The organism is Candidatus Zixiibacteriota bacterium (assembly GCA_036480375.1).
In the GTDB taxonomy this organism is placed as follows: domain Bacteria; phylum Zixibacteria; class MSB-5A5; order GN15; family JAAZOE01; genus JAZGGI01.
On record JAZGGI010000015.1, the window covers coordinates 1 to 57,671 of the forward strand.

Sequence of the window (57,671 nt, forward strand, 5' to 3'; positions counted from 1 at the left end):
AAAACAGCAGAAAATAAGGGAAAACCGGCGGGGGCCGGATTTCTATTGGTCTGATTATACTGCCATGGCCGCGTGTCTGGTGCTTTCTGTTGTTCGGACGTTTGAGCTGGCTCATAACCCGAAGGTCGCAGGTTCAAATCCTGCCCCCGCTACCAAATCTGTTACCACTCTTTCATTTACGAATCACAACAATTCAAGTTCTGTTGTGGGTCACCAGCCCGAAGGTCAAAATAATATTATCTAATATTTTCTGCTGACCTTTCTTGTTTGGGATATATCGACGACGCCTCACCCCAAGCCAGCATACTTTTTTTCAAAAGACGATTCTTCAAGCTCAATTCAGCCACCAACTTTTTCAGCTGATCGTTCTCAGAACGAACATCACCAACCTCAGAGCTGCTCGCCTCACGGACCGTATATCCAGAAAGACGTTTCTTGCCCGCCTCCAGGAAATCTTTGCTCCATCGATAATACAGAATACTGACGATCCCTTCCCGACGACATAGCTCGGATATGCTGACTTCCCCCTTAAGCCCTTCCAGAACAATGCGAATCTTCTCCTCGGTGGAATACTTACGTCTCGTCTTACGACGAATCTCTCTGACTACTGATTCAGGACTCTGGTTTCTGTTGGCACTCATAACTAACTCCTCTCTGACATACCAAATCTACAAAACCTTCGTGTTCACTTTTGGCTGAAACGACACAACCCGATAGTCAATAAATCATATTCTTCGTTTATTTGTAGGTCCGCACGGTTGATTGCCATCAAGAGATATTACTGATTAAGGCTTGATAATCTACTCGCAATGAGTATAATGATTCTGAAAAAGATTTATTTATTCTTGATTTTGATAAACGGATCGGGAATAGTGCGTGTCGTAGATTAGATATTGGGTCTTATCGATAAAGGATCAACCATATGGACAAAATCGCTCTCATAGCGTTCATAGCCAAAGCACACAGACATACCTATGCGGCCACAGAAAAAATACGGAAACAACATTTGTGCGAGATTCCGGTATCGCAAGGTCATACGGATCATGAGTATTCTGAGGGTGACTTGAGATATCATGATTCTTATGCGGGAAGTATCTGGGCTCCCGGAAGAGAGGTTGTCTTCTATAAAGAAGATCCTATCTGGTGTATGGCATATCAAGGACAAAATAATTCGGAGTATGGTGAACAGTTTTTTCAAGAACAGGCATTCCCTTTTCTAAAAAGTGCTTTAATGAATTTTGAGGATGGTACTCCATTTCGAGGGCCAAGAGAGTTCTCTGAGGGCGATTTTAGGTATACATTTGAAGTGCATGGAGGTTACGATTATTTCAAAGGCCAAGAGAGAATTTTCTACAAGGGAGACAGTGTCTTTTTTCAAGACGTTATGGGCTCATTAATACGATAGGCATGCTGTTATGGTTGCCAACTTCCCCTATCGTGTTGGCGCCCATCTATGATAACATACACCTCTTTCTAACATTTTTCTAACAGAATTAGCCAAAATAGTAGATAATAAGAGAAAACACCAGACAAAAGGCTCAAGCTAAGTTGTTGCTATTATTACCTGTTAGTGTCTGATGCTTTCTACTGTTTGGACTTCTGTACAGGCTCATAACCCGAAGCTTGCTAATTAAATGCAAATCGATTTTTTCAATGGTCTGGTAATCAATGCACTATTATTGTGCCCAAAAAACAAGATGAAATATTTGAAACCTTCATGCTTTCCGCCCGTAATTATGATTAAGTTGTTCTAGTTTACAGAACAATTGGAGTAAAAGAGATATGAAATGGCTTTCAAGAAAAGAAAAACTGGTTTTGCACGGGAGGAGCATGTATGATGAGGCTATAAGATTACTGCGTTTGAACATCAATGAGCATCCAGAATCGGATTTTAACTGGGCCAACTTTGACGGTATTGGACAGGCGCATTTGGAACTTCGGGATACCACAAGAAGTATCGAGAACTTTCGAACGTCCCTGCAGTTGAATCCGGACAACACAAACGCTGCAAAGATTCTTGAGCAACTCGATGACAACTGATACAATTTCACAGCCGCGCCAGTTTACGGGCAATTCATTATTACGTTGCCCCAGCTTCATAAATTGCCCCTTCGAAATTGATGATTGTGGAATCAAGACCATCTTCCGTCAGCAGAACAATGAGCTTTTCTGCCTGGTCGCTCCTGTCGGCCATGTTAAAGAAAAAAGATCTTAGAAGGAAACAACATGAAAACCACGTTGAAAATACTCGCCGTACTCGTTTTCGCAATGGGAGCCCTGGCTGCTATTGGCTTTTTCAGTGGAATCATTTCAACGGGCAATTCTGGATGCGGTGTCACAGTTTTGCCCGCCACAACACATGCTACTGTCGTCGATGCCTCCTATTTGCGAGCGTTGACTTTTATGGAGGCGGTAGAATCGTTTGTGTTGAATCCCCCGGCGCGGGCTTCTTTCACCCACGACCAACAAGCATATCTCCGCGCCCTGGAATCGGTTGAATCGGCCCACTATTATGAAGCCGAGCCGTTGTTCTCTGAACTTCTGACCAGCGAGGATTCAACGGTGCGAAACTTGAGTCGGAAATCACTCGTAGAGATGTTTTGGGTTCAACAGAGATGGGAAGATCTCGTATCGTGGGCCCGCTCTGATCCAACGCTCATCAGCGATTCGATTCTCGAAGAGGGCGACCTGGTCTGTGCGCGTGCTTTTGAAACTTTCCCCCGGGAGGAGTATCGGATACCACCGGCACCGTTCACCCTTGCCACGTCCACTATCCCATCCGGACATGTAATGGTGGAAGTTGAGATTAACGGCCACAAGAAACAGTTCGCCCTTGATACTGGAGCCGATCTCACTGTAGTTACTGATGATATCGTTGAAGAATGCGGCGTAGAGGTGATGGATCAAGTCGCCGAATCCGGTACCTCGACCGAAGCGACCGTCGAATTCCGCCCCGGAATGATTCGCGAAATGCGCGTCGGTGACATCCTGGTGAAGAACCATCCAGTGTATGTGATGAATGGGGATGATTTCGAATTCTCGGTGGCCGGCGTCACGATTATTGACATCGATGGAATCATCGGCCTGCCATTCTATATGAAACTGGCGGTTACTCAGGACTTTGGTGCGGAACAAATCACGTTCGCTCGTCCGGAGGCGTCTGCGAAAAACAACATAAACCTCTTCTGGTTCGGTTCCCCGTTAGTTCGGCTTACCAGTGATAATGGCGTGCCCTTGGTCTTCTATCTGGACACCGGCGCCAACAGAACGAGAATTACGCGGCGCTTTATCGACCAGCTTTCAATTACGCGAGCGCGGACTATCACCGCCGAAGCCATGGGCGCGGGTGGCTCACAGGAATACGAGGCACTGGTGGTTGACAGCGTTTGGTTGTTGCTTGGTACGCACTCGATCTTTTTCGAGAAAGTGCGTACTCAGATCAACGATTCGTACGGCACCGTAATATCAGAGGATGGCCTTATGGGAATCGACGTGGCCTCAGGCGGTGCAATGCATATTGACTTTTCTAATGGCCGCTTGGATCTTAGTTTCTCCAAGAACAGGTCCGAATAGGACGGACTGGATGATCTTGGCATGCCCGTGCCAGACAATAAGGGTCTGTTGCTGATCCTGACAAGTTGCGCTGAAGGCGGTTTCGATGTAGACTCAGAAAACACCGAAGTAGGCAGTCTAAGAGCGGTTATAGCCAGCGACTTCAGCGGTGATAGTGTGATAGACATTGTGATAGCCAGTGACACTAAGGCGTATGTCATCAGACAATTTGGATACGAGTAGTTAGAATTTAAGCCATAGTCTGTCTTTCGGCAATGGTTTTTTTATATTCTCTTTTCCTCTTTTTCATCGTTCTTTCTTTAATTCTATTTCTTTCCTTCTGTATCCGCACGGTGAAAAACGACAACACCGTCGCCCACAACAAAAAGCTCTACCAGATTAAGGAAAAGGTTATATCCCGGAAGGTGATCGTGGAAGAGAGGTTTAATGGCTCTTTACATATCAGCCACGGTGGGGGTCAGTCTGAAGTACCGGGAAATCTTGGAAAGATCGACTTGGAGGAGGTCGCTAAATTTGAAATCTATTGCACGAATGAAGATGGATGCTCAATTAACAAAATAGGACATTTCCATTTTGCCTTGACAATTTTTGTTTGCTGTCTTGACTTTTGGGAGGGCAGAGAATATCTTTTATGGTTTTGAAAGAATTCGGGAGATTTTTTTGACATGGCTGAAGAAAATAAAAAGGGCAAGCCGTACAATCCGGTGGAAACCGAGGAAAAATGGTCCAAAAAATGGATAGAATCTGCAGCATTTCATGGAGATCCGAATACAGAGAAAAAACCGTTTACGATCGTTATTCCTCCTCCGAATGTAACCGACGTTCTCCATCTCGGCCATGCTCTCAATAATACTATACAGGATATTCTAATTCGCCATAAAAGAATGCAAGGCTATGAGGCTGAATGGCTTCCGGGTTCCGACCATGCCGGTATCGCGACCCAGGTGATCGTCGAAAAACAGCTTATTAAAGAAGGCACCACCCGGCGGGAGGTGGGCCGAGACAAATTTGTTGAACGAGTCTGGACATGGGCCAATCAGAATAAAGATACTATTCTTAATCAATTGAAAAAAATCGGAAGCTCCTGCGATTGGCAAAGAACCAGATTTACTTATGATGAAGATCTGTCAAATGCCGTTAAAGAGGTCTTCATTCGCCTGTATGAGAAAGGACTGATTTATCGCGGTCATAGGATTGTTAATTGGTGCCCCAAAGACCAAACGTCGATCTCTGATGATGAAGTCGAACATAAAGAAATCGATAGCTATCTGTGGCATATCAGATATAAACTCAAAGGGAGCGATGATTATCTAACGGTCGCCACGACTCGCCCTGAGACGATGCTTGGTGATACCGCTTTGGCGGTAAATCCCAAGGATGCTCGATATAAAAAGCTGGTCGGCAAAACCGTTATTTTGCCGATTCTGGAGCGTGAAATTCCCATCGTTGCTGACAATTTCGTCGATACGGAATTTGGAACCGGGGTGGTTAAAGTAACACCGGCTCACGATCCCAATGACTTCGAAATCGGCCGCCGGCACGATTTGGAACAGGTCAATATCATGAACCTCGATGGAACGCTCAATGAAAACGCTGGTAAATATAAGGGATTTGATAGATTTGAGGGTCGTAAGCGGCTTTTGAAAGATCTTGATTCTAAAGGATATCTGGTTAAGACTGAAAAATACAAACTCTCGGTCGGTACTCACGACCGCTGCAGCACGATCATTGAGCCGATGCTATCGGAGCAGTGGTTCGTCAAAATGGAGTCATTGGCCAAACCGGGTATTGAGGCGGTTAAATCGAGTAAAATTCGTTTCCATCCTGAGCATTGGACTAAAACCTATCTGCACTGGATGGAGAATATCCAGGACTGGTGTATTTCTCGTCAATTATGGTGGGGACATCGAATTCCGATTTACTATTGCCAGGAATGCGGAGAGACTATCGCGGCCCGAGTGCATCCGGAAAAATGTCCCAAATGTTCATCGGAAATCATCAATCAAGATGAAGATGTTCTTGATACCTGGTTTTCATCATGGCTGTGGCCTTTTTCGGTTTTCGGCTGGCCCAATCAGACCAAACTGCTGAAGACTTTTTATCCCACAGATGTTCTCGTCACCGGTCCGGATATCATCTTTCTCTGGGTCGCGCGTATGGTAATGGCCGGATATGAATTCTTGGGTAATCTGCCATTTACGGACGTATACATTCACGGTATGGTTCGCGATTCCGAAGGTGTCAAAATGTCCAAGTCGCTGGGCAACGGTATTGATCCGGTTTTAATTGTCAATCAGCACGGCGCTGACGCCCTACGAATATCTTTGATACTGGCCACACCCGACGGGCAGGATCCTTGGATCGGGCATAATAGTTTCGAACTTGGACGCAATTTTAATAATAAACTCTGGAACGCCTCCCGCTTTGTAATGATGAATCTGGGTGAGGAAAAGCTTGATATTGATTCGTTACCGGATGAAAATTTAATTTTAATTGATAAATGGATTCTTTCCCGACTGGATAAAACGATCAAAGGCGTTGACCGGCAATTCAATGAATTCCGCCTTAATAACGCCGCTAAAGTTTTGTATGATTTCGTCTGGAAAGATTTTTGTGACTGGTATATCGAGCTTATAAAGCCGAGACTCTATGATGGGACGAACGAAGAAAAACGTACCGCACGGCAAGTTGCCGGATATGTTCTCAAACGCATTTTGCGTTTGATGCATCCCTTCATTCCATTTATGACCGAAGAAATTTATTCTCGTCTTAATGATGACGATAATGGGACTATCCTATTTGGTCCCTGGCCGGAGCAGGATGGACGATTTGAAGACGAGGAACTGGAAACCCGCCTCAGCCGAATTCAGCAGGTTGTCAACGCTATCAGAAATATTCGCAGTGAAATGAACGTACCGCCGGGCAAAAAGGCAGAAGTTCATATTCGCGTCGAAGATGAGTCATTGGGCAAAATTCTGACCGAGTATTTTGATTATTACAAAGGTCTGGCCAAAATCGAAAAAGTTTCTATCGGAAGCGACATAAAAAAACCGCCCCTGTCGGCCTCGGCGGTTTTGCCGGGCGCGGAGATTTTTATTCCCCTTGAAGGCTTGATCGATATTGATTTTGAAAGAAAGCGCTTGCAGAAAGAACTGGGCGGTTTGCAAAATCAACTGGAGAAGTTATCTCGCAAGCTGGCCAATCCTGACTTTTTGGCCAACGCTCCCAAGGATGTCATCGAAAAAGATAAAAACAAAAAAGCCGACTATGAAGCCCGCGTCGAAAAACTCAACGAAAATCTCGAACAGTTGTTGAGTTGGTAGGGTGAATACACAACCGCGATATGGCCCAATAAGATCATTTTTATTGGGCATTTTTATTATTCAACGTCAACGAAATTATCTCCCTCGTGATCATTAAATAAGGGGTGCCAGGGCGGGCCGCCGCTGACGAATACGGTTATTTCATATTTATAAGGTTCAAACTCAAGATTCAAAATTTGCCACGCGTAATTTGGGATATGATTTTTTAACTTTGGTATGGGTGGTAATGTATAAAAGGAATACGGAAAGGTCCCTCGATGTCGGAATTTTTCAGGAATATCATCTATTGACCTACCTGCAATATTCAGGCTCAAAACATATTGTTTGTCCGCAATGTTATGCGGGATAAAAACTGATTCAAATAAATACTTCCCCGAATCTAATGGTATCAATCGGCTATCGAGTAGTTCCAGTTTTTTATTGCCAAAAGTTTGTATTCTATTATTCAATTTAATTGATTTTTTGACATTGCCCCTCAGCTTTCTCAATTGCATTAATGTGACTTGATCGTAGACATCCAATGAGTCAATCTTATCGACATAATCATAGTGGGGCAACAAATGAGTTATAAAGAATTTCTCAAAAGGTTTAAACTTTATTTTTGATTCTCGATAAAAATGGCGGTAGAACTCAAGCATTTTGGTCAGGGGAAGATTTTTCCCATATTCCATAAGACTATTCTTGTGGAGATTCAGATATTCTATCCAGGGCCGCATTTGTTCCAAGATTTTTCTTGGTTTCGGGTCGGAGGGATATGACTCAATCGCGCGATTAAAAAATTCAAATGCTTTTGAATGTGATTGCCATCCCGAATCAAGTGATTTTTGGGCTGCTGATATGTAATAACCATGCAGCGATTTTCCATAACCATTTATCATGTCATTTTGTGGCATAATTTGGCGCATTGTCATTATTATCATCCATAAGGAATCATGATTTTTCTCAAATGACCATGATGCCCGGTCGCCCAGGAATTTTTTTGCCAAATCATTTATTTGGACTTTGCCTTCAGCGCTATTCCAGAAACCCCGAGATTCAAGATGCATCAATGAAGCATAGTCTTTTATGCCCGGGATAATATCTTTAAGCTTATTAAATGAGCTGACAATCGCGTATAATTCATCATTACCTATATCGCAATCTCTAATGATCAATTTACTGGAATCGATATCTTCGTTATCCAATTGAATAGATAAGTACATTGAATCCCTGTCATTAGCATTCAGGGGGATAAAAACATTTTGGCAAATCATTTTATTGTCGTCCCAAATATCGGGTGGATACCACTCATAACCTATTTTAAATAATGAATCAAATATTAGACTGCCATCGGGATCAGTTAAAGAAATATTAAGTTTGTCTAAACTTGGCTCAAGAAGGTCACCTTCCCAATACAAACAAATCGGAATCCTTGATGCCTTTGGAGAAATACGGTTAGGACAATAATAGGCATTCAAAGCAAATCCATCTCTTTTAATCGGTTTGGCAAAAAAGGGAATTTCATCTCGCGCAATAATGTCTTTTCTCACATATTGTCCATCGTAGACATTTTCGCCAAAGTAGTTTTCATCAAGGTGACGCTCTTTGTAAGCCACATACATATTATTAAATTTCGGATAATTACGCATTCGCGTAAATTGGGCGACCGCTCCCCCCTGATAACTGATAAAATCGGGGCGGCGTTCATCGAATACATAATCAGCGTAATAATCTTTGAATCGATAGCGAGCAAGATGATAATCGGCAAGAAGTCCAACATCATAAACGCGCAATCCTCCATAGTAACTTGTCGCGCCCACATCGGCACATAAAACGGTGGGGTGGACAATGCCAAGGGAATCTCCGAGATCGCGGTTCAAACCATGAATGGTTGACTGAATAGCCGTAAATGGAACCGTAAAATGAGATTTCTGATATTGATATTGCCGCTCAGATTTGAAAACCAAATACCCGGATAATAAGATGACTATTATTCCTGACAAGCCAACCAGTTTTTGCCGATTGCCGAGAAAATTAAAAACTGTAATAAATCCTAAACCGGCCAGAATTATTAATATCAGAATTAAGGGATGCAGAATGCGATACTGCATCATCCAATCACCCCAGGAAATAATGGGCAACGCCAAAGATATGAGTAGGGAAGCGAAAAAAATCGCAGCCAGTAGTTTTTTTCGACCCCAAAGGGCAGCGGCTGCCAGGGGAATCAGAAGATATAAACCGTATGAGGAAAAACAGTTTCGTATATAAGCCCATCCGCCGCGATTAAACTCGGTCAATTTATAGAGTATTGGCACATCTCGGACTTTAGCGTAATATGTATTTGGCAGCCATTCAGAAAAATAGATATAATGCCAAAGATGGTAAACTCCAAAACAAGATAAAAACCACACCAGATTTAAAATATAGATTTTAAATTGTTTTTTGTCGTGAATCCAAAACATCGAAATAAAAAATGCCGCGACAAAATAGACTATTCCTTCGGGTCGGGTAATGGCAATCAGAAAGTATATTAAGCCGGAAATGACAAATCGCTTATGATGCGTAAGTTCAATATACAACCGATATATTCCGGAAATTATCAAGAGACCATATAGTCCGTTTTCCAAACCGGATACGGCCCAGATCGTAAGAGACACATTGGTGACCAGCAGAATTGCTATAATTAAATATATCGGTGCCCGAATGGGATGTTCCGTGTATGTTCTGAATATGCGGTCGATAATCACCAGCATTAAAATCACAAAAAATATGGAAATGATTTTGGGAGTTATGACCGGATGGAAAATACCCACCTTGATAAAAAGAGCAAGTATAAATACCCAGAGGGGGTTAGAATACCCTTCGACTACTTCCCCGTCAATATTGTGAACAAGACCATGACCGGAAGCAAGGTTTTTCGCATAAGTGTAAGAAATGCCGGCGTCATCTATAATATAATTACCATATAGCAGGGCATGTCCCAAAAATACCAGGCAGGGAATTAGAATTATTGTAATCGCTATTGATTTGTTAAGGGTGCTCGATTGTTTTTTCTTGAGATTCTCCACAAACGAGCGAAATCCAAGAATTAATTCACCGAATTTCCGGGATAAAGGAATAATCGAGACAATTAAAGAGGCAAATAGAATTATCCAAGCTATTTGATTGGGGTAATACACACGAGAACCTTGCCATTGAGCAAAGCCGCACAGGCAAATAAAGTACAAATGAATTATGCCCAGGTAAATTCCTGTTGAATATTTTTTGCGAATAAATAATCCTGCCAGTCCCGCAATTCCGATCCAGAAACATAGTTGCGGAATTCGTGCCACTCGATAATGTCCCATACGACTCAGAATTTTATCCTTCAATTGAGGAAGTTGCGTCCTGTATAATTCATTTACCGAAATTATATTCCCCCAGAGCATATCTTTGTAGGCGTTTATCACGACGGTCGGATTTCTAAGAAACGACGAATACGCTTCTTTATAATATATTCGAGCGTAGTCTATATAGGGAAATTCCTTAATATTGTGTTTGTGTTTATACTTATTTACCCAACCAGTTACTATTTCCGAAGTGCTTTTTTGATTGACGCGCGATTCTGAGAGGGCGACAACTTTACTAACTCCAACGGGGCCGGCCAAAGCCATCAACGGATAATCATGTTTAATATAATTGCGGCCGATCCAAACAGATATAAGAAGAAGCGCAATAACTGGGGCAATCCAGGCTCGCTTTAATCTGGTAAAACGGCTTTTCCACCATGATAAAGATTTATTATTTACAGGCAGGATAAAAATCAAAAGCAGCATCGCCAACGGCCATAATTGTCCGATTGATCGCACATAAGCCGACAGCCCGAGTATGATTCCTGAATAAATAAAATAGCGGCGGTTATCATGTTTTAGCGCTATGATAAAAAACACATTCCCCAACAAGAATAAGAAAAAGAAAAGCGTATCCGACAGGACAATGTTTGCCAGTGAAATCGAAGTAAACGATATAGCCAATAAGTATCCGGCAATTAATCCGACTGCCTTTGATTCTGTCAGTTCTTTGCCGAGCTTATAAATCAAGAGACAACTCAGACTACTAATGATGATTTGAATGAGGAGCACTCCCAATGCGCCATTGCCGAAAAGGAAAAATACAATTGACAGAAAGAAACCATACCCGGGACCGAAAATTATAACGGCATTTTCATCCGGTACATCCAGATTTAGTATACCTTCGGCGATGTTAACGTATCGAATCGTATCGGGAGCTATTTCAAGAAGATGTGAATATTCTACCTGTCCCAGCATCAATGCCAGATAAATTAGTCGAATTACGATCGCTGTTATAAAAAGATATTGCAGGTCAAGGCGTGATTTGTAGTAGTATAATTTTTCGCGCCATCCCCTCATAAAGAATGTTTTCCCCAACATCTAATTTAACCGATCTATTTCTTCCTCGTCGCCAGGCTGACAAAGACGCAGGCCAACAGGGCAATGAAGAAGGCCGGGACGATTTCAAACAGAGTTGCTTTTAAAGCCGGAGTCAAACGCCAGATAATAGTTACGATTGTCCCGCACAGCATGCCGGCCATAGCACCTTCACGGGTGATTTTTTTCCACCACAATGTTAAAAATAAAACCGGACCAAACGAGGCTCCCAGACCCGACCAGGCAAAACCGACCATTTTAAACACCAGATCTTCAGATATCAGCGCAATAATAAATGCGACCGCACCGACGCAGAGTGTAATAATGCGAGACATGCCGACCAGTGTTTTGTCGGCCGCTTGTTTATTCATCAGTTGGTGATAGATATCTTCGGATAGGGCCGAAGTCGTTACCAAAAGCTGGCTGTCGGCGGTTGACATCATTGCCGCCAATGCTCCGGCCAAAAGTATCCCGGCCAACCATCCCGGAAGGAGTTTTATGGCTAAAAGCGGCATAACTTTTTCCTGATCGGCGGCGGCCTCGGGGTTATTGGCCAGAAGAATAAGCCCAAAAAGTCCGATAAACATGGCTCCCCAGAAGGCTATCACCGCCCAGCTAATTCCGATAACGGTTCCTTTGCGCAAATCATTGGGATTTTTGACAGCCATAAATCGCGTCAACAGATGCGGCTGTCCCATGTAACCCAACCCCCAGGCTAATCCGGAGATGACTGACAGACAGGCGACGATTCCTGTTTGCCCGCCCAAAATATCAAGATGATTGGGACTGGCGATGGTAATTTGTTCAATAGCGGAATTCCATCCGCCCAATTCCATGACAGCAACGATAGGAAGGATCACCAGTGTCGAAATCATTAAGATAGCCTGCACAAAATCGGTCCAGGCGACGGCCAGAAAGCCACCCATGAGAGTATAAAAGACGATTATCCCCCCACCGATAAACATCGCCGTCAATTCATTAATGGGAAGAAAGAGCGAAAATAGTTTTCCGGCCGCCATGAGCTGGGCGCAAACATAAAAAGTAAAAAAGAATGTGATGACAATACTGGCAAATATTCGCAAACCGTGTGTGTCATCGCCGAACCTTTTTTCCAGATAATCGGGAAGAGTCAGGGCGTTATATTTTCCGGTTTCAAGCCGCAATTTGCGAGCAATAAACATCCATGAAAATAAAATTCCCGAGGTGCATCCTACGGCGACCCATAATTCCATAAAACCAGAGGCGAAAAGGACGCCGGGGAGCCCGAGAAGCAGCCAGGCTGATTCGCCGGAAGCGCGTTCGGAAAAAGTGACGACCCAGACGCCAAGTTTTCGGCCCGCCAGAAGAAAATCACCCATGGTTTTATTAAAGCGGAATGAGTAGAAGGCGATGAAAATCAAAAATAATAAATATAGTACAAGCCCGATATGAATCGAATTCATGATTTATCCCCCGCCTCTTCGACCGGTGAAGTTACCAAGTAATAAATAATCCCGATAACAACCAGAATTACCGGAGGCGCGAAAATCCAAAAATAAGCCCAGAAACTCATTGTTTTTCCAATCTATATAAATCCGTTATTCTGCATCTTCATTAATTGGAGGATTGGCGTAACCGTTGGAATTGTTAAGCGGATCTTCTTCGGTGATAAAATAATCGTCTTTCATTCGCCTGATAACAACGTAACCTCGTGCCAGTCCCGAAGAAATAATTGAGAGCGCATATCCGAGGATTAAGACAAACAATATAAAAAACGAAATCGCCAGAAGAATTGTACCGAGTGAAGGATCGCCGGCCTGGCTCCAGCGAGAGAATCCGAATCCAAAATCTACGCCGGGAAATATATTAAAAACAAATTTGGCAAGAGTTGAATCGGTTGGCAAGGAATTAACCGCCGACGCGAACATGCGCGATATTTTTTCACCGCCCCCCGTATAAAGGATTAATCGCGAAAGCTGAATTGTTCTAAAAAACACATACGCCAGAATGAATGAAAACAGCTTGGCTTGAATCAAGGTGAGGGCGAGATACCAGAAAAACCTCAACGGTTCTTTTATGAGAACTGAAAACATTTGCAGGAGCGGACCGAAAAGCTCCTTCTCTTTTCCTGCGGCGATTGTAACCGGAAATAAAAACACCGAGACGCACACCGCGAAAATTATAAAGACAACAAAAACCAGAGTTACGAATACCGGTACCAGGTAAAACAGGCCAACCAGAACCTCTCCAATGAACGGAACGCGTGAAATCAAGCCGATTAAAAGACCAAGCAGATAGATAAAGCCGACAAAAGCGGCCACCGAAACATAACCCAGAATCATTGTCGGTATTCGCGAAAAAGTAAATTTTATGGCATTAAAAGCGGAAAAGAAATAATTACCGCGTATTTCCTCGAAATTGATAACCGCTCCGGCCATGATACCGGAAGATAAGGCCAGCGCGGCGAAGACGAGACCGAATGCCTGAATTATCGATCCGATAACGGTATCAAACGGGTAAATACGAAAAGGAAAAGCGCCGTACGATTGCCAGATATATTCAAAGCTAACGCTATCGTACAATAGAGCCAGGTAAGTGAACGCGGTATAAAGAATATACCCGATGAGCAGATAAAAAGTACCGGCAAAAATTTTCTTCAGTGCCAGTCCTTTGGCGCCCGCGGTAAATACCGCTCTGACATCATGCGGAAAAGGAGCTTTCATGATATTGAAATAGTATTGGAGCGCGATGCAATAGTCAAGAAAAAATAACCTGTTTTTGTCTCAAGTGTGATTCGCAAACGGCCGATACCTTTATTGCAAGTAATGTGAAGGAGTCGAAAATGAACAATCGCCGTATGCGATCTAAAATCATTTTTAACATCGGCAAATGGCTTAAGCCAATTTCACTGACTTATCTTGTGATAGCATTGATGTTCATTTTTATAACTCCCTTTCTTTATCTCAATCGAAACATAGTAAGCCTGAATAAATCAGGCTCTTTTTTTGACCTTGCGGCGGGAATTTTTCCGGTAATCGCGGGGATCATCGTTTTAGTTGGTTCAATTCTTTTGATTTTGACAATAAGAAAATGTACTCATTGTATCATGGGACCGGGAAAACGGCTCTCAACCGCTATTGATAAAATGAGTAAAGGTGATTTTGGCTGGAAATTGACTCTCCGGCGCGGCGATGAATTAGCCGAGGTTGCCGACTCCATCACCCAGGCCAGCCAATCATTGGCAGGTCGCATTGGAAAATTGCAATCGGAAATGAAGGGGCTCACGGAAATCGAAGATTATCTTTTGGATTCGATTGGCTCCACACAGGATATCAATCCTTATTTTATCAAGGCACTAAGAAGACTTAAGATTTGTACCAATCGATTAAATGCCGACTTAAATGAATTCCATATTTCAATGAACGATGCATTTCCTGACAAAGAATCCCGTCGGATTACCATAAACCAATCACAGCGGGCTCAATCAGTCGGCGGCCAATATTAATGCGCCTTATTTTGACGCCTCACTATTTTCTCATAACTCAATTTGAATGCTCAATTAATTCTCTTGGCGAAAGTTCAGATAAATTACGCGACAGCCAAAAACAGGCCTTCGCCTGTGACATCCCCGGATTTGTAGGTTGAAATCCCTGCGGTTTCGACAATGGGACAACTCGAGAGTTGTCCCTACTGGATAGTACGATGTTTCCCAATGTGCCTAATCGTTCATTAAATCCAATATCCATTGCCTAAGGACAATAACCTCTGATTTGTCCATTGAATATTTTTGAGCACTATCACAACTATTCAATGCCTCATCAAATCGATTGAGTACGCCCAGCGCAATACCGCGATTGTACCAAGCGTTGTGGTTGTCTGGTTTATAAACCAGAGCGCTGTCATAACTGGCAATCTCTTCTTTATGAAAACCGAGTTCAGATAGCGCAATGCCGCGGTTATACCAGGCATCTTGGAAGTCAGGTTTGTAGGCAAGAGCGCTGTCATAACTATTCAATGCCTCATCAAATCGATTGAGTCTGCCCAGCGCAATGCCACGGTTGGACCACGCTTCATTGTCGTCAGGTTTATAAACCAGAGCGCTGTCATAACTGGCAATCGACTCCCTGTGAAGGCCAAGTTTATGAAGCGCATTACCACGGTTATGCCACGCTTTATGGCCGTCAGGTTTATAAACCAGAGCACTGTCATAACTGGCAATCGACTCCTCGTAAAGATTGAGTTTGCCCAGCGCAATACCGCGATTGTACCAAGCTTCGTGCTTGTCAGGTTTATAAACCAGAGCGCTGTCATAACTGGCAATCGACTCCTCGTAAAGATTGAGATTGTCCAGCGCATTACCACGATTGTACCAAGCTTCATGGTAATTAGGTTTATAAACCAGAGCGCTGTCATAACTGGCAATCCCTTCTTTATGAAAACCGAGTTCAGATAGCGCAATACCGCGGTTATACCAGGCATCTTGGAAGTCAGGTTTGTAGGCAAGAGCGCTGTCATAACTATTCAATGCCTCATCAAATCGATTGAGTCTGGACAGCGCAGAGCCTCGGTTATTCCACGCTCCGTATTTTCTTGGATCATCTGTTATACAACTGTCATATAATTCAAACGCCAGTATGTACTCCCCTCGTTTGGAGTGAATGAGCCCGATATAGAATAAAACCTTGGCACGCTGGATTAGGTTTTCGCCTGCCGCCTTCAGGGCAATATCTAGAAGAGTCAGGGCCTCATCATACTTTTGTAAACCGATTGCCACGATTCCTTTATCAAGCGCTGTCTCGACGATCCCCTCCAGGCATTCCGCCTGCGAACGGGCTTCCGCCAGGAAAGAACTATCGGGTTCGGGCTGACCGGCAGTCTTCTTAATTAGCGCTTCAAGTCTGTCCATGCGGCAAGTGACCTCCTCGTGGTCACTGTCGAGTTTGACAAAGATATCTGTCTGAAGGCTGTCCACTTTTTCGGATATGATACTGCTAACATCGGAAGGAGTTGCGGGTTTGTCGGAAGGCCAGAAGCCGAGGATAGCGATAAGCACTCCGGTCGCCTCAATCAAGACGCCGAGATGCCAACTCCACCGTTTTAGCGATACACTACGCTCGCTAAGCTTTTTGACCAGCCCAGCCACGGCAGTCGTTAGAATTAGAATTGCTATGAATGTACCCAAGCGTCAACCTCCTCTATAATAATATAAGGTTTCCCCGATTTTTGCACAACAACTAAATCTTGTCGCTGTCGGAGTGGTTATACTTGACCCGGTTGCTCCCCCGAAAGAACTAAATTCTCCGAGTGTGTTCCTGAAAGGTGCACATACATTTATCCAACCAATCCCACATTGTTTCCGAATAACCCGCAGTTAGTAGTATGGATTATATAAATGATATACATAACCGCAGGGGCTTGTCGCGACGAGCCCGCGTTTGCGAGTATTTGCAATTTCAGGACAACTCGAGAGTTGTCCCTACAAAAAAACAGGCCCTCGCCTGTCGTATTTACCACCGACTTGATATGACCAAAAACGTTAATCTGAGGAAACAAACCCATTTTGAGAAATGTTCTCTACCCGTAACAGAGAAAGCTCTTGGAAATTTCTCGGAATTTAGAAATTGCTTTTTATTACCTGATTCTTATTATTGATACTAAACATTATTGAGGGAATTAGGCCATGCAGGAATATATTCAAAATTGGTTAACCGGGCTGGGTTTCTCGGAAGCGTTATCAGTGATATCAAGCTGGATAATGCTCGCGCTGGGACTAATTATTCTGGCGGCAATCGCTAATTTGGCAGCCAGAAGAATCCTGGTTTCGATTATTTCTTATGTAGTTAAAAGAAGTAAAACACAATGGGACGATATTCTTCTCAGGCATAAAGTTTTTTCCCGCCTGTCTCACCTGGCCCCCGCCCTTGTACTGTATTTCTGCGCTGATTTTTTCCCTGAGATCTCGGTTTATCTGAAAAGGTTTTCTGTGGCCTATATGGCCCTGACCGGAATGTCTGCCTTTAACGCTTTTCTGAATGCCGTCATTGATATTTATGGCACCTTTGAGATGTCCCGGCAAAAACCTATCAAAGGTTATATTCAGATTGTAAAAATAATCGGAGTTATCGCCGTAGCCATTATAACTGTCGCAACCATCATGGGGCAAAAACCCTGGGCTCTACTAACCGGCCTGGGGGCGATAACGGCCGTTATTATGCTGGTTTTTAAGGATTCCATTTTGGGATTGGCGGCCGGTATTCAATTATCGGCTAATGATATGATTAGAATTGGCGATTGGATCGAAATGCCCAAATACGGAATCGACGGTGATGTTATAGATGTCTCTCTCCACACCGTCAAAGTTCAAAATTGGGATAAAACAATTTCTTCCATACCCGCTTATACACTGGTATCCGACACGTTCAAAAACTGGCGGGGAATGTCCGATTCGGGAGGGCGCCGGATTAAACGAGCCATTAATATCGATATTAACAGCATTAAATTCTGCACCGAAGATATGATTGCCGAATTTGAAAAAATAATAATGCTGTCCGAATATATTCAAAACAAACGGATCGAATTAAAAACTCACAATGAGAAATTGGGAATCTCAGGTTCAAACCTTGCCGACGCGCGCAATCTGACTAATATCGGAACCCTGCGGGCCTATATCGCGGCCTACCTGCGAAACCATCCGATGATAAACAAAGACATGACGTTTCTAATCCGCCAGCTCCAACCGGGAGAGCATGGATTACCGTTAGAAATCTATGTTTTCAGCTCGGACAAAGATTGGATTAGATATGAGGGAATTCAATCGGATATTTTTGATCATTTTTTGGCCGCCATCCCATTATTCGATTTGAAAGTATTTCAATATCCGACCGGAATCGATATTCAAAACGTATTAAGCAAAAAATAGTTGGCAGTTTCGGAGGTAGCTCAAATATAAAATAGGTTTAGTTTTTTGGCTTCTAAAATCATCTCTTAAATCGTATATATTTTGGAGTTAGGTCTTTCCGGACTGATTCATAGATTCCAGACAACTCGACAAAATAAATTATTCCGCGCTCAGGGAGTTTTACAGGGAGGTTGTTTTATGAAAACATTTGTTTTAATGACAAAAATAACAAAGGCGGATGCCAATCTGATTGAAGTTGCCTCAAAACTTAGAGACCGCGAAGGCGAAGCGCGGACATGGCTTACCGAAATTAAACAAAAATGCCCTGAAGTAACATTCCTGGCGCATTATGCGCTTCTGGGTACCTGGGATTTTATGGATATATATGAGGCCCCTGATGAAGAAACCGCGGTTAAAGTTTCCCTTATTACCCGGTCTCACGGCGCTCATGTAGTCGAAAGCTGGCCCGCGATCCCCAATGACAGGATTATGGAATTGACAAAAGAGCTGCAGGATTAATTAGGTTTTTATATATCAATTAGTATGTGAACATCCACAAAGTACCTGAAAAATCCACTAATTTCGTCAAAAATCAATCCATTTCTCAAGATTTCTTAAAATTATTGATAAATTCATTGTGTTTCATAAAATAATTCAATATTATATTGAACAATTTTAATGTTTGATCGTACAAGATATTAAGAATATTAATCGGAGGGAATAAAATGGCACACGATTGGCAGGAATTAACCAGGCTTACCGGGAATGAAGAAATTGTCATAAAGAAGGTCGGATTGGCCAATACCGGAATTGAAATAAACGGCGAATTTGATTTACCGCCTTTGGCAAGATTAACTGCCGATGAGCAAATATTTATTGCCGCTTTCGTTCGCTGTCACGGCTCAATTACGCAAATGGAGAAGTTTTTTGGTATCAGTTACCCGACGGTAAAAAACCGATTGAATAAAATATCATCATCTCTCGATTTTATCGAGATCAACCCCACATCCGGGTCTATCGAGATTCTTAACAGCATTGAACGGGGCGAAATTTCGGTTAAAGAAGCTTTGAAAATAATGGAGAAAGGAGAATAGTCATGTCAGAAGAAAGACTAAAAATCCTCAACATGGTCGCCGAGGGGAAAATCACGGCCGAAGAGGCGGAGAAATTGCTTGACGCTCTGGACCAAGAACAAAACGACGCAGCGGTTGCATCAACCAAAACAAAAACACGAAAACCAAAAAGTTTAAGAATCATGGTTGAGCCTAAAAATGGCCAAGGCGCCGGAGGCCGCCATGGAGACTGGGTCAATATTAAAGTACCGATAATGCTTATCAAGGCTGGCATGAAGCTCGGCTCTATTCTGCCGAATGGCCACAAGGAAAAAATCAGCAATCATTTCAAAGATAAAGGAATTAATATTGACCTCAATAACCTCGACTCCAATGCCATCGACAATCTTTTGATGGGATTAAAAGAAACCAGCATAGTCGTCGATGACGAAAAAGAAACCGTAAAGATATTCTGCGAATAATCACAAATGAAATTCCCGATGATAATTGCCATCGGGAATTAAAACGGCGGGCGTCAAGGTTACGTCCGCGATGCCAAATAATCTTATTTAATCCACGTACTAATATTACTCGTATAAAAAAAGTGCCCGATCGAACTGGAGGCGCAGTGCTCTTATGCGCTCTTGGGGGGGAATGCGCCGCCGAGGGGATCCGTTCGAAACGAGCACATTTGTAGTTTACAATAAAATGTGTTTTAGGCATTTGGCAAGAGGGTAATTTTGGGCATTTATAGGGTACGATATATACCTTATTTTATATACGATTAATGACACAGTTATTAGTTGTTTCTAAAATCTCTTATTTAACAATGAGTTGCATATCATTACCTTAAGTTTTGGCTTACTTCATTGATTGAAGATATGATGCGAGGTTTACCTTTTTATTATTTATACCTAATTTTTTTCTTATAATTGACCGCTGTTTCAGAACAGTTTGTGGTGAAATACTTAATGAAAGTGCAATTTGTTTGCAGCTCATACCGTTTTTAATAAGGGTACAGACTTCCACCTCCCGTAGGGTAAGATGTGAGTATTCGCTTTCAAGTTGATTAGCGAATGGTGCCGCATAGTAGAATGAAATTATAAACAAAAAAGCCCGATGAGAGTATCGGGCTTTTTAATAATTTACGCATTAATAAATTTATTGGCCAACTCCCTCAGAATCATTAAATGAATGAGACGGTTTACGGCAGCGTTGTTTCCAAATTCCGCTCAAAGGCAGTTCCAAAATTGTGGGATCAATGGCCATATCGCCGAATTCACCGGCGATATTACCGTGAGTACCGTCCATAATATTACGATAATATCCCATGAAGACGCCATGCGATTCACCGCACATCGGGCACAATCTCAAATCATCATAATACCAGCAACCTTTGACTTCGGCAATTACGTGGTCGGTAATATAACCCGAAACGCTCCCAAAAAATCTTCCACGGCCACTGTCATCAGTCCAGAACATACCCGTGAAATAACCAAACGGTTCGCCAAAACGATCAATCCAGAGAGCCTCAATTCTCCCTTTACCTGATCCAAATGATTCTTTTATCCATTTACCTTCCATTAATCCACCCTGGCAATTGTTATCCCATACCAGGCGGGAGTGAATCCCGACGCCGCCGCTATTACTGGTGGGATAATAGGCGTCAAGTTTAGCCAGTTTTTCAAAGGGAAATTCAAGAGTAATTTGTTCGGTTTTAAAGGTCAAAATCGGCGCGGCAAAATAATAAACACTCTTATCGAAAAATACCAAAAAGCTGATGCCGTCCAAATCCAAACCAGTATATGAAACCCATGATTCCGAAGTAGGAATATTATCAAACAGTAATTCATCTTGGCCTCGCTCAAAATCAATTAGGAAAGAAACCTTGATTTCTCCGACGCCATTGAATGACAGACTGCCCGACCAATCATCGAGAGCATTATCAATATCAGTTCCCGGCATGAAATTACCCCAAAGGAGCGTCACGGAATATATGTCATAGTCTCCGGATAATGTTTCGGTAATGTTTCCGGAAGCGTCAAGGCTGTTTTCGGTCCAATTTTCCTCATCGGGGACATACTGTTCCATAATCTTTAGGACGTCTTCCGGAACAATTTCCGGATTTTCAATTGCGGGAGATACCGGATCGATATTTTTCTCACCGCATCCGGAGAACGCAATTAATACGCATAATATTGGAAGAAAGAATAATTTTCGCATAACCTCACCTCATTTTTTTAAGCTCTGGCAGCGTTAGCTGTAGCAAAGAAGATATAATTTTAGCCACCCCTATAATTATAATTCGAGCGATCTGTTTATCCAAGAGATTTTTATTACAGAAAATCAGTTAATTCCGGTTGAATATTTTAAGGGCGGTTTTGTATATTTATTGATGATTATAAAAAGGAGGGAATTATGGAACCTAATATGGAATATATCGCGGTCGCAATTGTTCTGGCCATACTTATACCCTTGGTTCCCTACATCGTGAAAGTCAGAATCCGTGTACTCAATTGGTTGAGATTAAAAGGCTTGGCAAAGGTACATGAAAAAGGATTCAGGCCTATAGTAATTACTATTCGAAGCCTTTTGCTCGTTCTGGCAGTTTATCTTCTTCTTCTCGGTTTTAATGTCGTTTAATTTTGATCTATGATGTTCTCAGCTTGAAAATTTTAATTACGTTTTTATTTTACTCATGGAATGTAAATATGACGCGAGATTTATTTTTTTATTGGATAGTCCCAATTTTTTACGAATGAGCGTCCGTTGTTTTAAAACCGTCTGGACCGAAATATTCAAGGAGGCGGAAATCTCTTTGCAACTCATCCCGCTTTTTACCATGTTGCAAATTTCCATCTGACGTAAAGTAAGGTGGGAATATTCAGACTCGAGATGACCAATAAAGGGAGATGTGATATCCGAAAGACTGCTTTTCAAAAGTCTGACATAGCTATCCATATCACTCGAGGATTTATCGGATAGGCCGTTAATAATCGGAATGATGATTCGGTCGATATTTGCCTTTATTTGCCCGGCCAGCCGATCCTTACCGGCTTCAATTTGTTCGAGTACCTCTTTGAGAGCGATATTTTTCTGATGGAGCGCCTGCCGCTCAATACGTAATTCCTCGTTGTAGGTTCGGAGCTTTTCTTCACTCTTTCTCAGCGCCTCTTCCACCCGCTTACGCTCGGTGATGTCTGTAAGAGTACCTATAAAGCCGATTATATTTTCATTCTGATCTATTAAAGCCGAGAAGTTGCTCGACACCCAGGTAGTCTTCCTGTACTCATCCTGAGAGATGAACCTGAACTCGATGTCAAAACTGCTTTCTCCCTTTATTGTCTGATGCCATACATGATAGACTTCTTCCCGCTCATCAGGATGTATCGCCCTGGCCCATCCATCGCCATAATGCTCTTCTACTTTCATGCCGGTGAATTTGCAGATCAGTTCATTTACATAGATACCGTTACCATGCGCATCTGCCTGGAAAATGCCAACCGGGCTGAGTGATGTCAATGAACGAAAACGCTCTTCACTCTCTCGTATTGTTTCTTCGGCTCGCTGCAGATGTGTAACATCACGCACAATACCGCAGATAGCTTTGATGTTTCCCTTTGAATCGAAAACAGGCGTTTGAACCGTGTGAAATGTTCGCTCAATACCATTGATCCTGAGGGTTCTTTTCGCATTAACGGTTTGACCCTCTAAAACAGGCTTATCTACCGATGCGATTATCCTGGCCTCATCTTCGCCGAATACCTCTACTGGTGCTTTTCCGATTAGCTCTGAAGCCAGCATGCCAAGCGTGCGTTCCATGGCGGGATTCACAAAGGTATATCTGAAATCAATACCTTTAATAAAGATTGAATCTTCCGCCGTGTCGGTAATAGCCTCGAGCGCTTCCTTGGACTCTGTTAAACTCGCGACCATACCTTCAAGTTCATTAACTCGCTTTATTAGCTTTTGAATTTCGACTTCGCGTTCAGTTTCGCTCATAAATTTATCCTCCGGCATATAAAACTCCGACCGCCCGATTTATTCCGGCTAAAACGATGAAATTACATCTCCCGGTTAAACCTACTCCATTAATAATGAGCGCAAGATTATTTTTGTCAACACGTTATATTGAATCTCTGATGATGGACACACCGCACCATGAATGTACGGAATTAGCCGTTTACCCAAATTTGAGCCGGTAATTTCCCCCCAAATGAAATTTCGATATCCTTATAAAATCACCAGTTAAGCCAACATGAGTCACAAAAAAAAGGATGGAAGATCAATTTTCTTCCACCATTTCCAATTACCTAAATAGTGTTTTCATCCTCTTTTTGGCATAGAGAACGAATTCATATTGAAGTCCGAACACGATCACTCTTTGCCTACTTCATCCGACGACAACTCAGTGGAGCTTTCACGACGCCGGAAAAACAGGCAACGATGCAGCAGGCCGGAGATTATCAAGTGGCTCTCATGTTTCTCTTGGACTTGGACTGGAAGATAGCCAGTGATTGGCAACAAGTACGCGATCGCGAAAAGACCCTGAAGGAGTTGAAGAAGGCGGTTGGTGCCGAGGTTTTCGGGAATTTTAGGTACTGTCCTAATTTCAGGCTGATTAAGTATTTACCGATAAGTTGATAAAGGAGATAAAATGACATTTGATACAAAAATACGAGCTAAGGCTGAAGGATTAAAAAAATTACTCCAGCAGGAATATCCTGAACTCTTAAATAAAAAGGCGAGCATTAAAAATGGCTCGCCTGAATCAGGTTATTGGTATTTGGGCTATTATGTAGCCCTATGTGATGTTCTTCGTCTGATGGATGAAGAACTTGAAAACGCTACAAGCGGGTGCAATTCGGTACTGGACAGGGATAGTTTGTTCCGTCCGGCGTGTCCGGGTGATTAGGATTATTCTTCGGTCTAAATGCGTGCCATATTTTGCATTCATACTCATAGCATTCTTTAGATGTCCCAAGAAACCCATATTTATAAGTCCTATATTTCTTGAGAGGTAAATATTGGTGCAACCGATTATTAAGGTTGTCATCTGAACGCCCGATTCTTTGAACATGAAATGTCCCATCCGTTCCAACATAACCCAGGGCGTATGCCCCAATTCCCACTTGGTCAACATGGGTATCTATCCCTTCGCTGGTTAATAGATACGGCCCATGCAATCTTGTCGAAGGCATGATTTGCCTCCTTTCTGGGGATATACTCCCCCCTCTGCATTTTATCAAAAACGCTTGACAAAACTATTAAAAATGTTTACTATGGATAAAGCGTTACCGGCCAATCCAGTCTGTCCCAGTCGGCATTGTGTTTTTACTGGCGACTGGATCAGCCAGTAGGTAAATTATCCAAACCCAGAGTCCTCACAAGATTCTGGGTTTTTTCACTCATCAAGATAATAGTTCAAAAACCGAAATGCAACATAAAAATAAAAAATAATGAGCCCCCCTCTTTCAGATTTTTCAGATTCTTTCGTTTTCTTCGTTTTTTCTCACTTTTTTCTCATTTCCCCTTGACAGAGAATAAAAATATCCGTATATTTGGATGAGCGAAAAGAATTTGTTTTGGAGGTAAAAAATGTTACTGTCTATGCAGGCCCTGATTGAAACTGAACAAAAGCTAAGAGCAATTATTGACCACGCTCAGCAAGAGCTTGAAGCTGTTCAGTTATTAATTAAAGGTCATGAATTACGTAGTGAGGAAGCTGATAGTGGCTCTAAGAAACAAACACTACATCAATCAATGCTATATCAGATTGAACGTTTTCAAGGTAAATGGTTTACGGGTCGGCAAATTACAGACCGCCTTATTTCGGCGGGAATAAGAAAAGAAACTGAAAGAGCCAGAGTTCAATCAATTCTCGCAAACTACCTGAAAAAATTAAGTGATAAGGGCAAATTGGAAAGAAAAAATGTAAAACCTGAGAGTCAGCGAGGCAGATTCGAATATAGGCAAATAACTAAAGAGGATTGACATTAAAAAAGCTGAGCGTGGTAGCGCTCAGCTAAAACCCGGAAAACGACAAGACGAAAAAAATTTATTATGAGGCTTTCCTATGTCAAGATACAAATTATTAAACATGCTGTCAAGCACTAATTGCTTGGCGCGTCCGCCACCACCATAATCCCTAAAAATACAGGCTCAGGGCGGTAATAATGCCGCTCTGGGCCGCCTTTAAACACCCGCCCGATGCGCGAACATCGGGACGGGGTAGCATTAACTGCACGGACAGGCCGTACAGCCAAGCATATAAAATATCGGCTTTCCCGTGCAAAAAGTCAAGAGGAAAGCCATGAACCAACTTAAATGCGAGAAACAGAAAATGGTCTTGAGCCTTTTAGTCGAAGGAAATAGTATTCGCGGAATCGAAAGAATTACTGGTTCCCATCGTGATACAATTACCCGTTTAATGATTTCGGTTAGTGAGGCTTGCAGATATGATATGTATAACAGATTCCGCAATCTTAAATGTAATTATATTGAGGTTGATGAAATTTGGACTTACGTCGCTAAAAAGCAAAAGCGGTTAACAGAGGCCGAATTGAATAATGGTTGTCAAAAGGGCGATCAATACGTTTTTGTGGCTTTAGACCGTGAAACTAAACTTGTCCCCGCATTTTATATTGGAAAGCGAAACAATCTAAGTACTTATAGTTTTATTGCCGAATTGAGCAAGCGGATTAATGGCCGCTTCCAATTGACAACTGATATGTACCGACCTTATATCGATGCTGTAATTTGGACTTTTGGCCGCTCAGTCAATTACGCCATGCTTAGAAAGCTCTATCATGGTGATGGCTCTGGCCGCGAGGGTTATAGCCCATCCCGGTTACGGGGAACTGATACAAGCATAATAGTAGGCGATCCCAAACCTGAAAAGATTTGTACGTCATATATTGAGAGGCAAAACTTGACGATACGTACACAACTCAGGCGATTTACACGGTTAACCAATGCTTTTTCTAAGACGGTCGAGAATCTAAAGGCGGCCATTGCCCTGCATTTTTGGCATTATAATTTTATGAGAATCCATAGTACCCTGAAAATGACTCCGGCTATGGCGGCGGGAATTAAAAATAATATTGCAATTTGGGATGAAGTTTTGTAAGTTCAAATTAGGACAGTACCGAATTTTATTGGTAAGGCCTCAGACGACAACACCATCGACGCTGCAGTGATTCGAGAATTGGAGACTGCGTTACAGGCAGAAGCACCGCCATCACTAACCTACTTGGAATCGATTTATACGGAAGCCGGGGTAGTCCTGCCTGGGTTATCCTGCGCTGTAAGAGGAATAGTGCTATGTAATTATAGGGATTCTTTCAAAATATCGAGCTAATAATGTTGAGGTTGTGCACGTCCCGTTGATTAATTACTTGATTGCCGAGCGACGTAGATCTTAAATAATATATTATCGTCGCGGCCTTTCTCACCATCGGGAATTAAAATCTTCTGAATTTTTATCATCTCAAAATTATGGCCTTTTAACAGTCTCATTATGTAGCTGTCATAATGCACGATTATCGGCTCACCCCATGAAGTTGGCTTTTCCATGTATTCGGGATTACTCCCGTCCTTTGTTTTTATGTCGATTGTATCCGGGGCACCAATCGTAAATGCAAAAATGCCGTTTGGCTTGATAATGCGGTTAACGTCATTAAAAATCGATGTCAACTCGCCAAAAAAATGGAATACACTGCACGAAATCACGTAGTCAAAAAAGTTATCACCATAAGGATAAGGCGGATTGAGAATATCATGTTTTTTCAGTTCTCTGGCAAAAGATTTTGAGTCACATATTTTGAGCATTTTCGTCGATCCATCGAATCCATAAACCTGCAAACCAGCCTTTGCAAATGGCAGGGAGGCCAAACCGGTGCCAATGCCTATATCAAGTAAATACTGGTTTTCGTTTATGAATTCGTAGCACATTCCAAAGAGAATATCGTGAACATAATATTCGTAGTCGCGAACCTGCTGGTCATATTGAGAGGCTTCTCTGTCATGGGTATTTATCACATCTCTTTTTTTCATATGATACTTCTTTCCCTAATAGATAAGTCTATATTAATTCTTATTAGTGGTTTAAGCAACCAATATTGTTTTAGCGAGTAGGGCAGAAGTTGAAAACTCCTGCTCTACACTTTTGTTTGCGCACGTGGACGTATGCCAATCATGAATAATGGATTCCATTGACGGGGCGTTTTAATTTTGGATAAACTACTGATAAAATCGTCATCTATAAGAATAAGGTCAATCTAAATCCAGGGGACATTGGGGAGGAGGATATGTATGATATACAAGTCACTTTTCATTCTGCTCACTCTATTTTTAATACTAACAGGAGGATGTCAGGAAATGAGTCACGAAGAAACTTCGGCTGTCGAATTGCCGGTAATTGAAAAAGTAATTCACGCCAGTATCGGCTGGGCAGGAAATAAGGATAAAGATTTACTCTATAGCGGCATGGCTGATGATGAAAAATTGTTCTGGTTTTCACCCGACAATGCCGGTACGATTAAAGGCCGCAAGGCATTCGAAAACCTGACGGAAAACTTCTTCATGCTTGAAGATTTCAAAGCCGTCAGATACGAAATCAAGGAACTGGAAATAAACTTTTCTCAATCAGGTGATGTGGCCTGGTATCATGCGCGACTTGATGATTATAATACATGGAAGGGACAGCCGGCCAACTGGGAAGACGTTCGTTGGACAGGTGTCTTGGAAAAACGGGGTGGTAACTGGGTAATAGTTCAGATGCATTTTTCAGACGCGACAGATAAAAAATAATATTGTTATGTGCGGACAAAATAAAAACCCCCGCCTTTTCAAGCGGGGGTTTTTGATTTAGACATAAATTGGTTTTTTCTTAACTCAAATATGCTCGAAGCGAGCGGCTGCGCGAAGCATGGCGCAAACGCCGAATCGCTTTTTCTTTAATCTGCCGGACTCGTTCACGGGTCAGATTAAAACGGGTGCCGATTTCTTCCAGCGTCAGCGCTTTTTCCGCGTTGAGGCCGAAATAGAGGTTGATGACCTCGGCTTCACGAGGCGTCAGAGTATCCAAAGCCTTGTCGATTTCTACCCGGAGCGACATATCCAGAAGCGCTTCATCGGGTCCCGGCTGATACTCATCCTCGAGAATATCAATCAGCGAATTATCTTCGGAGACCGAAAACGGCTGATCCAAAGACAGATGCGTGTTGGAAATCTTCAGCGTATCCGACACTTCGTTTTCGGAAAGCTCCAGCTTTTTGGCAATTTCCTCGGGCGACGGATTGCGTCCGTAGGTTTGCTCGAGGCGGGATGATACCTTGCCGATTTTGTGCAGGGTACCGACCCGGTTCAGGGGAAGCCTGACGATCCGGCTCTGTTCGGCCAGAGCCTGCAAAATCGCCTGACGTATCCACCAGACCGCGTACGAAATGAACTTAAAACCGCGCGTTTCATCAAAACGCTTGGCGGCTTTAATAAGGCCGATATTCCCCTCATTGATTAAATCCGCCAGAGAGAGACCCTGATTCTGGTAATTTTTGGCCACGCTGACAACGAAGCGCAAATTGGCTTTGGTCAGTTTTTCCAAAGCGGTTTTGTCGCCTTTGCGAATGCGTTGGGCCAACTTAACTTCCTCCTGAGCGGTGATCAACGGGGTGGATCCTATTTCACGCAAGTACAGATCCAGGGAACGGTCTTCGTCCCGATATCGTCTCGATTGTTTAGCCACTTAGTTTAAGGCTCCTCCTTCATCTATATGTTATGGGAAAACTACCGATTTGGTCTGATGCCAACCCAGCGAGTATTTCCCTCGGTATCGTAGATTATAAACGAAATTGATTTTTTTCTATCTGTCAATTTATCCACCGCTTCGCGATAATCGCGAATATCGTTTATCTCAAATCTGTCGATCTCTACTATAACTACGCCGGGAACGATGTTTCTGTTGTAGGCCGGTGAACCAACGGCTACATTGGTCACGATTACCCCTCCCGACGGAGGACAATCAACGCCGAGTTGATTGGCAACTTGGGGCGAACAATCAGCAACTTCCATGCCCAGCCAGTAATCTTCGGAATAAGGCTGCTGGCGCGGTGAATTAACCGTTTGAAGGGCAAGGTTTCTATTGCCGATCAAAGCTTTGAGATTTAATGGTTCGCCGTTTCGCACTAATTCCAGGTCAACCGTATCGCCGATGGGAGTACTGGCGACCTGGAAACTGAAATCATCGGAATTTTTAATCGAATGTCCGTCGAATTTTACCAGAATATCCCGTGGTTTCAAACCCGCTCTTGATGCCGGCGAGTTGCGTAGAACCTGCTCAAACATCACCGCCTGTCCTTCAATATTCAGTTCTTCCGCCATTTCATAAGGGACGTCAATGGCGCTGACACCCAGCCATCCGCGCGAGACGTTTCCGTGAGCGATTAAATCAGGAACGATGGCTCGTGCGAAATCGATAGGGATCGCAAATCCGATACCGACCGAAACCCCCGTTGGGGACGAGATCGCGGCGTTAACTCCAATAGCTTCTCCCTTAAGATTTAGAAGCGGCCCGCCCGAGTTTCCGGGATTAATTGTGGCGTCGGTTTGAATATAGTCCTGGTAAATGACATTGCCGTCGGCAAAGCGAAAGTTGCGCCGCCCGGTCGCCGATACGACTCCGGCGGTGACGGTCCTGTCAAGCCCTGTCTGAGGGAAGGGATTACCAATAGCGACAACCCATTCTCCGATTTGCAAATCTTTAGAATGTCCGAATGGAATTACCGGCAAGTCGCTGCGAGGCTTAATTTTCAAAACGGCTAAATCGGTTTCGGGATCGTTTCCGATCACTTCAGCCTCATAAACGGCATTGTCCGAAGTGGTTACCTGAACTCGGTCGGAGCCGGAGATGACATGATTATTTGTCAGGATATAGCCATCTTCCCGGAAGATAAATCCGGTTCCAAAAGATTTTTGCGTCCGGGGATGTTGCAGTCCAAAAAATCGGAAATATTCATCGATTCCATATCCGCGACGTTCGGATTCCGCCGTAATATTCACTACCGCATCGCGAGCCTTTGAGACAACTTCGATAAAAGGAGTCGAAAAATCAACCGGACGGTCGGAAGTTGAATCCTGAGTGTTAAAATCGGTTCTGTTCTCGGCCACCGGTTTTGCCGGCAGATCAATCATTGAAGCGATGATGATGCCGACGAAAATATACAATATGGCAAACAGCACTGAAGAAACAAAGCGCCTTCTGGCGCCAAAAATCCCCGCTCTCAATTTGTTTCCTCCAAAAATGGATAGCTTCTTATAATAAGACTATTTTTCTCTCTGTCAAGTTTAAAATTAATTTTCATCACACTCAATATTCTTTTTACGGAATTTGACACAACCCGGTTCCGTCCGATTTAAAATATTAATACGTCGGCAAAAGTTCCCAAATTATACGATTTTTCACAAATTTAGTTGGATTTTTTTGGTTTATTGGCCCGTGGAATGACTGGGAATGACCAAAACTCTAACAATTCTTTGGCCGTCGAGTTGCGTTACGGTGAGTTTGCAGTTCTTCCAGTGGAGCGAAGCGCCTTCTGAGGGAACCGAGCCGACCTCATCGTAAATCATTCCCCCGACGGTCTCAAAATCTTTCTGTTGCAGCTCAATTTCGAGTTCATCGGCGAGGTCTTCCAGTGGACAGGTACCGGAAACTTCGAGGTTTCCGTTGTCCAATCTGACAATATCGCGTACGTGTTCAGGATCGTGCTCGTCTTCGATTTCACCGACAATTTCCTCAAGGATATCTTCCAGCGTGACAAGACCGGAAACTCCCCCAAATTCGTCAATAACGATAGCCAGATGGGTCTTTGCTTTTCTAAATTCAGCCAGAAGCTCGTCGATTTTCCTGTGCTCACCGATAACCAAAGGCTGGCGAATATGGTCTTTTAATGTGAAATTCTTTCTGGCCGACTCATTCAGGAGGAGCAGGTCTTTAACATATAGCACCCCGATGATATTGTCAATCGATTCCTTGTAAACGGGATAACGAGAATATCCGAATTCTCCGACGGTTTTTTGTATTTCGCCAAGCGTAGCGTTTATCTCAATTCCGGTGATATAAACGCGGGGAATCATAATCTCTTCAGCCTCGGTTACGTCAAGCTGGAAAATCTGATGAATCATCTCCTTCTCGTCTTCTTCAATGATTGGCGAAGAAATCCCGGCTGATTCGGCGAGGGTTTCGATGGCTCTTTCGACGATATCATCTTTTTGCTCTTCAGTAATGTCTTCGGGCTGATCCGAAGGAGAGATTCTCGATAAAACTCTGATAGCGGGTGAGAACAGGATGTAAATTAGATTCATTAAAGGAAGAAAGCGGATTAGCTTGCTGTGGGCTTGCTCAATGGTAATTCTGCGGGGCAAATATATAAAAAACGTCGCCGTCAATATCCAGAATAATGGAATTATGATGACATAAAGACCAAAAGAAGGCATAAGATTTAGCTGCTCCAGATCCAAAACCGTCAGAATAGCAACAGCTCCCAAAAGGATTGAAACCGAAACGCGTATCAGTCTGCCAATTTGAAAAAAGACCCTGGGATTGGAGATAAATTTCTCCAGTCGTTGCCGTTTGCGGTCTGAAATTTCAGGAAATATCTCTTTGACCTCATCGGGATCGATATAGATGGCGTTCGTATAAACCGAAACCAGATAGCCCAAAAATAGCAAAATACCAGAACCAATTATATAGAATAATAATTCAAGCATTTTTCAACTCGGTGAATTTGGATAAATACTTATCTTCAAAGTTTCTCATGTTTTCTCTATCAGCCTTTTTTGAATGCTCATAACCGCATAAATGTAAAACGCCGTGACAAACCAGGCGCAGGATTTCATTTCTCAAAGGGACGCAATAGTCGTTTGCCTGTCGCCGGGCAGTATCAATGGAAACGTAAATTTCGCCCAATATTTCCAGTTCCGGGTCAGAATTGAATGATAATACATCGGTGGGTTGGTGTTTTTGTCGGAACCGGGAGTTGAGTTCGGTAATATATGCGTCATCGGTGAAAATTATATTAACCGGGAGTTTTACTTTTTCTTTGCGAATGATATAATCAGCCAGGGCAATTGATTCCTTTCGGGGGAGTCGGCCGCGCTGATTGGAAAATAATCGACTTTCGTCCATTATTCGACTTCTTCTCCTTCTTTTTTTGGATAGGGGATTCGATGATGAAAAACGCCGATGAGTATTTTGACAAAGGCTTCACGGATATCATTTAAATCTTTTAATGTCAACTCACATTGGGTTAGTTCGCCGGAAGTAAACTTGTTATTGATCAGTTTCTGTATCAGGTTTTTAATTCGAGCCGAGGTGGGGTTATCGAGAGTACGACTGGCGGCTTCGGTGGAATCAGCCAGCATAATAATCGCCGTTTCCTTTGATTGAGGTTTTGGGCCGGGGTAACGAAAATCATCATCCGAATCAATTGGCAAATCCATTTCCCTGGCCTTATTGTAAAAATAAGACATCTGAGTTGTCCCGTGATGTTCATCAATAAAACTCAATACGGCATCGGGCAGCCCGGCTTCTTCACCAAATAATCGGCCTTTTTTGACGTGAGAAGCCAGAACCAGGGCGGACATTGTCGGATTGAGCGAATCATGTTTTGACTTAATACCCAGCTGGTTTTCAACAAAATACTCGGGTATGTCCATTTTTCCGATATCATGATAATAGGCTCCGACCCGGGCCAGAAGAGGATTGGCGCCGATGTCTTTGGCGGCCGCTTCACCCAGGTTTCCGACGATGATGGAATGATGATACGTGCCGGGCGCTTCCATGGCCAGTCTCTTTAATAAAGGCTGATTCAAATCCGCCAATTCCAGAAGAGTGATATTAGTAGAAAATCCGAATAATGATTCAAAAAACGGCAAGATTCCGATAGTCAATAGGGGCGCGATGAGGCCATTTGCCAAACCGTAACCGACATTGGTCCATAAATCCTCAGCAGGGGATAATTTCAACGATTCCACAACCGCCGCTATGATAGCATAAGAGAGAGACAGCGTAATTATAATGCGATAAAATTCGCTTCGCCGCCTGACTTCACCGGCAGAGAAGCAGGCGACGCAGCCGGCAATGGCGGTTATCAAAGTTATGGAAAAATTGAAACGATTCAATATTCCCAACAGAAGCGCGACTAACAATGTGACAAGAATGCCCAGGCGGGCATCAAAAAGAACCGAAATTAAGATTGATAAGATTGCAATAGGGTAGAGATAGACCGACGGAACCAATCGCACACCAACGAAATTTACAAGAAAAAGTTCCAGGCCGATTATAATCAAAACCGCCAGCATCTTATTATTTGACCAATAGACATCGGGACGGAAATGGTAAAAGAATAAGTAGAGCAGAAGAATGACCGAAAAGACCAAAACCAGCCTTGATAAAATCGGCAATATGGCTTGGAACCAGCCTCTTTCGGCCGCCTGTTTTTGAAGTTCCAGGGCGTAGGCATCCAATATACCGGCTTGGGAGGCATCAACCCTAACGCCGCGTCTAATAATTAAATCCCCACTAGAAACATGCTTTTCGATGGTTGATATATTCGCCACCGAACTATCCCGGGCGGCATTGGTCGTTTCCGCGTTGAAGCTGGCATTTGGCAATATAAAATGGCGACTTATTTGATACAGCGTTTCCAGTTCCTGGTCGGATATATCGGGATAATTAGTCATTGTTTCCAATAACTTATTATAGGCGCCCTGAAGATCAATCAACTGATTGCGAATCATCAGAAGATACCGTCCGGGCTTTTTCATAATAATTGAATTGAATTCGGACGGAGGCATAGTCGCGCGATCATTTATCACTCCATAATAATAAATGCTGTCGGTTAATATTGTGTCAAGCAATCCCGCGAATTTTAGCGGATCATCGTGATTTACTAAACTCTCCAGCCATCTTGATGGAATAAAGGAAAAATCCTCGGTCAGGATTTTTATGGTTGAATCGATAGATAGGTCCGGCAAAGACTTCAAAGAGTCAGCCATAATAAACAAGAGATTAAGATCCCTTTTGCTGTTACTCGCGACTTCTTCTCGGTAATTAAAAAACAGCGGTGTACTGCGAATAGCCAGCGTTCGTTCCTCTTCAAGCTGGGCGCGATCTTTCTGAATATCAAACGAGAAATCCGCAATAATATTATCGAGGGCAATTTCCCCTTCAATCGGGACATCGAGCGGACCGCGCATGTCTTTTAAAGGATAAAGCAAAGTGATGAGAATAATCGAGATAATACCCATGAGGAATTTGACCAGCAGGCGGCTGCGTTTCTGAGCCGCAACCATGTCAATTTCCTCTTTGACCTTAAAAGTGCGCTTTATAACACGCTTAAGTTTTAGGAGCGGTATTCTCATCCTTGTTTTTTTAACCGCCTGAGTTTAATTGCCCCTGGCCCGTTTTCCCTTGTCTTCATAACGGGCGTACGCATTGATTATTTCCTGCACCAATCGATGCCGGACGACATCTTTTGAGGTCAGGTAAACGAACTTTATTCCTTTAATGCCTTCGAGAATCTTACGAATTTTTACCAATCCCGAAGGAGTTTTTTTATCGAGATCAATCTGAGTAATATCACCGGTTATTATTGCTTTGGATCCTTCTCCGAGTCGGGTCAAAAACATTTTCATTTGGCCGAGGGTCGTGTTCTGTGCTTCATCGAGAATGACAAACGAGCGGTTAAGGGTCCGTCCCCGCATGAACGCCAGGGGACAGATTTCAATTATGCCAAGGTCTATTAATTTGGTGATTTTTTCGGCCGGCATTAGTTCATGCAAGGCGTCATAGACCGGTCGCAGATAAGGATCAATTTTGGCCTTGATATCACCGGGCAGAAATCCCAGCGATTCGCCCGCTTCGACCGCCGGTCGCACGAGAATAACTCGTTTGACAGATTTCTTTTTTAACTCGGCTACCGCCTGGGCCACGGCCAGAAAAGTTTTTCCGGTACCGGCCGGGCCGATGGAGAAAACAATATCAAATTTATCGATTGCTTCCAGATATTTTTTTTGGCCGATGGTGCGAGCGTCAACAATGCGGGCCGTAGAATTATTTATAGCTCCGTTCAGAGATTCGGCCGGACCGTGACCCTCTTCTTTGACCATATCTATGGCGTAACGCAGATAACGTTCAGAAAGATCATGCCCGGCGCTCATTCGTACAATCATATCGTTAAGGAGGAGAATGACGTTTTCGACCTCATTACGTTTTCCCTCGACTGTAGCTTTCTCGCCTCGGGCGATAATTTTTACATTGAATTGGGATTCGATTAACCGACTGTATATGTCATTTTGGCCGAACAACACCCGTTGGTCAACATCGTGCAGCTCGAATTCTCTCATTATTGTCGATTTAACGGTCGCCACTCATTCCTCTGATTTATATACGATTTTCAGACCCAGTTCGCGCAACTGTTCTTCATCTATGAAATCCGGGGCTCCATCCATTAAAGACGACGCATTGGTTGTTTTGGGAAACGCAATTACATCGCGGATCGAATCGGATCCGGTCATGAGAGCGACGATCCGATCCAAACCGGGAGCCAGTCCGCCGTGAGGTGGTGCGCCGTATTTGAGGGCTTTTAACAAAAAACCGAACATTCTTTCAGCCCGTTTATCAGACATCCCCAGGATATTCAGTATTTTCTTCTGCAATTCGCTGCGATGAATTCGAATACCTCCCGATGCAATCTCGCTTCCGTTTAATACCAGATCGTATTGTTCGGCTCGTACTTTCCGCCAGGGATGATTGATATCGGACGGAGATAAATCGGTGGCAAAACCCTGCTCGATCAGATCCATATCTTCTTCGCAGGGGCTTGAAACAATATTATGCATGGCGTCGAATCTGTTTTCTTCTTCATTGTATTCAAAGAGTGGGAATTTTGTGACCCATAAAAATTCCCAACGAGATTTATCGATTAAGTTGCCTTGTTTACCCAAATGCAATCGCAATTGTCCCAGTATTGATTCGGTTTTAATAGGCCTATCGGCGATGATAAAAACGGCGTCGCCCGATTCCGCCCTGGCTTTTTGGAAAATTCTTCCGGCTGTCTCTTCGCCTACAAATTTCATGATAGGGCTTTTGTCGCCTCCCTCGGCACGGAGAAAATATGCCAGGCCCCCAGCGCCGAATTCTTTAGCCAGTTTTTCCAGTTCGCCGACCTGTTTGCGTGATAATGAGCCGCCACCATTATAAGTTATCCCCTTTACTCGACCGCCCGCTTTGAGCGTTGATGTAAACACATTGAAGCCGCAATCGGCAACAATATCGCCCAAATCGAATAGCTCCATGCCGAAGCGTAAATCAGGTTTGTCAATGCCCCAACGATTCATTACTTCATCATACGTATAGCGGGGGAAAGGCGTTTTTATATCAATATTTAGTACTTTTTTCCAAAGATGCGTGAACATGCCTTCAGCGTTGGCGAATACATCATCTTCGGTAACAAATGACATTTCCATGTCAATCTGGGTATGTTCCGGCTGGCGGTCGGCCCTCAAATCTTCATCGCGCAGGCACCGCGCCAGCTGAAAATATTTATCGTATCCGGAGATCATTAAAATCTGTTTTAAGAGCTGCGGCGACTGGGGGAGAGCATAGAATTTCCCTGGCTGAACGCGGCTGGGGACGACAAAGTCGCGCGCTCCTTCCGGAGTGGATCGCATCATAAGGGGGGTCTCAATTTCATAAAAACCCTGGCCGGACAAATATTCCCTGACCGCCATTGTTGCCTCGTGGCGAATTCGCATTTTTTCCTGAAGCGGATTACGACGCAAGTCGAGATAGCGATATTCAAGTCGCAGTTCTTCCCGGGCATTGGTCTCATCGGCAATTTCAAAGGGAGGCGTTTCCGATTCGGATAGTATTTCAATTTCGTCGCATTCGACTTCAATTTCACCCGTTTTCATTTTGGGATTGACGGTTCCTTTGGGACGAGCGTTGACAACGCCTTTGACGGCGATTACAAATTCATGCCGGCAGGAGGCGGCTTTTTGCATAATATCTTTGGAAACATGCTCGGGGTGGAAAACGACCTGAGTAATGCCGTAGCGGTCGCGCAAATCTATAAACAGAAGTCCGCCCAGGTTGCGATATTCCTGAACCCATCCGTTTAGTATTACCTTATTCCCGATGTGTAATTGAGTTAATTCACCGCAAGTCGCGGTTCTTTTGAATTCGGAATATTTGGCCAATTATTCTCCTTAATTAAACTGAAATCGATATATCTGTGTTTATTCCCTATAAATCGGAATGTTTTAGTCAAAGATTAACAGTCCTGAGGCACTCCTTTTGAGTCCATCCGCAGCAAAAACTATTTAATTCGATATACGATGTCAAGGGCGATGACCGCATTTAATTTCATCACATCGGAACTTTTGATGAACGCTCTTGACTGAAAAGCGTTTATGGCTTATAGTAGTCTAATTTTTGGGCGGCTTTGACCGATAAATAAAGTTATGGGATTTAACATATCGCGACATATGAATGCGGAGCTGATAAAGCTACACCTGTCCACCGAATTACCGGAGATAGCCGAAAACGGCAGTCGAAAAAAGTGGATCGTGTCGGCCAAGGAAGCTCTTTTGACCGAGTTGATTAACGTCCTTGATCCGGCTGATAAAATTGGAAACAAGAAAAAGCTGTTTCTTGATTTTATTAATCGCGAAAAGAAAGCTTCCACGGGAATCGGAAGCGGCTTTGCCGTGCCGCATATTCGCTCGATGCAAGCCAAAGAATTTATGATTGGGTACGGCCGCAGTCTTGAGGGATATGAATATGACGCCATTGACGGGTTGCCCGTTAATCATTTTTTTATTATGGCCGCCCCGCCATATGATGACGCTCTATACTTAAAAGTATTTAAATCTTTATCTGAAATGATAATGTTTGACAGCCTCAGCGAAAGACTGATGGCCGCCAAAGAACCGTATGATGTGATAAAAGCAATTCGTGATTTGGAGTAATAAATCTGAAGCATTGATTAGGAATATTTGCTTTTTATTTGTTTTCATATATTATCATCCCGACGATAAAAAATAACCAAACTTGAATAATCAGCACGCAAATCACTTGCGCTCTTAGTGATTATTTATTATTATAACTAATAATTTTTTGGCAGATTTGGGTAATTATGAAGAGTCATCTTGGGATATTCTTTTTCCTCACTCTCCTTTTATGTGTTTGTACTTCGACTCATGCCAGTATAGTTATTTTAAAAAACGGTGAGCAAATTATTACTAGCCACTTCGAGTTCGATGCTGAGAATAGAGTGCTTATAGTTTCAGTCAACGGCAAGCCAGAATATTTCAGTATAACCGCAATTGAAAAAGTAATTGATGATAAAGGCAAAGACATCACTGAAAGCCTGGTAGAGACAAGTAATCCTTTTGTGATGAGATCCAAGCGAAAACTACCCTGGAATGTGACATTTACCATAGCCGGAAACTATGTCAAACCAACCGGGCAATACTATGAATTTGTAAGTTCTGGTCCCGGTTTTGAAGGACATTTACGAATTGCCCTAAATCCACGACATGCCCTTAGAATTGGTTTTATAAAGTCCGGGATTAATTATGGCAACGATGTTTTTCTTTTCCTGTTTGATGATATGGATTTTATTGTAATACCCGAGCCCGAGCTTTCGGTGTTTCATTATTATATTGCCCTAAATTGGTATGATCTCGACAAGCCAATTAAACCTAATGAAGTCAGGGCAAATATATATGCTGGCATCGGAGGAGTAAGCCACACAATAAAAGGTGATAAATGGCGCGTTGACGCGAATTCTGAAGCGATTGAATTTATTGGCAAAGTGATGGAAAAGGAAACCAAATTTACTTTTGTAGGCGGTTTTGAACTGGAATATAGTTTTTCAGAACGAGTATATCTTGCTTTTTTAAGTGGACTCGAAGGCGTGTGGACAAAGGTGTATAATGTTGAAGACCCGACTAAAACCAGGCATGCTATAAAAGGTGTAAATTTCAGATTCTCGTTGGGATTTACATTTGCAATGTAATTGGGGTGGAAAATTTGAAGGCGCACAAAAATCGAATCTGTGAAAATTTATGGACTATTTGTGCTTTGATTGGTACTTGTCTATATTTTGCATCTTGTGCGCCCTCCTTTAAATATATATCGCAATCCCCGCCCCTTGATTCCAAACCTGAAGATTGCGTAATTGAAGTTTATTCAATGGCCCAGCCTACACCGACTGCTTATACTGTTCTGGGCAAGTTGAAAATGGGTGATACAGGTTTATCTGTCAATTGTAGTTACGATGACTTAATTAGACTTGCGATGAAGAAAGCCTGCGAAGTTGGCGGAGACGCAATATTGATAACTTCAATTGAAGAGCCTAATCTCTGGAGTTCTTGCTATCGCATTAAGGCCGATATCATCGCATTTTCCGTAATTTCGGATTGGCCAAAATTAAAATGGTCAATCGCCGATTGGGAAAAGTATTTTTTGTCACCGGATATTATACCTGATAAATTTGAGGGATTCTGGAATGCCGTTGACAGCTTAGGTAATATAAGTGATAGCGCTACAATTAAGAATGGACTTACCAGGAGATGGGGAAATAAATTCGCAATTAAACGGATGCCCTCAGATGCGATATATCAAATTTACTCATTGAATCCAATTAATAATAAATACGCCGAAAGTTCATTAGTCGCCATATTGAAGCTGACACCATACTCATCCATCTATACTGGAATATGGTATTCAGATGAACGCAACGGCATAAATGGACATTTTTTAATGCATAAAAATGGATTACTTAAATTTATTCCTTTCCGTGATTCAAAAGTTAACGTACCGAAAAAAGAGCTAACGCTTAAAAGACAATTTAATTATAATTAGTACGCTTGAATGAGTCAGTTCCTCAAAAAAACCATATCAACTCCAATTTAGTTTTCATAAGGCCATCGAATTTGGGATATTCCGATGAAAAATAGAAATAAGACGCCTGTTCCACAGGTGGAGTAAGAATAATAGTTTCGGTTCTGCCGGATATGTTATTAGATATCATCAATCCCAAATCCAAAGCTACGTCTTTAGCCAAATGCATAAGTAGTCTGCCGTCCGATTTGAGCTGCTAAAGCATCAAGTTTTTTCTTGAAATAGGTTCCGTATTTGACTATATACCAAGACTAACTTTTAGGGTAGGATATGTACACAAAAAAGAGAAGTATAACACGCGAAATTAGCTTTGAAGGAGTCGGCCTGCACACCGGCGAAAATTGCCGCATAACGTTTAAACCGGCCAAGCCTGATCATGGAATAAAATTCATTCGGGCTGATATACCGGATTCCGAACCGATTCCGGCGGATATTGACCATGTCATTGATATCGCCCGGGGCACGACGATCGGAATTGGCGAAGCCAAGGTGCACACAGTCGAACATGTTCTGGCGGCCCTGACCGGTCTCGGAATCGACAACATCCTCATTGAGTTGTCCGGCCCCGAACCACCGGTCGGTGACGGTTCGGCGATGCCATTTGTCGAATTGTTGCAAAAAGCCGGATTTCATGATTTTGAGGAAGATAAAGAGTATCTCGAAATTGACACGCCGATGTCGTATTCGGAGCCGGGCCGGAAAGTTGATATTGTCGTGACGCCATCGACCGATTTTCGCCTGACTTTTATGATTGATTATGCCAATCCGGCCCTGGGGACGCAATATACTTCGCTTGTCAATCTCGAAGAAGAATTCGCAGCCGAGTTTGCCTCCGCCCGAACTTTTTGTTTTCTTTCGGAAGCGGAGGAGCTCAGGAGACAGGGGCTTGTAAAGGGCGGCAGCATCGATAATGCCATTGTCATTTATGATTTGAATGGCGGCCAGATAGAGGTTGATCGTATTCGCGAAGCGCTCGATTTGAAAGATAAAATTTTTGTAGGCAAAACCGGCATAATAAACGATATCCCTCTGCGATATGATAACGAACCGGTCCGGCACAAGGCTCTCGATTTGATCGGTGATTTGACATTGATCGGCGTGCCTATCAAGGGCCATATCCTGGCGGCCCGGTCGGGACATAAAGCCAATGTTGAACTGGTCAAAAAGCTGCGCTCGCTCTACCAGAAAAAGCAAATTGCCAGCCGGTTCCAGACCAAAAAATCAAAGGCCTTTATGGATATCAACGGCATATTAAAAATTATGCCGCATCGTTATCCGTTTTTACTTATTGATAGAATTATTGACCTGGAACCTGAAAAGCGGGTCGTGGCAATGAAAAATGTGACGATCAATGAACCGTTTTTCATTGGTCATTTTCCCGAACATCCGATTATGCCCGGCGTTTTGATAGTCGAAGCGATGGCTCAGGCCGGTGGATTACTGTTGCTAAACGCCATTGAAAAACCGGAAACCAAAATTGTCTATTTTATGTCGATGGATGATGTCAAATTCCGCAAGCCGGTGGAGCCGGGCGATCAGCTTCGGTTTGAAATTGAAATGGTCTCACTGCGGAGGGGAACCTGCCGTATGGAAGGCAAAACATTCGTTGATGATAAACTTGTAACCGAAGCCAAATTTATGGCGGCAATAATTGACCGATGATTCACAAAACCGCGATTATATCGGAAGATGCCCGGCTGCATGAAACGGTCGAAGTCGGACCGTATGCGATAATAGAAGGTAATGTCGAGATAGATGAAGGTTGCAGTATCGGACCTCACGTCCAGATTGCGCCCGGAGCCCGTCTCGGCAAAAATGTTCAGGTATTCCAGGGCGCTGTCGTTGGTTCCATCCCGCAGGATTTGAAATTCGAAGGGGAAGAGTCGCTGGCTATTATCGGCGATGGAACGAGAATAAGAGAATACGCTACCGTTAATCGGGGTACTTCGGAAAGTGGTTCGACCGATGTCGGTGAAAATTGCCTTTTGATGGCTTATGCTCATGTCGCCCATGACTGCAAATTAGGCGATAACGTTATCATGGCCAATTCGGTCAATTTGGGTGGGCACGTTTATATCGGCGATTACGCCATTGTTGGCGGCGTGGTTCCAGTACATCAATTTGTAAAAATCGGGACGCATTCCATGGTCGGCGGTGGCTTTCGAGTGGTGCAGGACTTATGCCCTTATTCAATGGCGGGAGGATACCCCCTCAAAATAGCGGGACTGAATATTATCGGTCTGCGTCGGAGGGATTTCCCCCGAGAATCAATAAAAATACTGCGGGAAGTATTTAAAATACTGTTTTTTTCGAATTTGAATACATCACAGGCGGTAGAAAAAATAAAGAACGAGATTGAACTTATTGATGAAGTTAATGAAATTTTTCAATTTATTAAGGCGTCAACGCGAGGGCTGGTCAAAGCGTAAATAGGTTCAGTAAATTCTTAAATTTTTGCCGCCCTTAGGGGTGGTTTTGTTTATATAGTGATATGGATAAAATAAAATATGGAGTTATAGGAGTCGGAGCCCTGGGACGGCATCATGCCCGATGGGCCGGTCAAATATCATTATTTGATTTTCAGGGCATCTATGATATCGATAACGCCTGCATGGAGGAAGTGTCGCGCGAAATTGGTTGCAGGACTTTTGTGAGTTCTGACGAATTAATCAAAAATTGTGATGCCGTGTCAATCGCCGCGACGACGTCATATCATTATGATATTGCCCTGAAAGTAATTGCACAAAACAAACATCTCCTGATCGAAAAACCGATTACGGCTACAATCGAACAAGCCGATGAGATTATCAAATACGCCGAGGAAGCGGGAGTCAAGCTCATGGTTGGGCATATCGAGAGGTTTAATCCGGCCGTTGAAAAGTTAAGCGATTTCGATATTCGTCCCAGTTTTATCGAAGCTCATCGCTTAGCCAAATTTAATCCTCGCGGAGCCGACGTCGCCGTTGTTCTGGATTTGATGATTCACGATATCGACCTGTCGCTTTATTTTATAAAATCGCCAATTAAAGAAATTTCCGCCTCAGCGGTAAAAATCGTTTCCGACAGTGAGGATATCGCCAACGCTCGGCTGATTTTTGAAAACGGCGCCGTGGCCAATCTGACCGCCAGCCGTATTTCACTGAACGCTATGCGAAAGTTGCGGATATTCCAAACATCCGGTTATTTTTCACTCGATCTGGCTGAAAAACAGGTCGATGTTTACCGGCTGGTCGACCGGTCGTCATCTCCATCAGGGGATTCTATGATTCCACTGGGGGATTCGGGAAAAAATATCGGATACCGGCAGTTGGGCGATAAACAGGTCGACATGCTTGAGGCCGAATTGATATCGTTTGGCGAATCGATTATAAATGACGCGCCGGTCGCTATATCGGGACGCGAAGGACGCGATGCCCTTGCGGTCGCATTGGATGTAATCGCCAAAAGCAGGATCGCAGCCGACAGGCTAAAAGCCAATGAGCGATAAAAAATCCATATTTATCTGTGCCGGAGATCCTTCAGCCGATTTCCCCGGAAAAAACCTCATTGAGGAAATAAAACGCTGCGATAGTAATATAGACATTTTCGGGCTGGGTGGTCCGATAATGCAGGAGGCGGGGTTATCCTCGCTGGCCGATTATAAAAAACTTGCCGTTTTGGGATTCTGGGAAATTATCCCGCAGGTATTTTTCTTTAGAAAATTGTTAAAACAGGCTGTTATAAAAATTGAAAATAGCAATCCAATGGCGGTAATACTAATCGATTATCCCGGATTTAATCTTCGATTAGCTCGGCGAATCAAACATCTTGGTATCCCGATTATTTACTATATTTCGCCCCAGGTGTGGGCCTGGGGTAAAAAGCGACTGGCTCAAATAAAATATCTGGTTGATCTGATGCTCGTTATTTTCCCCTTTGAGGAAGAATTTTATCGGCGACATCAAATACCTGTCAAATTCGTTGGCCATCCGATTATAGATCGATATCAGGACTTTCCTGATGCCGAAACATGCCGGGATAAATTGAAAATTGAATCGGGCAAAAAACTTATCGCATTACTGCCCGGGTCCCGAATTCAGGAAGTCAAGCGAATGCTTCCGGTAATGATTGAATCGGCAAAACGCTTATCGCATTATGAATCTCATCCGGAATTTATTGTTGCGGGAGTGGATAATGTCCCTCGTTCCATTTATGATAATATTATCTCCGGTTCAGAAATAAGGATGATAATCGGGCAAACGCCGGAGATAATCAATGCCGCTGATTTGGTAATTACATCATCGGGAACGGCGACGGTCGAAATCGCCTATTTCGGCACCCCCATGGTGGTAATATATAAAACCGGCGTATTGACATTCCGCATCGCCAAATGGCTGATATCTCTCGATTCAATTGCGATGGTGAATATCATTGCGGGGAGAAAAATCGTTCCTGAATTGATTCAGGATGATGCGTCGGTCGCGAATATCACCCGGGAGGCAATTTCATTTTTGTCTGATAATGAAAAATATAATCGTACCGTAAAAGATTTGAACGCGGTTCAGATAAAACTGGGAGAAGGCGATAGCGGTCGTCGTACAGTTGAGGCAATTAACGAAATTATTTCGATATGCTAATTGTTTACAAGATAATATTGAATGTAGGATATTTGTTGTGCTGGCCATACTTCGCAATTAAAACCGGCACAAGCGAGGAATGGCGACAGCGGCGCGCGATAACTCCTGAAAAATATCTACCCACTGATACCTATCAGGATGAAGAAATCACCAAAAAAATATTGCTCTGGCTCCATGCGTCTTCGGTGGGTGAAATAAAAGTTCTGGAACGATTGATAATGGCGCTTAAAAAAACTGATAATAAATTTGAGTATTGTGTTTCTACCTATACCAGAACCGGACAGGAATTAGCCCGTACTGTTTTCTCAGACGCTCGGGCGGTTTTTTATTTTCCCCTTGATTGTTATTTTCCGCTCAGAAGATTATTCAATAAGTTCAAACCAGATGGCATTGTGATTGTCGAAACTGAAATCTGGCCTTATTTTTTGAGTTTCTGCCGCATAAAGGATATTCCGATTATTCTTGCCAACGGCCGTCTGTCCGAAAAATCGCAGAGGAGGTATCGTATATTTAAGATCGCGCTGAAAGGGTTATTTTCAATTTACAGGAAATTTGTTGTTCAGACGGATACGGATGCCAAACGAATGGAAGCTATCGGGGCTAATCCGGATAAAATAATTATCGGCGGCAATATCAAACATGATAGCAATAATATTGATGAGCAAGGTAATTCAAGAAAGACAGTTCGGGGAAAGCTCGATATAGATAATGATGCAACATTTTTTATCGCCGCATCCACCCGTACGGGCGAAGAAGAACAGATTTGCAAAGCTCTGAAACAAATAAAGCGCTTTCCGAGAAATGTTAAAACACTTATCGCTCCCAGGCATTTGGAGAGAATAAGCGAAGTAAAAGATATTCTTAACTCTTTTGATTATTCATTTATTTTATATTCGGAATTAAATGAGCGGAAGCAAGCTCCCGACGAGATCATCCTTATGGATCGCATGGGCGTTCTGGCTGATTTATTTTACGGCGCGAATATTGCCTTTGTGGGAGGAACTCTGGCGGATATCGGCGGTCACAATATAATGGAGCCGGTTTTGGCCGGCACGCCGGTTTTATTTGGGCCGTCACTTAACAACGTCCGCGACGCATCCGAGCAAATCCTGGCCAATAATTGGGGCGCGATGATAAGGAATGGTGAAAACCTTACGGAGATGCTGGAGCAGTTCGTAAATGGTAACCTGAAATTCGAGAAGTATGCGGCAAATAATAAATCAGTAGCCGATATGACCGCCGAAATTATTGTCAGGGAATTCGGGTTATGAAAAGGTTCTGGGAAATTATCATTGATTCTCGAGGAAGCGACCGCTTTTATTGCTTTCCGTTTCTGATTTTATTCAGAATTATTACGCCTATTTATCGGTTTTTCTCCGGGCTTAATTTGAGTAAACGAAAAAAGCGATGCTCACGTGAATGGGAAGCCCGTATTATATCGGTGGGGAATATATCCGTCGGCGGAACGGGAAAGACGCCGATTGTCATATGGCTGGCACGATATTTTCTGGAACGAGGCAAAAAAGTCGCTATTGTTCATTCCGGTTACGGGCGTTCATCGGATGATAACATTATAATTGGGCCAGGCGTATCTGACAGGATTAATTATAAGGCTGTCGGGGATGAAACGGCCATGATGGCGACGCATCTACCGGATGCGGGATTTGCCGTCGGCCGGGATAAGAAAAAAATGGTCAGACTGGCCGATGAAAAATTATCGCCCGATATTATCATAATCGATGACGGCTATCAGCGGCTTGATGTTCAAAAAGACCTTGATTTGGTAATTTTACCTGTGGGAATATTCAATAACAATTCGAAAATTGCCAAACGGACTTATCGAATGTTTCCTTCCGGAAGATTGCGTGAACCTCTTGATTCAATATCCCGAGCAGACGGGATAATGTTCGTCCAAAGCGGGGATAAAGATATCGATAATTCCATTCAAAGATATCGAGATTTTAATATCAAAGCTCCCTGCCTGATTTGGGAATTTTCACTGGAAGGCGTAACGCTTGATAATCGACAAGTAACGTTATCAGAGTTAAAAAATCGCAAGCCGTTTTTATTTGCCGGAATCGGTTCATTTTCTCGCCTGATTACGATGCTTGCGGAGTGCGAAGTCGAATTGGCGGGCTCGTATAGTTTTGGTGATCATTACAACTATGATAAATTGGATTTCTCTCATCTCCGGGATTTATCCAATAGTTGCGGGGCCGACTGCTATTTGACAACCGCCAAAGACATGGTTAAATTACCGCTTGAAGGTCTTGATAATCCGATTTATACGCTGGCTCTTAACGTAGAACCGGCTGACGAGGCGATTCTGAACAATATTCTAAGTAGAGTGGACAATGAAAAATGAATATGATTTTCTCATTATAGGTTCCGGAATCGCGGGATTGTCATTCGCGTTGAAAGTGGCCGATTATGGCAGCGTCGCGATTATTACCAAAAAGGAAGAAACGGAATCGAATACCAACTATGCCCAGGGGGGAATTGCTTCGGTTATGTCTCCCCATGACAGCTTTGAATCGCATCTGGCCGATACTCTAACAGCCGGGGCCGGGCTATGTAAAGAGGAAGTCGTTGAAACGATTATCAAGGCCGGCCCGGCCTGCGTTGAGCGATTAAAAGAGATTGGCGTCAAATTCACCCGAAACCGAGTCGGAGATCGCTTTTCTCTGGGGCGCGAAGGAGGGCATTCTCATAAACGAGTCGTCCACGCCGATGATCTGACCGGTCGGGAAATTGAGAGAGCCCTGGTGACGGCCTGCCACGAGCATAAAAACATATCCCTGTTTTCCAATCATATCGCCGTCGATTTGATAGCATTTGAATTTCAAGGGAAAACAATTTGCGGCGGAGCTTATGTATTTAATCCTCATAATCAAGATCGGATAACCATCCGTTCGGCAATTACAATGCTTGCCGCCGGCGGAAGCGGGCAGGTTTATCGGCATACCACCAATCCCCGTATTGCCACCGGCGATGGCGTTGCCATGGCGTTTCGGGCCGGAGCCGACGTTGCCAATATGGAATTTATTCAGTTTCATCCCACGACGCTATCGGTCATCGGTAAAAGGACTTTTTTGATTTCCGAGGCAGTTCGGGGCGAGGGCGCCGTTTTGCGTACCAGCGACGGTGAGGCATTCATGGAAAAATATCATCCCATGAAGGACTTAGCGCCCAGGGATATTGTCGCGCGCGCAATAGATACCGAATTGAAGCAATCGGGACAGGATAATGTCTGGCTGGATTTAAGGCATATTTCGTCCGAACACATAAAAACTCGATTCCCCAATATTTATATACACTGCCTCGAAGAAGGCATCGATATTACCCGTGATTTAATCTCGGTTGTTCCGGCCGCGCATTATCTTTGCGGTGGAGTCGTGGCCGATATCCGCGGGCGGACTGGGATCGATCGATTATTCGCATGTGGTGAAACTGCCTGTACCGGAATGCATGGCGCCAATCGTCTGGCCTCTAATTCGCTTCTGGAAGCGGTCGCTACCGCCGAAATGGCCGCCGATCAGGCAGTGACGGATTTCAAATCATCCGAATTACCCGAACCGCCTAAATTAGTTTTCCCTCATCCCGGACAACCGAAAGCTCCTCGCGAACGAGTCATTTTGATGCATAACCGACGCGAACTTAAACGAATCTTGTGGGATTGTGTTGGCATCGTCCGCAGTTCATATCTTCTCGAAGAAGCCGCCGAGCGTATGGCGGTAGTCAGAACCAGCGTCAGCCGCTATTTTCAATCGCATTCATTATCATATCCGAGTATTGAACTGCGAAACATGGCTCTGATCGCTTGTCTTATAATCGAAGGAGCGAGTATGCGCAAGGAATCGCGCGGTCTGCATTATACGACAGATTATCCCGATATGGACGATGCCAATTGGAAGAAGGATACGGTCTTAAACAAAAAAGGGACGTGCCGATGGATCGACAGCATGAACTGATACTGATTTTAGATTTTGGTTCTCAATATACACAGCTTATCGCCCGACGTGTGCGGGAACAAAATGTCTATTGCGAAATTGTGCCATTTAACGCCGATTTATTAAAGTATGATGAGGCAAACCTAAAAGGATATATCCTTTCCGGCGGTCCGGCTTCGGTTCTCGACAATGACGCTCCCCGATTGCCTGCTTCATTTTTTGATTGTGATCTTCCGATTCTCGGCATCTGTTACGGACTGCATCTCATGGCCTTTAGGTTGGGCGGCGAATTATCCCGGGCCCAAAAGCGCGAATATGGTCGGGCTATGATTGACATCAAAAACGGCAGCGCGTTTTTGAAAGATGTGAATTCTCCCAGCCAGGTATGGATGAGCCACGGCGATTCTCTAACAAAGATGCCTGACGGATTTCAGATTCTGGCTTCGACATCGGATATCCCGTATGCCGCTGTCGCCAACGAAGCAAGAAGGTTTTATGGCGTCCAGTTTCATCCCGAAGTCAAACACACTGATGAGGGCGCAAAAATAATTAAGAATTTCCTGTTTGATATATGCGGCGTATCCGGCGACTGGACGACCGAATCATTTATTGAATCATCGGTTAAATCGCTGCGTGCAACAATCGGCGATGACAAAGTTATTCTGGGAATCTCCGGCGGTGTGGATTCGACCGTTACGGCGGCGCTTTTGCAAAAAGCAGTCGGGAATCAAATGACGGCGATTTTCGTCAATAACGGCCTTCTGCGCAAGGATGAATATGAAGATGTCATCGAATCATATAAGTCAATGGGGATAAATCTCAAATCGATGGACGCCTCGAAAAAATTTCTTGATAATTTGTCCGGTGTAGTCGATCCCGAAAAGAAACGCAAAATTATCGGGGAGACGTTTATCGAAGTCTTCGAAGATGCCGCTCGCGACGATGGTGATGCGAAGTATCTCGCCCAGGGGACACTTTATCCCGATGTAATCGAGTCGGTCAGCTTCAAAGGCCCGTCGGCGACGATTAAATCGCATCATAACGTCGGGGGACTTCCCGAAAAGATGAATCTCAAAATCATCGAGCCGCTGCGGGAACTGTTCAAAGACGAGGTGCGTGCGCTGGGCCGCAAACTCGATCTTGCTCAGCAACTAATCGGGCGGCATCCGTTTCCAGGGCCGGGTCTGGCGGTTCGCATTCTCGGCGATATTACTGAAGAACGGTTGACTGTCTTGCGCGAAGCCGACGTGATTTATATATCGGAGCTTAAGGCGACCGGTCAGTATGATAAAATCTGGCAGGCGTTCGCGGTACTTCTTCCGGTGCAGTCGGTCGGCGTCATGGGCGATGAACGGACTTATGAAAACACGATCGCTCTTCGCGCGGTGACTTCCACCGATGGTATGACGGCTGACTGGGCGCATATTCCCAATGATATTCTGGCTCGCATTTCAAATCGTATCATCAATGAAGTCAAAGGCGTCAACCGCGTCTGCTACGATATTTCCTCCAAACCCCCGGCCACAATAGAGTGGGAGTAGCGCAGGCAAAGGCCTGTTTTTGTGCTGTCACGCGGTCAATTCGATTTTTTCAATAGTTATCCACATTTTCATTTTTGAAAATTCCTTGTAATTTATTGTTGTGTATTTGGTTGCGGGGAATTGGGTTCGTTTTGTCCTTTTCGCAGGCGGGGGTCTGTTTTCTGCTGTCGGGGATGTCATGGCTGTCGCGCGGTCTATCTGGTTTTGTTGCCAATTGATATATTTGACAGGATCGCAGAGTTTATATGCTATGGTACTATTGTGAAAATGGGTTTGTTTCCTCAGATTAACGTTTTTGGTCATATCAACTCGGTGGTGATTCTTAACAGGCGTATGCCTTTCCCACGATGGATTTTCCCCTACCAGGCCCCCGCCTGTCTTGAGAGGGCAGGCTCGCCTGGTTGTGCCCAGCGTAACCGGACGGGGTGTGTTTAGTTTATTTGCCTGTTCCATCTTACTAATGCGGATTGTTTCGGAAACAACGGGGAACTTAATGAATAATTGTTGACAAATCTGGCGATAATCTGTATTTTATTCATGATTGCTACTCTTCTTGTGTGATTGCAGCGGCAAATGTATAATACTTATTGATTAGCCATAAATATTTAAAGGGCGTAAGTATGCGTCTGGTCATAAGTTCATTTATAGCAGTTTTGGTGTCTTTTTTATTTAATTATTCGATAGTTTCCGCCCAAACCTGGGAGCAAACTAATGGGCCGTATGGGGGATACGTGAGCTGTTTGGCCACTAACTCCTCCGGTGACGTTTTTGCCATTGTAAATGGTGATGTATTTCGTTCTATGGACAATGGCGATAATTGGACACAGATTAATAATAATCAACCACCTAATGACGTTTTAGTTCTTGCCATCAACTCCTCCGATGACGTTTTTGCCGGAACTGAGGGTGGTGTTTATCGTTCCACTGACAATGGTGATAATTGGACAATAACTGGGCTGACAGATAAAAGTGTACAGGCTCTGGCCATCAACTCTTCCGATGAAGTTTTTGCCGTGACTCATGACCATGAATTAAATGGTGTTTATCGTTCCACAGATAATGGCGATAATTGGACACAAATCAACAGCGGACTGACAGATCTACATAAATACGCTTTGGCCATCAACTCCTCCGATGACGTTTTTGCCGGAACCGGTGGTGGTGGTGTTTTTCGTTCTACGGACAATGGCGATAATTGGACACAAATCAACAACGGGTTGACATATACTTCTGTACGTGCTCTGGCCATAAACTCCTCCGGTGACGTTTTTGCGGGGACTTATGGTGGTGGTGTTTATCGTTCTACGGACAATGGCGATAATTGGACCCAAATCAACAATGGGCTGACACATAAATGGGTCTACTCTCTGGCCATTAATTCATCCGGTGATATTTTTGCCGGTACTTATGGTGGTGGTGTTCATCGTTCTACGGACAATGGCGATAATTGGACACAAATCAACAATGGGCTGATGAATAAAGAGGTACTGGCTCTGGCCATCAACTCAACCGGTGATATTTTTGCCGGGATTCGTGGTTATGGTATTTATCGTTCCACTGATAACGGCGATAATTGGATACAAATCAACAATGGGCTGAGGAGAATTTATATACTGTCTCTGGCCATCAACTCCTCCAGTGATATTTTCGCCGGGACTTTTGAAGGTGTTTATCGTTCTACGGACAATGGCGATAAATGGACACAGACCAACTTTGGGCCGGCATATACTTCGGTATATGCTCTGGCCATTGACTCCTCCGGTAGCATTTTTGCTGGGACTCATGTATGGGGTGTTTTCCGTTCTACTAACAATGGCGATAGTTGGACACAAATCAATAATGGGCTGACAAATCTTTTTGTAGAGGCTCTGGCCATCAACTCAACCGGTGACGTTTTTGTCGGGACTTGGGGTGGTGCTTATCGTTCTACAGACAATGGCGATAATTGGGATCAAATTAGCAATGGCTTGCCACATTCTCAGATACTCTCTCTGGCCATCAACTCCTCCGGTGACGTTTTTGCCGGGATTTATGGTTATGGTATTTATCGTTCTACTGACAATGGCTATAATTGGACAATAACTGGGCCGACAATTGCAAGGGTAGAAGCTCTGGCCATCAACTCCACCGGTGACATTTTTGCCGGGACTAATTTCGGTGGTGCTTATCGTTCTACAGACAATGGCGATAATTGGGATCAAATTAGCAATGGCTTGACACATTCTCATATCCTCTCTCTGGCCATTAACTCTTCCGGTGATGCTTTTGCCGGGCTTGGTGGTGGTGGTGTTTATCGTTCTACTGACAATGGCGATAATTGGACAATAACTGGGCTGATAATTGAAAGGGTAGAAGCTCTGGCCATCAACTCCATCGGTGATGTTTTTGCCGGGACTCATTATGGTGTTTATCGAAGGATTTGTTTATCGGATATTGATGCCGACGGCTTTTGCGACGAGACTGATAACTGCCCTTACATACCTAACGTGGTACAAGAAGATAGTGATGGCGATAATGTTGGCGATAGTTGCGATAATTGTATTAACACCTATAATCCCGATCAATCCGACAATGATGGTGATGGGAGTGGTGACGCTTGTGATGATGACGATGATAATGATGGCGTAAATGATGTAGAAGATAATTGTATTAGCACCTATAATCCCGATCAAGCTGACAATGATGATGATGGGGATGGTGACGCTTGTGATGATGACGACGACAATGACGGCGTAAATGATGTAGAAGATAATTGCCCCTACATTTATAATCCTGATCAAACTGATACAGATCAAAATGGTGTTGGAGATGTTTGTGATTTCATCTGTGGAGACGCCAATGGTGATGGATCTTTCAATTTAGGGGATGCCGTATTCTTAGGGAATTATATATTCGGAGGCGGTTCCCCTCCTGATCCTATGGGAGAAGGCGATGCCAGTAACGACGGAATTATTAACATTGGTGACCCCGTATATATTTGGAACTTTGTGTTTAGGGGAGGACCGGAACCTTGTACTCAATCTTTTGGCTACACTTCTGATCCGGGAATCCCGGATACTGTAAGAATTGAGTCAATTACAATTCCTTCCGGAAGTGCGGAGTCCTTTGCGGTTGAGATATATCTTTATAACGATGAAGAATTAGGAGGTCTTGGCTTACCAATCACATGGAGTTCATCTGAGGTATTTTGTGATTCCATTTCATTTATTGGATCGCGTGATGAATCAGGCTCAGCGAATTTATATGAAGTTGATAATCCTGTGCAAAAGCTCCAGGTCGGTAGGGTGTTTATCTCAGACCCACTTCCCCCTAGTTCCGGGAATATCTGTACAATGTACTTTTCAGCTTCTGCGGCAACACCTGGCCAGGTAATAAATTTTGATTCTACCTCATTTTCTGTGCATTCTCCTTTTGTTCTTGCGCTTATAGATGGGCATATCATAGTCCCCCAATTTGAAGCGGGAAGTATTGAGATTGAAAGAGACTCTGAGGATTATGATAATGATGGCATAACCAACGATGTTGATAATTGCCCCTATGAAGCCAACCCACTGCAGGAAGATTCCAATGGGGATGATATTGGAGACGCCTGCACTTTTGCCGAAACGACGACGGATGGTCAGAATGTTGAGATCAGCCTTGGAGATGACGTAGATATCACATTTGGTGATGTCTCTAATTCCGGGACAACCGAAATGACAATAACAGCCACAGGTCCCGTTGGTCCATCTTCTTATCAGATTGTTCCGGTCAATGTGCCAACGTATTACAACTTAACTACTACAGCAACTTACAATGGGGATATTGAAGTATGTATTAGTTATGATGATTTCGGTATGACTCTCGAAGAGGAACAGGCGTTGCAGTTATTGCATTATGATGGATTTGAATGGGTTGATATCACAACTTCTCGCGATGACGTTTTAAATATCATATGCGGCCTCACTACTTCATTATCACCTTTTATAATCGCGTTACCTATTTCTTATACGTGCGGAGACGCCAACGGAGACGGGAATGTTAATGTCGGTGACGCAGTTTATATCATCAATCATGTCTTCAAAGGAGGCCCGGCACCAGATCCGATTGAAGCTTGCGATTCCAACTGCGATGACCAATGCAACGTGGGAGATGCTGTCTATCTAATAAATCATGTATTCAGAGGTGGCCCCGAGCCGTGCGCGGGGTGTAAGTAAGGATCAAATTGGGGCCGGCAGCCCAATTTGCCCTGTGGCCCGTCCGAAAAATAAGCGTAGCGATTTTTCGAGTGGATTCCCGCAGGGGGCTTAACTTCAAGCCATTCCTGTCCACTTTAGGCTGAAACGACACAGGCTGTTGTAAAAGATTTTCTTTTCTCCCTATATACTGCGTTAAAAAGTTGCCCAAGACAATTGTGACCATGATTGTGAGTGCTGGTTCGAGAAAACCTCAGGGTATCCCAAAGAGATACAATAGGTTACAGGAATCCGTGCCTCGGTTAAAGACCTTCGAAATTTTTTTAAGGCGGGCGGGATAAGGGGCTCCGTATTTCATATGATTTTATTGTGCAGCTACCTGCGCGTAATACGATCCCTCTGAGTGAGGTCGGATGCCGTATTTCAATTGCTACTTTTAGTATTGACACAATACTCGATTATGCTATATTGAAAAAGAGTCAGTTTACAGCACAGGAAATTCATTTCAAAATTAGATCGTACTCTTACCGTGCAATCAAAGGGGAAGGCATGAATAGTCTGCTTATCCATCCAGACATAGTATTCCGGAGAAAATACGCTGAAGCTACCATATTCCCGGTCATTGTATTCGTATTTGCCCTATGCTCAACAATTAGTGCCCAGACCTGGGAGCAGACTAATGGGCCGTATGGAGGATTGATAAAATCAATGGCTGTAAGCTCAAATGGGTATATCTCTGCCGCGACTTATAATTATGGCGGTATCTTTCGTTCGATAGACAATGGCAATAACTGGACACACATTGGTTTGGCAAATCATGGCTGGTAGTTTCCTTGATATATTGAATGAAGGGTGCTCAGACATCACGGGTCAATTATGGTCGAGTGTTAGCAGAAATATCGAATCAAATTGCAGGAAATACTTATAGTCAAAGGAGTAATTATGCGAAAGATATGGATTGCAGTCGTTCCGGCGATGACAATACTGTGTTTTGCCTTGATTGCCATATGGCCGGTAACAGGATCAGACGCCGAGACAGTAAAGCGAAACTTTGGCCCCCAAAAGGTGGGCGATATTTCAGGGGCAGGCGAAATGTCACAGTTAAAATCACTTCAAGCGGGATGTGAATTGCTTGAATATACATGCAACATTACTTACTTCTGGCCCCTTCCCAGTGAATATGGCGACGATTTTTATAATATGCGCTTTACGCCGCCTGAGCCCACGGGATGTACCTTGACACAGATTCAGATGGCATTCCACGAGGATGGAAGCATCAATGTATCGTGGCAGGGAATCGACGTCTATGTCTGGGAAGATGATGGTTCCGGATTTCCCGGTACCGTTTTGGATATTATTCGTATTCCCGCCGAAGCTATTGCATGGTATCCATCGACTGTGATAGCTGTCCCGAATTATCCGATCGTCCTTGGTAATGATTTCCATATCGGATATACCACGGTTGAACAGGAGGTCGATGTTTTCGCCCTCTTATCCGATGACGGTTCCTGCGGTAACCTGCGTTCATCATATTATATTGCAGGGGGCTGGCATGAGTTATTTATTGATTACGACATCGATGTCAATTTTCTGATTGCCGCCGAGATATGTTGCCCCGCCAGTACCAACGAAGTTCCTCATGTGACCAACCATCCGGAAATACTAAATCAGAGTTATTGCAGCAATCTTTACTATGATTATTTCGGTGAAGATCCCGAAGAGGACGAGATCTGGTTTGAATTTTTATCGGGGCCGGGAACCATGGACAGCGCCACCGGTGAATGGAGTTATCAGCCATCGGAAAGCGATATCGGTGATCATCAGCTTGCCTATCAGGTCTGCGATGCGTCCGGTTGTTCGGACATAATGTACACAACCTTGATCATCGAGAATTACGAGCCGCAGATTGTCAGTCCCTGTGGCACTATCATTGAAGGCACCGCCGGTGATCGGATTCAGTATATAGTCGAGGCCATCGGTCCTGAACGCTGTGATGACCTGACTTATTATATGATGGCCGGCCCGGGGACAATTGATGCCTCCACCGGAGTATATAGCTGGGAAACAGGGCCTTCGAGTGCAGGCGTGGATATAGTAACGATTGGAGTAAGCGACGGTTTTACGGATGTTGCGTGCGATTTCATTGTCGATGTGGCTGAAGAGGGCGTCTGCGGCGATGCCAACGGCGATGGAAGTATAAATGTCGGTGATGCGGTGTTTCTCATAAGCCATGTCTTTAAGGGTGGTCCTCCACCCGATCCCTTTTCATCCGGTGACGCCAACGGCGATGGAGGTGTAAATGTTGGTGACGCGGTGTATATTATCAGCCATGTTTTCAAGGACGGGCCGGAACCGTGTGCCATTGTGGAACCTTGTTGCGATGCGCCCCCTTGTATGCCTAATCCCGTCATTCCGGTTACATATGACAAAATTGCCAGTCCCACGGCCAATTGCGGCGGGAATTTCGGCTTGTGGGAAGGCTGGACAATGACTGCCCAATACGCAGCCTGTTGCCTTGACGGAGTTACCTGGCAAATGCGCGTGGAAAAAGTTAGGCGCCCATATTCCATTTCGGTCTGTGCGCGGGGCAGAACCGATATCAATTCGGCGGATGATGTCGACAATGTTGCCGACTGCCAAAGTGTTGTTGCCGATCTTGAATTCACTGGAGCTCCGGCCCCGGGCAGGCCTGCCAAGGTCACCTATACCTCTACTGATTGCACCGAGGACCATGAGCAGAAACATCAGGACGAATCCCAAACGGCCATCGATGCCGCCTGGGTGGCAGGCGAAGCCGCTATCGAAGCTCTCACAGTGGCATGTGTCGTACCAGAATGCGATACGCCGGCCGAAGCGGTAGCGGCTATGATAGCGGCAGCGAATGCATCACTTGCGGCGACGCAGGCAACCGCGTGGGCCAATACTCCCAACCATGGCCCGCCGGATACCAGCGGCGCCTACGCGGCTCAAAAGGCATGTCATGATGCCCTCATAGCCGCCTTGAAGGCTGCTCATCCCGGATGCTGAAGAAGATAGAAGTGTATTAAAGGGAGTAAAAAGTGCGAAAACGTAGATATATAAGCATATACCTGATTTCATTCTTTTTCGTCGTATGTATGTCGGCAAAACTCCTGGGAGACGCTCCGCGACAGCCAACCTCTCAGGAGTTGCTGGCCGGCATGGGATATGA

Annotated in this window: 46 protein-coding genes and 2 pseudogenes (1 of these 48 running past the window's edge); 32 read left to right on the forward strand and 16 right to left on the reverse strand. The window is 43.8% G+C overall.

Annotation, left to right across the window (positions count from 1 at the left end):
- The coding region (locus V3V99_03055) for a hypothetical protein (protein ID MEE9441626.1) at positions 1–244 on the forward strand (244 nt) is incomplete at its 5' end.
- A gap of 64 nt (positions 245–308) precedes the next feature.
- Here the strand turns inward: V3V99_03055 and V3V99_03060 are convergent.
- Positions 309–641: pseudogene (locus V3V99_03060) on the reverse strand (transposase).
- A 281-nt stretch (positions 642–922) separates the two neighbouring features.
- On the opposite strand from V3V99_03060, the gene V3V99_03065 reads away from it, so the two are divergent.
- From V3V99_03065 to V3V99_03085, 5 genes are all read left to right on the forward strand, one after another.
- Positions 923–1,405 carry a DUF5680 domain-containing protein gene (locus V3V99_03065; GenBank protein ID MEE9441627.1) on the forward strand — a complete coding sequence of 161 codons (483 nt, stop codon included), beginning with the start codon at positions 923–925 and terminating at the stop codon, positions 1,403–1,405.
- Positions 1,406–1,782: 377 nt separating this feature from the next.
- Positions 1,783–2,040 carry a hypothetical protein gene (locus tag V3V99_03070; protein MEE9441628.1) on the forward strand — a complete coding sequence of 86 codons (258 nt, stop codon included), beginning with the start codon at positions 1,783–1,785 and terminating at the stop codon, positions 2,038–2,040.
- A 186-nt stretch (positions 2,041–2,226) separates the two neighbouring features.
- Positions 2,227–3,573, forward strand: coding sequence for an aspartyl protease family protein (locus V3V99_03075; GenBank protein ID MEE9441629.1), 1,347 nt, complete (start codon positions 2,227–2,229; stop codon positions 3,571–3,573).
- A 27-nt stretch (positions 3,574–3,600) separates the two neighbouring features.
- Complete coding sequence (locus V3V99_03080; GenBank protein MEE9441630.1) at positions 3,601–3,795, forward strand: hypothetical protein; 195 nt, start codon at positions 3,601–3,603, stop codon at positions 3,793–3,795.
- Between the two features lie 443 nt (positions 3,796–4,238).
- Positions 4,239–6,896 carry a valine--tRNA ligase gene (locus tag V3V99_03085; GenBank protein MEE9441631.1) on the forward strand — a complete coding sequence of 886 codons (2,658 nt, stop codon included), beginning with the start codon at positions 4,239–4,241 and terminating at the stop codon, positions 6,894–6,896.
- A gap of 56 nt (positions 6,897–6,952) precedes the next feature.
- Here V3V99_03085 and V3V99_03090 read toward each other — a convergent pair whose 3' ends face one another.
- The 3 genes from V3V99_03090 to V3V99_03100 all read right to left on the reverse strand — a co-directional run bounded on the left by V3V99_03090 (position 6,953) and on the right by V3V99_03100 (position 14,004).
- On the reverse strand, positions 6,953–11,284 hold the full coding sequence (locus V3V99_03090) for a glycosyltransferase family 39 protein (protein ID MEE9441632.1): 4,332 nt from the start codon (positions 11,282–11,284) through the stop codon (positions 6,953–6,955).
- 35 nt (positions 11,285–11,319) lie between these two features.
- Complete coding sequence (locus tag V3V99_03095; GenBank protein ID MEE9441633.1) at positions 11,320–12,744, reverse strand: sodium/proline symporter; 1,425 nt, start codon at positions 12,742–12,744, stop codon at positions 11,320–11,322.
- 135 nt (positions 12,745–12,879) lie between these two features.
- Positions 12,880–14,004: a hypothetical protein gene (locus tag V3V99_03100; protein MEE9441634.1), complete on the reverse strand. Its 1,125-nt coding sequence runs from the start codon at positions 14,002–14,004 to the stop codon at positions 12,880–12,882.
- 119 nt (positions 14,005–14,123) lie between these two features.
- Here V3V99_03100 and V3V99_03105 point away from each other — a divergent pair, with 119 nt between their 5' ends.
- Positions 14,124–14,786: a hypothetical protein gene (locus V3V99_03105; protein MEE9441635.1), complete on the forward strand. Its 663-nt coding sequence runs from the start codon at positions 14,124–14,126 to the stop codon at positions 14,784–14,786.
- Between the two features lie 213 nt (positions 14,787–14,999).
- Here V3V99_03105 and V3V99_03110 read toward each other — a convergent pair whose 3' ends face one another.
- Entirely contained in the window at positions 15,000–16,463 is a 1,464-nt protein-coding gene (locus tag V3V99_03110) for a tetratricopeptide repeat protein (GenBank protein MEE9441636.1), read from the reverse strand.
- Positions 16,464–16,961: 498 nt separating this feature from the next.
- Between V3V99_03110 and V3V99_03115 the strand changes: the two genes are divergently transcribed.
- The 4 genes from V3V99_03115 to V3V99_03130 all read left to right on the forward strand — a co-directional run bounded on the left by V3V99_03115 (position 16,962) and on the right by V3V99_03130 (position 19,713).
- Positions 16,962–18,200, forward strand: coding sequence for a mechanosensitive ion channel domain-containing protein (locus V3V99_03115; GenBank protein ID MEE9441637.1), 1,239 nt, complete (start codon positions 16,962–16,964; stop codon positions 18,198–18,200).
- A 177-nt stretch (positions 18,201–18,377) separates the two neighbouring features.
- Positions 18,378–18,698, forward strand: a complete 321-nt coding sequence (locus tag V3V99_03120; protein ID MEE9441638.1) for a GYD domain-containing protein — start codon at positions 18,378–18,380, stop codon at positions 18,696–18,698.
- Between the two features lie 206 nt (positions 18,699–18,904).
- Positions 18,905–19,273 (forward strand): DUF2089 family protein, encoded by a 369-nt coding sequence (locus V3V99_03125; GenBank protein ID MEE9441639.1) that lies wholly within the window; start codon positions 18,905–18,907, stop codon positions 19,271–19,273.
- Between the two features lie 2 nt (positions 19,274–19,275).
- Positions 19,276–19,713, forward strand: a complete 438-nt coding sequence (locus V3V99_03130) for a hypothetical protein (protein ID MEE9441640.1) — start codon at positions 19,276–19,278, stop codon at positions 19,711–19,713.
- A gap of 679 nt (positions 19,714–20,392) precedes the next feature.
- Here the strand turns inward: V3V99_03130 and V3V99_03135 are convergent.
- The gene (locus tag V3V99_03135) at positions 20,393–21,454 is read right to left on the reverse strand and encodes a hypothetical protein (protein ID MEE9441641.1); all 1,062 of its coding nucleotides are present in this window, start codon (positions 21,452–21,454) and stop codon (positions 20,393–20,395) included.
- Between the two features lie 195 nt (positions 21,455–21,649).
- Between V3V99_03135 and V3V99_03140 the strand changes: the two genes are divergently transcribed.
- On the forward strand, positions 21,650–21,874 hold the full coding sequence (locus V3V99_03140; GenBank protein MEE9441642.1) for a hypothetical protein: 225 nt from the start codon (positions 21,650–21,652) through the stop codon (positions 21,872–21,874).
- A 36-nt stretch (positions 21,875–21,910) separates the two neighbouring features.
- Here V3V99_03140 and V3V99_03145 read toward each other — a convergent pair whose 3' ends face one another.
- Positions 21,911–23,233: a PAS domain S-box protein gene (locus tag V3V99_03145; GenBank protein ID MEE9441643.1), complete on the reverse strand. Its 1,323-nt coding sequence runs from the start codon at positions 23,231–23,233 to the stop codon at positions 21,911–21,913.
- Between the two features lie 372 nt (positions 23,234–23,605).
- Here V3V99_03145 and V3V99_03150 point away from each other — a divergent pair.
- The 4 genes and pseudogenes from V3V99_03150 to V3V99_03165 all read left to right on the forward strand — a co-directional run bounded on the left by V3V99_03150 (position 23,606) and on the right by V3V99_03165 (position 26,360).
- Positions 23,606–23,824 (forward strand): annotated as a pseudogene (locus V3V99_03150) (DUF2326 domain-containing protein).
- Positions 23,825–23,888: 64 nt separating this feature from the next.
- Positions 23,889–24,146 (forward strand): hypothetical protein, encoded by a 258-nt coding sequence (locus tag V3V99_03155; GenBank protein MEE9441644.1) that lies wholly within the window; start codon positions 23,889–23,891, stop codon positions 24,144–24,146.
- 683 nt (positions 24,147–24,829) lie between these two features.
- Positions 24,830–25,225 (forward strand): hypothetical protein, encoded by a 396-nt coding sequence (locus tag V3V99_03160; protein MEE9441645.1) that lies wholly within the window; start codon positions 24,830–24,832, stop codon positions 25,223–25,225.
- 319 nt (positions 25,226–25,544) lie between these two features.
- Positions 25,545–26,360: an IS1 family transposase gene (locus V3V99_03165; protein ID MEE9441646.1), complete on the forward strand. Its 816-nt coding sequence runs from the start codon at positions 25,545–25,547 to the stop codon at positions 26,358–26,360.
- A 260-nt stretch (positions 26,361–26,620) separates the two neighbouring features.
- On the opposite strand, the gene V3V99_03170 is transcribed toward V3V99_03165, so the two are convergent.
- Positions 26,621–27,286: a class I SAM-dependent methyltransferase gene (locus V3V99_03170; GenBank protein ID MEE9441647.1), complete on the reverse strand. Its 666-nt coding sequence runs from the start codon at positions 27,284–27,286 to the stop codon at positions 26,621–26,623.
- Positions 27,287–27,544: 258 nt separating this feature from the next.
- Here V3V99_03170 and V3V99_03175 point away from each other — a divergent pair, with 258 nt between their 5' ends.
- Positions 27,545–28,042, forward strand: coding sequence for a nuclear transport factor 2 family protein (locus V3V99_03175; protein ID MEE9441648.1), 498 nt, complete (start codon positions 27,545–27,547; stop codon positions 28,040–28,042).
- Positions 28,043–28,121: 79 nt separating this feature from the next.
- Here V3V99_03175 and V3V99_03180 read toward each other — a convergent pair whose 3' ends face one another.
- The 7 genes from V3V99_03180 to aspS all read right to left on the reverse strand — a co-directional run bounded on the left by V3V99_03180 (position 28,122) and on the right by aspS (position 37,489).
- Positions 28,122–28,976, reverse strand: a complete 855-nt coding sequence (locus V3V99_03180; GenBank protein MEE9441649.1) for a sigma-70 family RNA polymerase sigma factor — start codon at positions 28,974–28,976, stop codon at positions 28,122–28,124.
- 41 nt (positions 28,977–29,017) lie between these two features.
- Complete coding sequence (locus V3V99_03185; protein MEE9441650.1) at positions 29,018–30,514, reverse strand: trypsin-like peptidase domain-containing protein; 1,497 nt, start codon at positions 30,512–30,514, stop codon at positions 29,018–29,020.
- A 201-nt stretch (positions 30,515–30,715) separates the two neighbouring features.
- On the reverse strand, positions 30,716–31,996 hold the full coding sequence (locus V3V99_03190) for a hemolysin family protein (GenBank protein ID MEE9441651.1): 1,281 nt from the start codon (positions 31,994–31,996) through the stop codon (positions 30,716–30,718).
- Complete coding sequence (ybeY, locus tag V3V99_03195) at positions 31,989–32,414, reverse strand: rRNA maturation RNase YbeY (GenBank protein ID MEE9441652.1); 426 nt, start codon at positions 32,412–32,414, stop codon at positions 31,989–31,991. The genes V3V99_03190 and ybeY overlap by 8 nt, the downstream gene beginning before the upstream one ends.
- Positions 32,414–34,651, reverse strand: a complete 2,238-nt coding sequence (locus tag V3V99_03200) for an HDIG domain-containing metalloprotein (protein MEE9441653.1) — start codon at positions 34,649–34,651, stop codon at positions 32,414–32,416. The genes ybeY and V3V99_03200 overlap by 1 nt, the downstream gene beginning before the upstream one ends.
- Positions 34,652–34,675: 24 nt before the next feature.
- Complete coding sequence (locus tag V3V99_03205) at positions 34,676–35,659, reverse strand: PhoH family protein (GenBank protein MEE9441654.1); 984 nt, start codon at positions 35,657–35,659, stop codon at positions 34,676–34,678.
- Positions 35,660–37,489 carry an aspartate--tRNA ligase gene (aspS, locus tag V3V99_03210; GenBank protein ID MEE9441655.1) on the reverse strand — a complete coding sequence of 610 codons (1,830 nt, stop codon included), beginning with the start codon at positions 37,487–37,489 and terminating at the stop codon, positions 35,660–35,662.
- 264 nt (positions 37,490–37,753) lie between these two features.
- Between aspS and V3V99_03215 the strand changes: the two genes are divergently transcribed.
- From V3V99_03215 to V3V99_03225, 3 genes are all read left to right on the forward strand, one after another.
- Complete coding sequence (locus V3V99_03215) at positions 37,754–38,260, forward strand: PTS sugar transporter subunit IIA (protein MEE9441656.1); 507 nt, start codon at positions 37,754–37,756, stop codon at positions 38,258–38,260.
- Between the two features lie 167 nt (positions 38,261–38,427).
- On the forward strand, positions 38,428–39,312 hold the full coding sequence (locus tag V3V99_03220) for a hypothetical protein (protein ID MEE9441657.1): 885 nt from the start codon (positions 38,428–38,430) through the stop codon (positions 39,310–39,312).
- 176 nt (positions 39,313–39,488) lie between these two features.
- Positions 39,489–40,160: a hypothetical protein gene (locus V3V99_03225; GenBank protein MEE9441658.1), complete on the forward strand. Its 672-nt coding sequence runs from the start codon at positions 39,489–39,491 to the stop codon at positions 40,158–40,160.
- Positions 40,161–40,182: 22 nt separating this feature from the next.
- Here the strand turns inward: V3V99_03225 and V3V99_03230 are convergent, their stop codons facing one another.
- Positions 40,183–40,368: a hypothetical protein gene (locus tag V3V99_03230; GenBank protein MEE9441659.1), complete on the reverse strand. Its 186-nt coding sequence runs from the start codon at positions 40,366–40,368 to the stop codon at positions 40,183–40,185.
- 101 nt (positions 40,369–40,469) lie between these two features.
- Between V3V99_03230 and V3V99_03235 the strand changes: the two genes are divergently transcribed.
- The 12 genes from V3V99_03235 to V3V99_03290 form a co-directional block, all read left to right on the forward strand.
- Entirely contained in the window at positions 40,470–41,861 is a 1,392-nt protein-coding gene (locus V3V99_03235; GenBank protein MEE9441660.1) for a bifunctional UDP-3-O-[3-hydroxymyristoyl] N-acetylglucosamine deacetylase/3-hydroxyacyl-ACP dehydratase, read from the forward strand.
- Positions 41,858–42,628 carry an acyl-ACP--UDP-N-acetylglucosamine O-acyltransferase gene (gene lpxA, locus V3V99_03240; protein ID MEE9441661.1) on the forward strand — a complete coding sequence of 257 codons (771 nt, stop codon included), beginning with the start codon at positions 41,858–41,860 and terminating at the stop codon, positions 42,626–42,628. Before V3V99_03235 ends, lpxA begins: the two co-directional genes overlap by 4 nt.
- Positions 42,629–42,690: 62 nt before the next feature.
- The gene (locus V3V99_03245) at positions 42,691–43,686 is read left to right on the forward strand and encodes a Gfo/Idh/MocA family oxidoreductase (GenBank protein ID MEE9441662.1); all 996 of its coding nucleotides are present in this window, start codon (positions 42,691–42,693) and stop codon (positions 43,684–43,686) included.
- Positions 43,676–44,815 carry a lipid-A-disaccharide synthase gene (lpxB, locus tag V3V99_03250; protein ID MEE9441663.1) on the forward strand — a complete coding sequence of 380 codons (1,140 nt, stop codon included), beginning with the start codon at positions 43,676–43,678 and terminating at the stop codon, positions 44,813–44,815. The genes V3V99_03245 and lpxB overlap by 11 nt, the downstream gene beginning before the upstream one ends.
- Complete coding sequence (locus V3V99_03255; protein MEE9441664.1) at positions 44,809–46,086, forward strand: glycosyltransferase N-terminal domain-containing protein; 1,278 nt, start codon at positions 44,809–44,811, stop codon at positions 46,084–46,086. Before lpxB ends, V3V99_03255 begins: the two co-directional genes overlap by 7 nt.
- The gene (gene lpxK / locus V3V99_03260) at positions 46,083–47,180 is read left to right on the forward strand and encodes a tetraacyldisaccharide 4'-kinase (protein ID MEE9441665.1); all 1,098 of its coding nucleotides are present in this window, start codon (positions 46,083–46,085) and stop codon (positions 47,178–47,180) included. Before V3V99_03255 ends, lpxK begins: the two co-directional genes overlap by 4 nt.
- Positions 47,170–48,786, forward strand: coding sequence for an L-aspartate oxidase (nadB, locus tag V3V99_03265; protein ID MEE9441666.1), 1,617 nt, complete (start codon positions 47,170–47,172; stop codon positions 48,784–48,786). Before lpxK ends, nadB begins: the two co-directional genes overlap by 11 nt.
- Positions 48,765–50,306, forward strand: a complete 1,542-nt coding sequence (gene guaA, locus V3V99_03270) for a glutamine-hydrolyzing GMP synthase (protein MEE9441667.1) — start codon at positions 48,765–48,767, stop codon at positions 50,304–50,306. The genes nadB and guaA overlap by 22 nt, the downstream gene beginning before the upstream one ends.
- A 620-nt stretch (positions 50,307–50,926) precedes the next feature.
- Complete coding sequence (locus tag V3V99_03275; GenBank protein MEE9441668.1) at positions 50,927–54,502, forward strand: thrombospondin type 3 repeat-containing protein; 3,576 nt, start codon at positions 50,927–50,929, stop codon at positions 54,500–54,502.
- Between the two features lie 528 nt (positions 54,503–55,030).
- Positions 55,031–55,309, forward strand: coding sequence for a hypothetical protein (locus V3V99_03280; protein ID MEE9441669.1), 279 nt, complete (start codon positions 55,031–55,033; stop codon positions 55,307–55,309).
- A gap of 114 nt (positions 55,310–55,423) precedes the next feature.
- A complete protein-coding gene (locus V3V99_03285) occupies positions 55,424–57,508 on the forward strand; it encodes a dockerin type I repeat-containing protein (protein ID MEE9441670.1) in 2,085 nt (694 codons plus the stop codon).
- A gap of 32 nt (positions 57,509–57,540) precedes the next feature.
- Positions 57,541–57,671, forward strand: the start of a protein-coding gene (locus V3V99_03290) for a hypothetical protein (protein MEE9441671.1). 655 nt of this gene lie beyond the right edge of the window; the window shows 131 of its 786 coding nt (coding positions 1–131); the start codon lies at positions 57,541–57,543; its stop codon lies off the right edge, out of view.

What these genes read in the sequence shown, in the direction of transcription:
- V3V99_03175 (MEE9441648.1), top strand. Translation starts at nt 27,545, where the DNA reads ATGATATACAAGTCACTTTTCATTCTGCTCACTCTATTTTTAATACTA.
- V3V99_03145 (MEE9441643.1), bottom strand. Translation starts at nt 23,233, where the DNA reads ATGAGCGAAACTGAACGCGAAGTCGAAATTCAAAAGCTAATAAAGCGA.
- V3V99_03215 (MEE9441656.1), top strand. Translation starts at nt 37,754, where the DNA reads ATGGGATTTAACATATCGCGACATATGAATGCGGAGCTGATAAAGCTA.
- V3V99_03115 (MEE9441637.1), top strand. Translation starts at nt 16,962, where the DNA reads ATGCAGGAATATATTCAAAATTGGTTAACCGGGCTGGGTTTCTCGGAA.
- V3V99_03095 (MEE9441633.1), bottom strand. Translation starts at nt 12,744, where the DNA reads ATGAATTCGATTCATATCGGGCTTGTACTATATTTATTATTTTTGATT.
- V3V99_03170 (MEE9441647.1), bottom strand. Translation starts at nt 27,286, where the DNA reads ATGAAAAAAAGAGATGTGATAAATACCCATGACAGAGAAGCCTCTCAA.
- V3V99_03155 (MEE9441644.1), top strand. Translation starts at nt 23,889, where the DNA reads ATGACATTTGATACAAAAATACGAGCTAAGGCTGAAGGATTAAAAAAA.
- V3V99_03255 (MEE9441664.1), top strand. Translation starts at nt 44,809, where the DNA reads ATGCTAATTGTTTACAAGATAATATTGAATGTAGGATATTTGTTGTGC.
- nadB (MEE9441666.1), top strand. Translation starts at nt 47,170, where the DNA reads ATGAAAAATGAATATGATTTTCTCATTATAGGTTCCGGAATCGCGGGA.
- V3V99_03070 (MEE9441628.1), top strand. Translation starts at nt 1,783, where the DNA reads ATGAAATGGCTTTCAAGAAAAGAAAAACTGGTTTTGCACGGGAGGAGC.
- V3V99_03235 (MEE9441660.1), top strand. Translation starts at nt 40,470, where the DNA reads ATGTACACAAAAAAGAGAAGTATAACACGCGAAATTAGCTTTGAAGGA.
- V3V99_03160 (MEE9441645.1), top strand. Translation starts at nt 24,830, where the DNA reads ATGTTACTGTCTATGCAGGCCCTGATTGAAACTGAACAAAAGCTAAGA.
- V3V99_03085 (MEE9441631.1), top strand. Translation starts at nt 4,239, where the DNA reads ATGGCTGAAGAAAATAAAAAGGGCAAGCCGTACAATCCGGTGGAAACC.
- lpxK (MEE9441665.1), top strand. Translation starts at nt 46,083, where the DNA reads ATGAAAAGGTTCTGGGAAATTATCATTGATTCTCGAGGAAGCGACCGC.
- V3V99_03200 (MEE9441653.1), bottom strand. Translation starts at nt 34,651, where the DNA reads ATGAGAATACCGCTCCTAAAACTTAAGCGTGTTATAAAGCGCACTTTT.
- ybeY (MEE9441652.1), bottom strand. Translation starts at nt 32,414, where the DNA reads ATGGACGAAAGTCGATTATTTTCCAATCAGCGCGGCCGACTCCCCCGA.
- lpxB (MEE9441663.1), top strand. Translation starts at nt 43,676, where the DNA reads ATGAGCGATAAAAAATCCATATTTATCTGTGCCGGAGATCCTTCAGCC.
- V3V99_03065 (MEE9441627.1), top strand. Translation starts at nt 923, where the DNA reads ATGGACAAAATCGCTCTCATAGCGTTCATAGCCAAAGCACACAGACAT.
- V3V99_03075 (MEE9441629.1), top strand. Translation starts at nt 2,227, where the DNA reads ATGAAAACCACGTTGAAAATACTCGCCGTACTCGTTTTCGCAATGGGA.
- V3V99_03125 (MEE9441639.1), top strand. Translation starts at nt 18,905, where the DNA reads ATGGCACACGATTGGCAGGAATTAACCAGGCTTACCGGGAATGAAGAA.
- V3V99_03230 (MEE9441659.1), bottom strand. Translation starts at nt 40,368, where the DNA reads ATGCATTTGGCTAAAGACGTAGCTTTGGATTTGGGATTGATGATATCT.
- V3V99_03190 (MEE9441651.1), bottom strand. Translation starts at nt 31,996, where the DNA reads ATGCTTGAATTATTATTCTATATAATTGGTTCTGGTATTTTGCTATTT.
- V3V99_03280 (MEE9441669.1), top strand. Translation starts at nt 55,031, where the DNA reads ATGAATAGTCTGCTTATCCATCCAGACATAGTATTCCGGAGAAAATAC.
- V3V99_03105 (MEE9441635.1), top strand. Translation starts at nt 14,124, where the DNA reads ATGAACAATCGCCGTATGCGATCTAAAATCATTTTTAACATCGGCAAA.
- V3V99_03090 (MEE9441632.1), bottom strand. Translation starts at nt 11,284, where the DNA reads ATGAGGGGATGGCGCGAAAAATTATACTACTACAAATCACGCCTTGAC.
- V3V99_03120 (MEE9441638.1), top strand. Translation starts at nt 18,378, where the DNA reads ATGAAAACATTTGTTTTAATGACAAAAATAACAAAGGCGGATGCCAAT.
- V3V99_03130 (MEE9441640.1), top strand. Translation starts at nt 19,276, where the DNA reads ATGTCAGAAGAAAGACTAAAAATCCTCAACATGGTCGCCGAGGGGAAA.
- V3V99_03245 (MEE9441662.1), top strand. Translation starts at nt 42,691, where the DNA reads ATGGATAAAATAAAATATGGAGTTATAGGAGTCGGAGCCCTGGGACGG.
- V3V99_03220 (MEE9441657.1), top strand. Translation starts at nt 38,428, where the DNA reads ATGAAGAGTCATCTTGGGATATTCTTTTTCCTCACTCTCCTTTTATGT.
- V3V99_03285 (MEE9441670.1), top strand. Translation starts at nt 55,424, where the DNA reads ATGCGAAAGATATGGATTGCAGTCGTTCCGGCGATGACAATACTGTGT.
- V3V99_03100 (MEE9441634.1), bottom strand. Translation starts at nt 14,004, where the DNA reads ATGAAAGCTCCTTTTCCGCATGATGTCAGAGCGGTATTTACCGCGGGC.
- V3V99_03140 (MEE9441642.1), top strand. Translation starts at nt 21,650, where the DNA reads ATGGAACCTAATATGGAATATATCGCGGTCGCAATTGTTCTGGCCATA.
- V3V99_03165 (MEE9441646.1), top strand. Translation starts at nt 25,545, where the DNA reads ATGAACCAACTTAAATGCGAGAAACAGAAAATGGTCTTGAGCCTTTTA.
- V3V99_03275 (MEE9441668.1), top strand. Translation starts at nt 50,927, where the DNA reads ATGCGTCTGGTCATAAGTTCATTTATAGCAGTTTTGGTGTCTTTTTTA.
- lpxA (MEE9441661.1), top strand. Translation starts at nt 41,858, where the DNA reads ATGATTCACAAAACCGCGATTATATCGGAAGATGCCCGGCTGCATGAA.
- V3V99_03225 (MEE9441658.1), top strand. Translation starts at nt 39,489, where the DNA reads ATGGCCCAGCCTACACCGACTGCTTATACTGTTCTGGGCAAGTTGAAA.
- V3V99_03135 (MEE9441641.1), bottom strand. Translation starts at nt 21,454, where the DNA reads ATGCGAAAATTATTCTTTCTTCCAATATTATGCGTATTAATTGCGTTC.
- guaA (MEE9441667.1), top strand. Translation starts at nt 48,765, where the DNA reads ATGGATCGACAGCATGAACTGATACTGATTTTAGATTTTGGTTCTCAA.